Genomic DNA, 56178 nt, shown 5'->3' with positions numbered 1-56178 from the left:
GGCGTAGCGAGCGATGTGATACATGATGCGGGAACAGATAGAGAACGAGAGAAGTGGCGTCAAGTGCAAAAGCTGCAGGCGTAACGATTGCATCGAAGTAGCAGACAGGCTTTCATAATCTGCTGCCAAGGAGGAACGATGAATCGCCGTAAGAACACTGATGATGGAGTCAGGCTGGGTGGTAGGCCCGACATCACCTGGGAGAACCTGGAGATCGATCCCGACAAAAGGGTCGAGTTCCAAGCGAAGGTAAGGAAGGGCGCCGAGGATGCCGTTGCAGCTCTCCCTGCAAAGGTTGCTTCCCTCAGGAGGCTTCTAAGAAAATACAGCCCGCTCTCGATCCTGGCGACATTCACAGCCTATGGATTGACGAGCTTCGTCGGCCCGAAAGGCGTCTCGAGTAAGAGACCTCTGAATATTCTTCCTCATCAGGCGGAGCTTCTCCAGGCAATCATCCTGTCGTTGCCCCTTGGGGAATGGGGATCGGATCCGGTGGACGGGAGCGTTATGCAGCAGGTGTTCGACGCTGTGCCCGAGATCGCCGATACGTTTTTCCAGCAAAGGGTGCTGGCGGGCAGCAAGCTCGCTGATCCTAGCGAGATCGTCATCGCCTCGCTTCTCGAGCGCATCCGCATGCATACGCACGGAGTGCGTAACTGGGGCTACCATCGAGACGTGGTGCGCATCAGCAAGGATCTTTACGGGAGCTTGGACGACCGCTTCTCCTCGAAGTGCGGCTTCTCCTGCAGCGCTATCATCGACGTCATGGACGCGATGGTCACCGAGTACGAGAAGCGGGCAAACGATCACTGGGAGCTGCTCGGAAGGGTGTTGAAAGGCAGGACTCCGAGACAGATTTTCGACCTTTACTTCGATCAGCGGCCTGAGATGACCGGAAGTTCAGAGGAGTTCGCAGCGGCGTTGCCATTCATCACGGATAGAGATGCAGCGGCTTCGATCGTGATGTCTCACTACGACCTTTCTCACATTTCGGAAGCAACTTTCCACCCGGCCGAGATCGCAAGTTTGACAGGGTTGCCGGAGGAAGTGGCTCGGGCCGTGCTCTCGTTGGTCTCGCGAAACGTCGACGACGTGATCACCTCTCCCGACGAACATCTTTTCCTGGCCAACCCGGTCTGGGATTCGCCCGGCATCAAGATCGCTGACTCCTTCGTGTTCGTTATGCCTCAATCCTTCTTCAGCCACATCCATCGGATCATGGAGCGCCTGGCATCGGACGTCGGCATAAAAGATTCGCTGGAGAGGGCACGTGCGACGTACCTTGAACGTGAACTCGACAAGACGCTTCGACGAGCCTTCCCGAACGCACGCGTCACATCAGGAGCCAAATGGCCGATCGGCAATCAGGTGTTCGAGACTGATAGCCTGGTTGTCATCGACCGAACGGTCCTCGTCGCTGAGGCGAAGGCCCACCGCCTCTCCGCGCAAGGACTCCGAGGTGCCCCTGAGCGCGTCAAGAAGCATGTTGAGGACATGGTTTTGAAACCCTCCTTGCAGTCGGCACGGCTCGCTGAGGTGATTGAGCGAGCAAGCGCCGGCGACGCCGAAGCGACAGCGGTCGTCGAAGGACTTGGCATCGATCCAAACGCAGTAGATCAAGTCATTCGGATTTCCGTCACCCTCGACGACTTTTCCGTTTTGAGCACTTCGGTGGCCGAGTTCAAAGACATAGGTTGGGTACCGAAGGAGCACGTTCTTGCTCCCACGATCCTGTTGGCCGATCTTCTCTGCGTCGTCGATATCCTCGACACTCCTCTCCGGGCGCTGCACTACCTCTCCGAACGAGTTCACCTCCAAGACTCGTTCAACCTGCTTGGGGATGAGCTAGACCTGCTCGGCCTCTACCTCGAGACGGGATTTAACTTGGGAAAACCGCCCAAGGACACCATGCTCTCGACCGACGGTCTCTCGAAGCCTATCGACAAGTACTACACAAGCCGAGATGCGGGAGTCCTTCTGCCGAAGCCGTCGCTGAAGATGTCGCCTCACTTCAGACAGGTCGTGGCCGGTCTTGAGCAACAGCGTCCAGATGGCTGGACAACGGCCGGCTTGCACCTTCTCTCGGCTGCTAGTCCGTCCGAGCAGCGGGAGATCGAGACCGCGTTGATCAAGCTCAGAAAAAAGGTCCGAAAGAATTTCCGCGATCCAAGGCACATCAACTCCCTTCAGATTCAGCCACCCTTGTCCCGAAAAGCACGCGTGGGATTTTTTCTATTTCCGAAGGAGCTGGCCAAGGAGTGCCGGTCAACAATGACAACTCTGCTCGAAAACGCCCGGCGAGATGACGGGGCAGCGGCAATGGTCCTCTTCGCCCGTTCGATTGACAACCTCTCTTCGCCGTTCGAGGTATTCGAGATAGCGCGAGCGGCTTGAAGCGGGCCTAACCATCGCGTCCGCATATGCTCGGACAAGAGGCGTTGAAGGACGTGGGTGCCGACAACGAGGATGCTGACTGAAGCAATATCAGGGTGCTGGTTCTTCGCGTCTGCTCTGCAGACGTTCCTTCGATTTCGCGGACCTGCGCGCCTCTCTCAGCTCGTCGAGCGTCGGCTGCCACCATCCGCGAAGCCGATCGTATCCACCCGGTTCCGCTCGCGCGGGCCATGTATGAACGAGTTCGTCCAGTGTCGCGGCCCGCCAACCGGCCCAGACATGTTCGTCGTCGGCATCTGGATGATGTTCGGCGACCTCCGCGGGATCGACGAGCTCCCCCGTGATCTCGGTTACGACGACGATCCCGAACGCGGTCGTAGCCACGGGCCGTCCCAGCGGCGGGAGATCGTCAATGGAGACGGGCAATCGCTTCTTTCTCCGCTCGGACGTCCTGCGTTTCGCCTTCGCTTCCTCTTCGGAACCCTTCCGGGCCTCGGCGCGCTTCCGCCGCTCTTCCGGCTCGGATCGCTTCGCGGCATCTTCAATGGCCTCCCATCGGTGCTGGAGTTCATCATACGAGGCGTACGGAACCTCCCAGACCTTGTCGTCGCCGTTCCACCGGGCGAACGGAATCTGCCGGAGTTCGTCGACGACCGTCCGGGAGAAAGGCGTCCTGATGCGGAAGCCACGGTCGTAGACCTGCAGATAGGGGCTGAGGATAGGTTCGAACTCGTAGGCGTCGCGGCCCCGCTCCTCCTCGTAGGGCGTCCTTCGGTCCGCCTCGGAGGCGAGCCAACGGTCGATGCGTTTCCGCGCCGTCTTGCCCGGAACCGTCCAGGCCTGGAGCGTGTCCGACCATCTAGCGTTGGGGAACACTTCTCGGAACCGGGCAACGGTCATCCGGTCGAAGGCGAACGAGACCGTCTCCTGGGGACCGTCGACTGCTTCGCTGTTTTCGTGGCGATCATCTGTCATGGCAGGAAAACGGTCGGGTGCTCGTGGGGTTTCGTCTACGGAAGCGATTTCCTGAGGAAGGATAACGCTTTCGCGGCGCCGGCGCTCGAAATCATATGTCGGACGCCCGGCTCGACATGAAGCTCGACGTTGAAACCAGCCGCGGACAAAGAGCGTCGCCTTCGGGAGGAGAAGACCGAGCGCCTCCGGAAGCTCCGGCTGGCGGCCGCCAACACATCTTCCGCTGTGGCAACCCGTCGTAATGGATCGTTTTCACAGCGCACCGGAGTAAAGAATGGATCACGTTGATATCGAAACGTTCCCATAAACCATGACGTCCAGACGCCACAATGCAGTTCCGAACCTGACTAGACTAGAGCCGCCGCCAGTCCGACGGGCACATTGACTTACATGCGCTTGAAGCCAGCGAAGAGATTTCAAATCAACCCTTTGAAGCCGCCACTCCCTCTCGCCTCAGAAGTTCGTTCTTGCGTTCGAGCCCCCACGTGTAGCGGAAGAACGTGCCGTCGTTCTTCGTAACGCGGTGGCAGGGAATCGCGACGGCGAGAGGATTGCTGGCGCAGGCGCTGGCGACCGTCTTGCCTCCCTTCCATTTCCCGATCCGCCTTGCGAGTTCTTCGTAGCTTACCGTGCTGCCCGGCGGCACTTCCTGTAGTGCCAGCCAGACCCTGCGTTGAAAAGCGGTGCCTCGAAGGTCGATCGGGAGGTCGAGCCCGACCTGCGGCGCCTCCACCATGCCGACGACCCGTGCGACAACCCGCTCGTATTCGGCGTCGCCCCCGACGAGATCGGCCTTCGAAAACCGCTCCTGCAGGTCGACGAGAAGGGCGGCCGGGTCGTCGCCGAGCAGGATCGCGACGACGCCCTTGTCGCTCGACGCGACTAGGATCGAGCCCAGCGAGGTCTGGCCGACGGCGAACCTGATCCTTTCACGGCGGCCCCCCGCCCTGTAGTCGGTGGGGACCATTCCCAGCGCCTTGTTAGAAACGGCATAGAAGCGTCCACTCGAACCGTATCCCGCATCGTAGAACGTCGACGTGATCGTCTTGCCTGGCTTCAGACCGTCGCGCAGAAGGGTGGCACGCTTTTCCTGCTTGTAGGCGCGAGGAGTCATTCCGGTGCATTTGCGGAATATCCGATGGAAGTGCCCCTCGCTGATCCCCAGGGCATGCGCGAGAGCTGCCACCGTAGGCGAGCTGTCTCCAGCATCGATCAGCCTGCAGGCGTCCGCTACCAGGGCCGTGTTCCTCTTCGCGAACTCCTCGTCGTCCGGGCGGCATCTCCGGCAAGGGCGGAAGCCGGCGGCCTCCGCCTCCGCCACGCAGACGAACCGGCGCATGTTCTCCGGCCGTGGCGGACGCGAGATGCAGTTGGTCCGGCAGTAGACGCCCGTCGTGACGACGCCCCGAAACATGGATCCCGTCGCTGCATTTCCGTTGTCCGCCGCTTCCGTCATCAGGCCGCGCTCCTCTGCATCGAGCCGAACGGGTTGTCGATGAGGTAACGCCACAGGCCATCCGGGCCGCGGCGGGCGATGTCCGTCGCGGTGGCCACCATATTGATCTCGGTCCCATCCTTCGCGGTGCCGATGTACGACCAGTCGAGGATGAGAGAGGCGACGTCGCCGGCGACGAACAGGTGGCGCTGGGTGATCGACATCTGAAGGCCGAGGCTGAAGTACTTGGCAAGCTCCTTGCCGATTGCGTCCTTGCCCACGTGAGCGACGCCCGCGGCGTCAACGATCAAACCTTCCGGGTCGTAGAAGCCGAGCATGGTCTCGACGTCGAGCGAGTTCAGATGGGCGAGAAGCGCCGGGACGATGCCTTCCGGCGTTGAGGAGAGTGCGAGCTTGGTGGTCATTCGTTGTCCTTTGTTGTTGTTCTGCTCCTGCGAGCGTCCTGACTATGGCGAGGCACCAAGGCGTCGAAACTCCGTTTTCTGATCTCATATTCCGATTTTCGACTGGTCTACGTGATCGGGGATTGACAGCTCTCCTAATCATAGACATTTTATATCCACGATTAGGAGATGCAAGATGAAACTGAGCGAAGGCGTAGAGCAGGCCATCCACTGCACGGCATTCCTGGCGGGACTGTCGGAAGACGGCGTGCTGTCTGCCGCAGCACTGGCCGAACTCCATGGCGTGTCGACGAGCTATCTGCTGAAGCATCTGCAGGCGTTGTCCGGCGCGGGCATTGTTGCGACAACGCCAGGACCGAAGGGTGGCTATCGGCTGGCTAAAGCACCCGGCGAAATCAGCCTCTTGGATATCGTCCTTGCGGTCGAGGGACCGGCGCCCGCCTTCCGGTGCGCCGAGATTCGCCAGCGCGGCCCGAACCCTCTGCCGCAGCGCTATTTCACAAAACCCTGCCAGATCAACGCCGCGATGCTGAAGGCTGAAAAGGCCTATCGCGCAGAACTCGCCAAGGTTTCCGTCGCGGACCTTCTGGCGGATCTTGGCGCAGACGACGACGGTGGTATCGCCGCCCGCGGATGCGCCTTCCTCGAACTCCACGAACGCAAGACGGGCAATCGCGCCTCGTCATAGGAGAAAGCAGCATGAGCAAGATGAAAAAGGTCGTCGTCATCGGCGGCACGGGCCTGATCGGCTCGAAGGCAGTGAAGCTGCTGCAGGATGCCGGCCACGAAGCCGTCGTTGCAAGCTCCCGCAACGGGATCAACGCTTACACGGGCGAAGGACTGGAAGCCGCACTGGCGGGCACCGACGCTGTCATCGACGTGTCGAACATGATGTCCTTCGACAAGGCCGAGATTACCGACTTCTTCGGGAAGTCGAGCCGGAACTTGACGAGCGCCGAACGGGCCGCGGGCGTGCGCCATCACGTCGCGCTCTCGATCGTCAATGCCGACCAGCTCGCGGCCAATCCTTACATGGCCGGCAAGCTGGCGCAGGAACAGGCCGTCGCGTCGTCGGGTCAGGCCTATACAATCGTCCGAGCAACGCAGTTCCACGAGTTTATCGAAACCCTGGCCGGCGCATATGCAGCCGACGGCGTGGTGAAGGTGCCGGATATCGACTTCCAGCCGATCGCTGCCGACGACGTCGCCGCCGCCCTGGTGGAGGCCGCGCTGGGCGAGCCTAAGAACGGAACAGTTGATCTTGCCGGGCCGGAGCGGGCTCCCTTCGAATCCTTCATCCGGACGTATCTCGGCTCCAAGAGCGATGCCCGACCTGTGGCCGCCGACGCCGCCGTCGACTACTTCGGAGCTCCAGTCGTGACAGGCTCCCTGGTTCCCGGCGGAGACTACATCAAGGGCCGGGTCACGGTCGCCGAATGGCTAAAGGCATAGAAGGAGCCTACGAACATGAAGACCATTTCATACGCGGCTGCGGCATTTGCGGCCTCCCTTGCCACCGCGTCAGCTCATGACGTTGCAAAGCCGGGACTCGCATACGACACGAAGGATGCCAAGGTGACGCTCGTCTACGAGCACCCCCTGCCCGACGTCACCGGCAAGAGCGTCAAGGGCGTGCTCGTCGAATACGGCCCCGGCGGCTACAGCTCGGCTCACACGCATGCGAAGTCCGCGCTGATCTACGCCACAGTTCTCGAGGGAGCGATCCAGAGCGCTGTAAACGGTGGCGAGACGAAGACCTTTACCGCCGGTCAGAACTTCACCGAGCTGCCGGGCGACCGCCATGACGTCAGCGCCAATGCAAGCAAGACCGAGCCGGCGAAGCTGCTCGCCGTCTTCGTCGTCGATACCGACGACGCCGTCCTGACGACACCGCGCAAGCCGTAGCGCTACCTACCAGATCCACCCCCTCACCTACCGCACAAGCAACGACGGTTTCACCGGCGAACGGAGAACCGCGTCCACAAGAAAGGCAAACAATATGTCCCGCATGAACTGGTCCGAAGTTGCTCCCGACGGCGCAAAGGCGCTGTTTGGTGTCCACCACTACGTCACAGCCAAGACGAACCTGCCGGCCGAGCTGATCCACCTCGTCTTTCTGCGCGTGTCGCAGATCAACGGCTGCGCCCACTGCATCGACATGCATAGCCGTGATCTGCGCAAGACGATGTCCGTCGACAAGATCACGCTCGTTCCAGTGTGGGAAGAGGTGCCTCACCTGTTCACCGACCAGGAGCGGGCTGCTCTCGCCTGGGCCGAGGAAGTGACCAATGTCAGCCAGACACATGCGTCGCACGAAGCTTATGCCGCTGCCGCTGCCGCTTTCGAACCCAAGGACCTCGTCGATCTGACGATCGCCATCGCAGCGATGAACGCCTTCAATCGCCTCGGCGCGCCGTTCCGCCTCCCGGTGGCGGCAAAGGCCTGATCGCGCCGCAACGCTCCGAAAGAGCCGACCTGCCGGTCCGTTCGCGGTCCGGCAGGTTGCTCCAACTACAGCGGTGACAAGACCATTCTCGTCGCCATCTCCCAAAGACGGAACGCGTTTTCGGAATCGACAGCGTATCTTGCTACGCCCTTGAACGGCCCGGCTCCGCGCTCGTCGACGACAGGGGCCTCCTGGCAGTCGTCGAAATATCTACCGGAAATTCCCTCCACGAGCGGCGAGCCTGCGAGCAGCACCGACGTGGCTGCGCCCTGCTCTATCGTCTTGCGGAGATGCTCAGGCGTCCGAAGGCCGCCGGTGTGTTTTTGTAGTCCCGTTGCAATCGCTCCGGGATTGAGCGCGTTGGACATTATCCCGTCGCACGCCCACGCCTGCTTGATTCCAATGGACATGAGGATGCAGGCAGTCTTCGACTGGCCGTAGGCGAGCAACGGATCATATGGAATGAACAGAAAGTCGGGGTCGTCCCAGAACACGGGGGCGAATAGATTGCCAGTCGAGGCGACGGAAACGACGCGGGCGCCGTTCGCTCTGGCCAGATGCTTCCGCAGGCCGAGTGCGAGCGCGAAGTGGCCTACGTAGTTGGTTGCGAATTGCATCTCCCGCCCTTCCGCACTCCTCTGCAGCTCCGGGATGGCCATGACGCCTGCGTTGTTGACGAGGACGTGCAGGGGTTCGTCCCAGCTTTCCGTAAATTCCGTTACGGAAGAAAGATCGGAGAGATCGAGGCGGCGAACGCGCAGCCGAGCCCGAGGCATTGTTCGCGTCAACTCGGCGACAACTCTCTCGGCCTCATCCGGGCGGCGGGCCGCAATCGTCACAGCCGCGCCGGCGGCCGCGAGAGCGCGGCTCGTCTCCAGTCCGATGCCCGCAGCACCACCAGTCACGATGACATTCCGGCCGGCAAGGTCGACGCCTTCCAGAACGTCGGCGGCGGTCGATGAAAACCCGAATGGGATGGGTGAAGTCATAGTCATGCTCCTTCAGACATTCGACTTGCCCGAAAGATAAGCTCGTGGCATTCGTGAACTAGATGACCAGCACTGCACGCAATGATGAGATAATTCGCACAGTGAGCTCGCTTCCGCCCGGCGAGCTTGCGGCGTTTCTTGCCGTTGCGGAGCACGGAGGGTTTCGTGCCGCGTCAAGGCCGCTCGGCCAGACGCCGTCGGCGCTGAGCCACGCGGTCGCCGGACTTGAGAGACGTCTCAATGTGAAGCTCTTCCACCGTTCGACCCGGAACGTATCGCTGACGGATCTGGGGCGGAGACTTGCGGAGCGGCTATTGCCGGCGCTTGCGGAAATCGGCCTGGCGGTCGAGGAGCTGCACGAACAGGCTACCTCGGTGTCCGGGCTCGTGCGGATCAATTGCGACGCCAATGCCGCCGAGCAGGTGTTGATGCCGCTACTGACCCGCTTCATGAAGATTCAGCCAGCAATGCGGTTTGAGGTCAGGTCAGAGGGAAGACTGGTCGACATCGCTGAAGGAGGATTCGACTGCGGCATCCGGGCAGCCGAACTCGTCCCTGACGAAATGGTTGCCATCCCGATTGGTCCGGATCAGCAGCATATTGTCGTGGCATCGCCTGCCTATCTCGATGAAGCTCCTGCGATCAAGACACCGTCGGACCTCGCCCATCACCCATGCGTCCAGCTTCGAATGGCGGGCGGGTCGATCTATCGATGGGAGTTTCAGCGCCGCGGCGAGGAGGTCGTCGTGTCGACGACCGGAAACCTCGTCGTCGACCAGTCCAGACTTCTTCTTGCGGCGGCACTGGACGGCGCCGGCCTTGCCTACGTGACGCGGTGGATGGCGGCCAGTGCGCTCGCCGACGGGAAGCTGCGGCAGGTGCTGGAGGACTGGACGCCGCCTTACCCTGGCCTTTGCCTCTACTACCCGCGGCATCGCCATCTCGGTTCGGGCATGCGCGCCTTCCTCGATTTTATGAAAGCCGAAGGATCGTCTCGGGCGGCGCCTTGACGACGGCTCAAGCGGCACCATTCTCCTTGGCATGAAAGCTGTCGTGCCCCCTCCTCCAGACTTTCACCCGGATCGCTTCCTTCGATGCCAGGAAGCGCTGGCCGACGGAGTGTCGGAAGTCGCACTTGCGGGCATTGCGGCCGGCTGGTGTCCCGAAGAGGTAGCTGCCGCGCTCGTCGAACTGGCGGACAACGCCATGCTGGCGGTCCTCGCAACCCGCGACGTCGAACGCGATCTTGCATTGCTCAGGAGACGGTGAGATGTGCGGACGTTTTTCGTTCGAACACGAGTGGCCGGCTTTCGTCGACCTGTACGATCTGCCCTGGCAGACGGAACGCGGGCGGAACACCGCCGCCCGCTACAATATCGCACCGACACAGACAGTCCTGATGGTCCACAACGATGCCGAGGGACGGCAGATGGCCGAGGAAGCACGATGGTGGCTGGTGCCCTGGTGGGCGAAGGAAATGCCGAAGGCGGCGATGTTCAATGCGAGGATTGAAACCATCGACACGAACGCCGGTTTCCGTGACGCTTTCAAGAGCAAACGATGCGTGATCCCGGCATCGGCTTTCTACGAGTGGACGGTCGACGCCTCCGACGGCAAGAAGAACCCGTGGCACATCCATCTTCCCGGCGAACAGCCGTTTTCCTTCGCAGGCCTCTGGTCGCATAACGACAAGCTCGGTGTCACGAGCTGTACGATCGTCACCATGCCCGCGGGCGATCCGATGTCGCAGCTTCATGACAGACAGCCTGTCATTCTGACTCCGGAAGCATACAAGGAGTGGCTGGACGTCCGCACCGAACCTGCGAGGGCAAAGGCTCTTCTGCAGGAGAACCTTGACGGCAGCTCGAATTCCATCGCGTCTCGCGGGACGTGAACTCGTCGCGCTATGAAGGAAAGCCGCTCCCCGAGGTCAACTCCTTATGACGGTCACGACGAGCCTCGTTTCAGAAATCGTCCGCGCCGCGAATCGCCTGCCATCCTTGCAGCATGAAGAGCGAAGGCATCTGCTGCAGCGAGGCGTCGCGACGTCGGCAGCACTGCGTGGACTCCTTGCGAAGACTGGGAAGATCTCGCCGATGGACGAGTCGACCGAACGGGTCGTGGAGGACATCGCGCGCAACATCGGCGAGATGTCGGAAGACACGGTGAGGAAGGCGTTGCTGGCGCTGGCGGGACAGATCAGAGAGCTGCGAATCCTAAACCGCGAGCCCGCGTGATCGTCCTGCCGCCCTTGTCAATGGTGGCTCGGACGCCGAAAATGCCCTTCCCCTGTCATCCGATTTAGCTATATTCCGCAACCGCAACCATCGGCAGGGGACGGGATATGCTGCTGGAAGACCTTTACCGCCTGATGAAGACCGGGCACGTCCTGGCGCAGGGCGTCGTTGATACGATGACCCAGCCTGTCGTCGTGCTCGACGAGCATCTGTGTGTCATCGCCGCCAACAACGCGTTCATCAAGGCCTTCCAGGTCGAGCGCGACGACGTTCTTTCCAAGGACTTCTTTCTCCTGGCAACGGTCAATGGGATATTCCGGAGCTGCGGCAGCTCGTATCGTTCGTCATCCCTCGGGCGGCCGCGGTCATCGGTTTCGAGGTCAGCCATGACTTTCCAGACATTGGACAGCGCACGTTCCTCCTAGACGCGCGCCGGCTGGTTCAGCCCGACGACAACAGTCCGAACATTCTTGTCATCTTCGACGACGTGACGGACCGTCGACGCCATGATGCCGAAACGGATTTCATCCTCGCGGAGATGCGGCACCGCATTAAGAACCTCTCGGCGGTCATTCAGTCGGTCGTCAAAAACATCAGGACCGAAGACCCTACCTTGATTGATTTCAAAGAAGGCATTCTCGGCCGGATCGCGACGGCCTTTCGCGGCCAGGAGATTGCCGCCAGCGGCGTCGCGTCAGATCTCGAACAGCTCGTAAGGGACGCTGTCGGCCAGACGGTGTCGGAACGGCTGGCGTGTGCTGGCCCGCCCACAGACATTTCGGCTTCCAAAGTTTCACCGGTGAGCATGATCTTCCACGAACTCGGAACCAACGCGGTCAAACACGGTGCAGCTTCCGTCGAGAGTGGCCGGATAGACGTGACCTGGGAAATGGTAGACGACCCTGGTGAGCGGCGGCTTCTCGTCTGCCACTGGCAGGAAGCAGGCGGTCCTCGTGTAAACCGTCCAAGTGGAACCGGCTACGGTAGCGATCTGATCCAGGGGCTTGCGTCTCATATACGTGGTCAGGCAGACCTCAGATATCCCCCAGATGGTTTCACGGCGACAATACGAATACCTCTTTGATCTTCCGGAGCACCTTAGGTCTGAGGAACTGCCTGTGCTCAGTGGAAGTTGCGCGCTTTCACCTTGAGGGTATCGATGTGCAGGTCGCGCACGAAGATGTCGCGAGGCTGCGGCACAGGCTTCGGACGATCTCTGGAATCCGGACTGCCCGGCGAGCCGTGGCCGAACTCGTCGCCCCTGCCCGCTGGGAGCTTGAACTCGGCGTCGCGGTCGGCCAGCCCGGAAAGGTCGCCCGACAGGTCGAAGAGCTGTTGGGCCACGAGATGAACGACGTCGCCCTCCCGCTGGATGCGGCCATTGATTGCCATCATCGACGCCCCGAGGACGACGCGGCGCCGCTTCTCGAACAATGACGGCCAGACCACGACGTTCGCCGGGCCGGTCTCGTCCTCGATGGTGATGAACATGACGCCTTTGGCCGAGCCCGGCTTTTGGCGCACCAGAACGAGACCTGCGGCGTAGACCCATCGACCGTCGCGGGAGTTCATCGCTTCCGCGCAGGTGATGATGTTCCGCGCCTGAAGGTCGCGGCGCAGGAAAGCGATCGGGTGCTCGCGCAACGTCAAGCCGACGTGGCCGTAGTCCTCGACCACGTTATGACCTTCAATCATCTGCCGCAGCTCGACTTCTGGCTCCTGCTGCTCGGGGATGACCACAGCTTCGCGTTCTGCGGCGGCCGCGAAAAGCGGCAAGGGTTCGTCGCGAAGCGCTTTGATCGCCCAGAGCGCGTCGCGTCGCTCGAGGTTTAGCGATGGCCGGAAGGCGTCGGCCTCGGCGAGCTGGACGAGCGCCTCGGTGGGCACGTCCGAGCGCCGCCAAGCGTCGTCGACGCTCTCAAATTCGTTGTTCATGCGCGCGGCCACGATGCGTGCGGCGTCCGCGACGGCGAGACCCTTCACCATCCGCATGCCGAGACGGACTGCGTGCCGGTCGGTGTTGCCGATGCGCTCGAGAGTGCAGTCCCAGCGAGAGCGGTTGATGCAGACCGGCCGGATCTCGACATTGTGCTTCGCGGCGTCGCCGACGATCTGCGCGGGCGCGTAGAAGCCCATAGGCTGCGAGTTCAGCAGAGCCGCGCAGAAGACGTCCGGATGGTGGCATTTCACGTAGTTCGAGGCATAGGCGATCAAGGCGAAAGACGCGGCGTGGCTTTCCGGGAAGCCGTAGGAGCCGAAGCCTTCCAACTGCGAGAACGTCTTCTCCGCGAACTCTGCCGAGTATCCGTTCTTGATCATTCCGCTGACCAGCTTGTCCTTGAACCGGGAGACTCCGCCCGTGAACTTGAACGTGGCCATCGACTTGCGAAGCTGGTCGGCCTCGCCGCCGGTGAACCCGGCGCAGACCATCGCCACCTTCATGGCCGACTCCTGAAACAGCGGGACGCCCAGCGTCTTGCCGAGTACTGCTTCGAGCTCCGGCGTCGGATACTCGACCTTTTCCTTGCCCTCCCGGCGCCGAAGATACGGGTGGACCATGTCGCCCTGAATCGGCCCCGGTCGGACGATCGCCACCTGGACCACCAAGTCATAGAAGGTTCGAGGCTTCATGCGCGGAAGCATGGCCATCTGGGCACGGGACTCAATCTGGAAGGTTCCCAACGTGTCCGCTTTTCGGATCATTGCATAGGTCGCGGGGTCCTCCTGCTTGATCGTCGCGAGGTCGAGATCGTCGTTCTTGTGCGCCTTGATGAGGTCGAAGGCCTTCTGCATGCAGGTAAGCATGCCGAGCGCCAGCACGTCGACCTTCATGAATTTCAGGGCCTCGACGTCATCCTTGTCCCACTCGATGATCTGCCGGTCCTTCATGCTCGCAGGCTCGATCGGGACGAGGTCGTCGAGGCGGTCGTGCGTCAGGACGAAGCCGCCGGGGTGCTGGCCCAGGTGACGCGGCGCGCCCATGAGCTGCTGTGCAAGCTTCAGCGTCAGGACGAGACGGCGATCCTCCGGATTGAGGTTGAGCTCCCGGACGTTGCGGTCGCTGACCTCTTCCGACCACGACCACATGCCGCTGGACAAGGCCTTGATGACGTCCTCGGGCAGGCCGAGCGCCTTTCCGACGTCGCGGATGGCACCCTTCGCCCGATAGCGGGTGACGGTCGCGCAAAGGGCCGACTTGTCCTTGCCGTAGGTCTGGTAGATCCACTGGATGACCTGCTCGCGCCTCTCGTGTTCAAAGTCGACGTCGATGTCCGGAGGCTCGTCTCGTTCCTTCGAGACAAAGCGCTCGAAGAGCAGATCGTTCGTCTCCGGGTCGATCGACGTGATCCCGAGGATGTAGCAGATTGCCGAGTTGGCGGCCGACCCGCGACCCTGGCACAGGATTCCCTGGCTTCGAGCGAACTTCACGATCGAGTAGACGGTCAGAAAATATGGCGCGTACCGCATCTCTTTGATGAGTTCGAGTTCGTGCTTCACGGCGCGAAGGACTTTCTGCGGCAGACCCTCCGGATATCGGTTCGGGATGCATTCGCGCACGTAGTGCTCCAGCGACTGCTGCGCGTCCATGCCGGGGACGATGGCTTCTTCGGGGTACTGGTAGGTCAGCTCCTCGAGCGAGAACTTGCATCTCTCGACGATCTCAATCGTACGGGCGAGCGCTTCCTGGTAGCGGGGAAATAGACGCGCCATTTCCTCGGGCGGCTTCAGATATCGATCTGCATGACGCTCGCGCTCGAAGCCGACAGCGTCGATCGTGGTGTTGTTTCGAATGCAGGTGACGACGTCCTGGAGCTGACGCCGGCCGGGTTCGTGGAAGAGGACGTCGTTCGTGACGACGGTGCGCACCTTGTGCCTGAACGCCAGTTCGGACAGCTCGTAGAGCCGCATCTGGTCGTTCGGCCGGCGGCGCAGGCAGAGAGAGACGTAGGCTCGGTTGCCGAAGATCTCATGCATCTTCCGGAGCTGCACCGCGCAGGTCTCGTCGGCAAGATCGGGCACGAGGACGCCGACGAGGCCTTCGGAGTAGAGCGCGACGTCGTCGAGGTGCAGGATGCAGTTGTTCTTGCCGCCCCTGCTCTTTCCGAGCGTGATGAGCCGGGTTAGGCGGGAGTATGCGGCACGATCGGTCGGATAGACGAGGATCGACATACCGTCCTGGAGATCGAGGCGGCAGCCGACCACGAGCCGGACGCCCGTCGCGCGCGACGCTTCCAGCGCCCGCACGATTCCGGCGAGGCTGTTTCGATCGACGACCCCCACGGCCTCGACGCCGAGTTCCTTGGCGGTTGCGAACAGCTCGTCCGCCGACGAAGCGCCACGAAGGAACGAGAAGTGGGTCGTGACCTGCAGCTCGGCGTACTTCATGCGAAGACCCCGTGCATGTACCACTGCCGGTCGCCCGTCTCCGGATCGACGCCGTCGCCGGAGCGATAGACCCAGAAGCGCTCCCCGATTTCGTTCTCGACAACGTAGTAGTCGCGCACCGCTTCCAGCTCGCTGTCGCGCATCCACCACTCGCCGAATATGCGTTCCGGGCCGTCCGCCCGCTTCACCGCATGCCGCCTTCCGCGCCAGGTAATTGCGCGCGGCGGATGGTCGGGTGTCAGTGCGATGGCCGTGATCCGGTCCGGCCGGTCGAGGAGACGGACAGGTCTCTTCCAGTGGTTGACCCATGTCTGTCCGACGTCGTCCGCGGCCGGGTCGATCCTCTGCACGCATCTCTCCGGGACGTCGGAGGCGACGGGAGCGAGGCGGTAGACGCGCTGGCCGCGGTTGCCGAGGATATCGATGAGCGGCGTGATGTCGGTCGTCTCCTCCTCCACCAACGACGACGAGCGCTGCTCCTCGTCGAGAGGCTGCGTCACGACCGCGACGAGCGTCAGCTTCTCGATACCCCACCCCGGCTCGATCTTCTCGGTGCGATCCTTGAAGAGCTTGGTCAGCCAGGCGACGTCGCGCGCAGGCTTCGCGGTGCCCGCACGGATTGCCTGGCGCGTGCCATCGACCTTCTCCACCAAAAGGTCGGTTCGCCGGACTCCGAGACCCCGGCGCTGGAGCTCGCCGACGAGCTGGACGACCAGCCTCCCGACATATTTGTTGATCGTCTCGGCCGCACCGATGGGTTCTGCGAACGCGCGGGAGACCTCGATCCATTCCGGCGCGCGGACCGGCTCGACCGGCTCGGACATTCGGCCGAACATCTGATCGAGACGACGCCCGATCTCCGGGCCGAAGCGGAGAGCGAGCGGCGCTCGCGCGGTGTTGGCGAGCTCGCCGATCGACTGAAAGCCCAGCATCCGGAGGTCGCCGACGATCTTGTCCGGCAGCCGCAGTAGCGACAAAGGAAGCTTCTCGACGGCCCGGACGATCTCGCCCTTCGGAACGATGACGGTCTCCCGCGTGATCGCCCGCGCGCAGGCATGCGCCGCGCCCCAGGTGTCGGCGATTGCGACGCGCGCCGTCAGGCCCCTCGCGCGGAATTGGTTGGCGACTTTTTCCAGCATGGGCTGCTCCCCGCCCTGCAGGTGGTCGGCACCTTCCGTGTCCATGACGATGCCGTCCGGCCCGTCGACGGCGATTATGGGCGAGTACACGGTCAGCGCCCAGAGCGCGATGCGTTCGAGGGCGACAGCGTCGGCGACCGGGTCGGCGTCGATCAACAGCAGGTCGCGGAAGATCGCCTGCGCCTTGGCGGCCGGCATTCCTACCCGCACGCCGACCTTACGGGCGGCGGCGTCGGCGGCGGAGACCCAGCGCTTCGAGCCGGACTTCGCGATCACGGCGATGGCCTGCTCAGCCGAAATGGAGGGATCGGCCCGGCGTATCCTGTCGGTCGGCAGATCGGGAAGAAATATGGATACGACCCTTGTCATCGCAGGCTCCGATTTCAAACTCAGCACACTCGCCCGCGCGGCTCCGCATTAATTCCAGTAGCCACCTCGCCCGTCCCAGCCCCGGAACCGGAAGCTCGTCAGACGGAAGGACGCTGACCCGCCATCTCGTTGTCGACGCGGTCGGCTGGCCGAAGTCGCTGGCTTCGGTCTGTCGCCTCCACCGCCGGACGGCGATGGCCATCGTCCCGGTCCGCTCCGCCGCGAGCTGGAGCCGTCTCGACGCCGTCATCGGCAGCCGGACGAGCTCGCCGACGACCACCCCCAGTCCGCCGAAGGACAGGCATTCCTCCATTGACGCCAGTACGTCCTCCTCTCGGTCGCCCTCGATGAAGACGACCCGGTCGGGATGAAGGCCGGCCTGCGCGAGCGCCGGAAAGAAGAGATCGGGCCGCGTCAGGCACCAGGCGATCTTCCCCTTTGTCCGGGCGGCTATCCCCGCGGCGAAGAGCGCGGCAGCCGCCCCGTCGACGGTTCCCGATCCGCCGCCCGCGAACTCGTGCAGGGCGCCGTGGGCAAGGCCGCCGCCCGGCAGAACGCGATCGATCTCAGGAACGCCGAACGGCAGGCAGCCGGCCGCCCTGGCGCCGCCGCCTTCAAGGGCGGAGATGCGCTCGCGCAGGTCGGCGAGAACTGTCTCGCGGGCAGCCGACATCGGTCACGAATCCTTTCGAAATCGCGGTGAAACATGGACGACATCATGTCGTGAGAACTTGCTTGTTCTCTATCTGTTCCTTATCGTCGGCGGCGTCAAGATGGTCGGGAGAGCAGGAATCTAATCCTAGAATTAGCGGAAGCTCAGATTCGGCGAGTGGAATCAAAATTGTAGCCGAATCTCGTAAGTGGGCGCCGCCATTGAAAATATTTTTGTCATCGTCGGCGCGTTGCCTGTGGATTTCGGATCGGGTAATCAGCCTCCGCTCGAGACGGGCGGGATCATGGAGATGGAATGGGAAGACGACGAGCCGCGCCTGACAACGAGGGCGGTCCGACCCTGAGGGACGTCCGTGCCGCGATCATCGAGGTAGAGTGCGCTGTGTGCGATCTACGGGATCAGCTCGACCGGAAAATCCTCGTCGCACAGTTCGGGGCGGGCATCAGCTTCAGGCGGCTGCGTCGCCGCCTGTCCACGGGCTGCAAGCGCATATGCCATCCTGAGGGCGACCGTTGCGGGACGCGGTTTCCATGTCTCGATAGGTGATCGGGCTGCCGCCCTTCGTTGTGCAAGCTGGAATGCGGCCTTTAAATTTAGTCCAAGCAAAAGAACCATATGTAAAACAGGTTGACAGACGGCGATATATCCATCATTCTGGATATATGGAATCGAAATTTGCAATCGCGGCGCTTGCCGCCCTCGCCCAGACTACCCGGCTCGAGACGTTCCGCACCCTCGTGAAGGCGGAACCCGACGGAGTTCCTGCTGGAGAACTCGCACGGATGCTCGACGTCCCGCAGAACACGATGTCGGCCCATTTGGCGACCCTGCAGCGCGCGGGCATTATCAAGAGCGAGCGCCAGAGCCGCTCCATCATCTACCGCGCCGACCTCGAAGGCTTCCGCGATCTCACGCTGTTTCTCCTCAAGGACTGCTGCGGTGGAAACGCCGAGCTTTGCGCACCTCTCATCGCGGACCTGGCGCCCTGCTGCACTCCGGAAGGATCGGCGACGTGCGCGAACTGACCCTCAGTCAGATCGGGTCGGGCGACGACATCAGGACGGCCTTAGTCGATGCCGGTCTCCCAGCGGACGACCTCGACGAGGTGGGTCGGGTCTATTTCGAGTGCCGTACTTCCGAAGGAGAGCTGATCGGGTTCTCCGGACTGGAGGAATGCGGACGCGACTTTCTCCTTCGATCCCTCGTCGTCCTCCCGGAATTTAGGTCGCAAGGGCTCGGGCGAGAACTGGCGGCGGCGACGATCGCCCGGACGCCGCCGGATGCAGGCGTCTATCTCGCGACGACGAGCGCCGCGCCGTTCTTCGAATCCATGGGGTTCATCCGTGTAGAACGTGACGAGACGCCATCGGCAATCCTTTCGACCCGCCAGCTTTCGGGCCTCTGCCCGGCATCTGCGACGATCATGAGACTGAACAGGCCACCGACCTAACACGGAACCCGACCATGACCGACAAGACCTACAACGTGCTCTTCCTGTGCACGGGCAATTCCGCACGCTCGATCCTTGCCGAATCCATCCTGAACAAGGAGGGTGCGGGACGATTTCGCGCCTTCTCGGCGGGCAGCCAGCCGAAGGGAGAGGTAAACCCGCACGCCCTGAAGGAACTGGCCGCCCTTGGCTATCCGTCGACGGGCTTCTCATCGAAGAGCTGGGACGTCTTCGCCGAACCCGGCGCGCCGGAGATGGACTTCATCTTCACCGTCTGCGACAGCGCGGCCGGCGAGGCCTGCCCCGTATGGATGGGTCATCCGATGACCGCCCACTGGGGCGTCGAGGATCCGGCCGCCGTCGTCGGAACCGAGGTGGAGATCCAGCGCGCCTTCGCTCAGGCGGCCCGCTTCCTCAAGAACCGCATCGCCGCGTTCATCAACCTTCCCATCGCATCGATCGACCGCATGGCACTCGAACAGCACGTCCGCCAGATCGGCAGGCTGGAAGGCGCGTCGCTGAAATCCGCAAAGGCTGAATGAGATGTCCACCTTCGAACGCTACCTGACCGTCTGGGTCTTCTTCTGCATCGTTGTCGGCGTCGCGCTGGGACATCTCATGCCCGGCGTCTTCCACGCCATCGGCGCGGCCGAGGTCGCCAAGGTGAACATCCCGGTCGCCGTCCTCATATGGATGATGGTCGTCCCGATGCTCCTGAAGATCGACTTCGGCTCTCTGGTAAAGGTCGGCAGCTACTGGCGCGGGATCGGGGTTACGCTCTTCGTGAACTGGGCGGTCAAGCCGTTCTCGATGGCCCTCCTGGGCTGGCTATTCGTCGGATGGCTTTTCCGACCCTACCTCCCCGCCGACCAGATCGACTCCTACATCGCGGGGCTGATCATCCTCGCCGCCGCGCCGTGCACCGCCATGGTCTTCGTATGGTCGAACCTCACCCGCGGCGAGCCGCACTTCACATTGTCCCAGGTCGCTCTCAACGACGCGATCATGATCGTCGCCTTCGCCCCTATCGTCGGCCTGCTCCTGGGCCTGTCGGCCATCACCGTTCCTTGGGACACCCTAACCATCTCGGTCGTACTTTACATCCTGATCCCCGTCGCAATCTCGCAGATTCTACGGAGAAGGCTGACCTCCGCCGGAACGACGCGCGCGCTCGATGCCTTGCTGGCGAGACTGCAGCCGCTCTCCCTCGTCGCCCTGCTCGCCACCCTCGTCCTCCTGTTCGGCTTCCAGGGCGAGCAGATCATCGCGCAGCCCGCCGTCATCGGCCTCCTCGCCGTGCCCATTCTGATTCAGGTGTATTTCAATTCCGGCCTAGCCTACCTGCTGAACCGAATGTCGGGCGAACAGCACTGCGTCGCCGGGCCGTCGGCGCTTATCGGTGCCAGCAACTTCTTCGAACTGGCGGTCGCCGCCGCCATAAGCTTGTTCGGCTTCCAATCAGGAGCGGCGCTGGCGACCGTCGTCGGCGTTCTGATCGAAGTTCCGGTCATGCTGTCCGTCGTCTGGATCGTGAACCGTTCGAAGGGCTGGTACGAGGCCGCGCCCGCCGTCTCCCGAAACACCGTCACCGAAAGGAACTGATCATGGACGTCGTCATCTACCACAACCCCGCCTGCGGGACGTCGCGCAATACGCTGGAGATGATCCGCAACGCTGGGATAGAGCCGACCGTCATCGAATACCTGAAGACGCCGCCGTCGCGCGCCGAGCTGACCAGGATGATCGACGACGCCGGCCTGACAGTCAGGCAGGCGATCCGCGAGAAGGGAACGCCATATGCCGAATTGGGCCTCGACGATCTTGCACTGACCGACGACCAGTTGCTGGACGCGATGCTGACGGAACCCATCCTGATCAACCGGCCGTTCGTCATCACGCCGATGGGCACACGCCTGAGCCGGCCGTCCGAGCTCGTTCTCGACATCCTCCCGGAAACGCACAAGGGCGCCTTCACCAAGGAAGACGGCGAACGCGTCCTCGACAAGGAGGGAAAGCGCATTGTCTGAAGGATTCCCCGCTCTCGACGAAGTCCACCTTCGCCAGCCCGATCTCGATGCCCTCCGGCCGGCGTTCTCCACGCACAAGCCGCGCATCCTGATCCTCTACGGGTCGATCCGCGAGGTCTCCTACAGCAGGCTGCTCGCACACGAGTCCCGCCGTCTGCTCGAGCGCCTCGGGTGCGAGGTCAGGATCTTCGAGCCCAAGGGCCTTCCCCTGCCCGACGACGCGCCGGTCGGCCACCCGAAGGTGCAGGAGCTGCGTGAACTGTCGGAGTGGTCGGAGGGACAGGTCTGGATCAGCCCGGAACGCCATGGCGCGATGACAGGCGTCATGAAGTCGCAAATCGACTGGATCCCGCTTGCGGTGGGCTCGGTGCGGCCGACGCAGGGCAAGACGCTCGCCGTGATGCAGGTGTCTGGCGGGAGCCAGTCCTTCAACGCCGTCGGCCAGCTCCGCATCCTCGGCCGCTGGATGCGAATGATCACGATCCCGAACCAGTCGTCGGTCGCAAAGGCGTATCAGGAGTTCGACGCCGACGGCCGGATGAAGCGGTCGTCCTACTACGACCGGGTGGTCGACGTCTGCGAGGAGCTCGTGAAGTTTACGCTGCTGACCCGCGACGCCTCGGCCTACCTGACCGACCGCTACAGCGAGCGCAGGGAAGATGCCGAGAAGCTCGAGCAGCGAGTGAACTTGAAGTCGATCTAGGTCTTCTCTAAGCAGGAGCGGCATCCTCCTGGTTGGAGCTGCATTCACCGTGTCGGGAGAAATTTTGGACGGCCAGACTTTCCTGCTTTCCGTCGCCTTTCTTCTCGTGGCGCTTGTCTACGCGGCGGTCGGTCAGGCCGGCGCGTCTGGCTACATCGCGCTCATGGGGCTCTCGGGTTTCGCGCCTGTCGTCATGAAAACGACCGCGCTCTCCCTGAACGTCGTCGTCGCAGCCATTGGAACCGCCGTCTTTCTGAGGTCGGGTCGTCTGTCGTGGAGAAACGTCTGGCCGTTCGCCGTGCTGGGGTTCCCTTTCTCCGTCCTTGGAGGGGCTACGCACCTGCCAGAACAGGTGTACTTCCCCGTAGTCGGGATCGTGCTCGTCCTTTCCGCAATCCAGATGGGGCGTAGCGCATCGAGAAGCGTTCCGTCCATACAGACGGTGGCCGTAGCTCCGCCCGTAGTCGCCGCTCTGGCCACCGGCGCGGCCATCGGCTTCATCTCCGGGATGACCGGGACCGGCGGCGGCGTCTTTCTCGCACCCATCATTCTAGGGATGAACTGGGGGACGGTGCGGCAGACCGCTGCCACCACCGCGGTCTACAATCTGCTGAATTCGGCCGCGGCACTGATCGGCGCGTATTCAACGTGGAGCGACATCCCCTGCGAGCTGCCGTTCTGGCTCCTCGCCGTCGTGGCGGGCGGCTCGATCGGGGCATATGTCGGCAGCCGCTTCTTTCCCGACCGCATGCTCCGGACGATCTTGTCGCTGCTCCTGCTCGTCTCCGGGCTCAAGCTGCTCCTGTGAGGCGGCGTCGGTCGAGGCTACCCGGCGGCCACAAGATCCCGTCGGGCGGACGTCGCCACGCTGACGAAGGCCGCGATTCCGACGGCTCCCAGTGCGGCCGTGAAGTAGAGCGACGGCACGAGCCCCAACCGCTCCATGGCGATCGCGAAAGCGACTGGAGCGGCGGCGCCCAGAGCTAGCCGAGCTGCCGCCATCCTGCCGGTGACGGTGCCGTACCCGTCGCTTCCGAACAGGTACAAAGGCAGGCTTCCCTGCGCGATCGAGTTGATGCCCGATCCCAGACCCAGGCAGATTGCGAAGGCGACCGCTCCCGGAAGCCAGCTTCCGCTCAGCGCGAGGATAACGATCCCGGCGACCATCAGCGCCGAGGAGATGACTGCCAGCATCGGCGGCGACAGCGACGTTCCGAAGATCATGTTGATCAGACGACTCATGACCTGTGCCGGGCCGAAGAGCGAGCCGATGACGACGGCGGCCGGTCCCAGCCCGAGCGTGCCTAGCATGGGGACCATGTGCGCGAGGATCGAAGCAAGCGTGAACCCAAGAATGGCGAAGGCGGCCGACGTGACGATCATCGCATAGCGACGCCTCTCTGGAGGAACGGCCCCGACAACGTGTTCACGCGGGCGGGCCGCGCGCTGCGCCCTTGCCGCCTTGCGCTTCCGCATTAGCCAGAGGTGCAGAGGCGCGCAGAGGAAGAGGTTCATCGCCGCGAAGACAAGGTAGATCTCGCGCCATGTCAGGATGTCCAGAAGGGCGGCCGATATCGGCCAGAAGATCGTCGAGGCGAATCCACCGATGAGCGTGAGGTAGGTGATGCTCCGCGACGCCGTCCGCGGATCAGTCTCGACGAGTGCCGCGAACGCTGCCTGGTATTGCACCATTCCCGACGACACCTCGAGCAGCACGACGGCGAGCGCGAAGACGAGAAGCGATGGCGACCATGCGCAGAGCGCGAGCGTTGCGGCCGCCAGCACCGAGCCTGCGGTGAGGACGGTCGCCGCGCCGATCCTGTCCATCTGCCTGCCGATCACGGTTGCCGACAGCCCGCCGACGAACAGGGAGACCGAGAAGACGCCGAACACCTGTTCGAGCGTCACGCCCAGATCCTTGGCCATTCCCGGCGCGAGGATCGAGAAGGAGTAGTAGAGGGTTCCGTAGCCGATGATCTGTGTAAGGCCGAGTGCTGACACCGTCCCGACGGAAACCGAACCCGGCGCATCACGCATCCTGCTTCTCCGCGCGCGGCGCACAGCAGCCGTCCTCCTCGGACGATTTGCCGACCACCCTCGGATGCCCGGCGCAGCAGTCCATCATCAGGAACTGCACGAGACCCGAGAGGGCGTCGTAGTTCGCGCTGTAGACGATCGAGCGGGATTCGCGCCGCTGCGCGATGAGCCCAGAGCGCTCCAGCTCCTTTAGGTGGAACGACACGTTCGACGGGGAGACGCCCGCCTTGTCGGCGACCGCTCCCGCCGCCATTCCTTCCGGACCGGCGACGACGAGCATGCGGACGATCTGCAGGCGGGTTTCCTGGGAGAGCGCCGCGAACGACAGGAGGGCTTGACGTTCTTCCATAATTCAACAATCCTTGAAACGTTGAATCAACGGGTAACCGATATGAACGTCATCGACAAGACCGTATCTCATGACATCGACCTGGGCCGCCTCCTCGAGGTGCTCGACGCCCAGCCAGACCTCCCGCTCGTCTTCACGTACGAGGGCCGCGACGTGAAGGCGGGCTACCACGTCACCGAGGTCAAGAGCGGCCGGTTCGACGCGCTCGACTGCGGCGCGAACCCGGAATCGTGGACCGAGATCTTCGTCCAGCTCTGGGACGTCGACGAGGACGGGCGAATGCACATGCCGGCGGCGAAGTTCTCCGCGATAGTGCAGAAGGTTTCCGAACACGTGGGGCTACCGAAGACGGCGCGTCTGACCTTCGAGGTCAGCGACGGCGTCGCGCCGATGGCGCTCTACTGCGCTTCGATACCTTCGGTGCATGGCGGCGTCGTTCGCATCGAGCTGTCGCCGCGAACGGCGAGCTGCAAGCCCCGCGACCGCTGGCTGGAGGAGCAGGCCCGGACGACGTCCTCGTGCTACGGGAAGAAGTCGACCTGCTGCGCATAGACACCAGAACACGAGGCTGTGCTAACGGTTGATAGCCGTCGTCTCCGTCATCGGCTATGACGGGAGCGCCCCGCCGTTAGCAGTCATGATGGCGACACGGGACTTTCTGAGACCCGCTGGCGTGCCTTGAATTGCAGGATTGCGGCTCCTTTTTCCAGAGACGACCGTTCCGGAGCATAGACGACCTTCGGCGGCACCCATTCCACAAGTAGTGGCGGTCTCCCATCGCCGCCCGGCTCGACAACGCGCCACCGGCCTGGGCGCAGCACCGCGTCGTTCCAGTCGACGCTCCAGTCGACCTCGTCGCAGCCGCAGTCGTAGATCTGCGTCTTGTTCGTGCCATCGAGCGCCATGTTGTAGGTGGTGACGCTCCCCCACAGGTCGGGACGCGGCCTGTTGAGGTAAAGCATCGCGTTCGTCGCCAGTCGCCCCAGGTGCCACAGGCTGGACTTCGAAGCGAGTTCGCGATCGCCGATGATCTGAAGCTTGGAGTAGTCGCCCCGAGCGACGTCGAAGCCTTCCGGAATGATGAAGGAGAAGCTGCTGCCGAACCTACTCTCGATGAACCAGGGAGCATGCGTCTCCGCATCCTGCCAGTCCGGGTAGTTCGTGACGAAGGTGAGCATCCATCCCCTCTCCTCGCCGTCGACGTGCGTAATGTAGACGCCTTCTATGAGCGACGCGGGGTTGTCCCTGTCGTATTCGAGGGTATCGCCGAAATGGACGTAGATGCCCTTTGTCATCTCGACGTGGTCGAGGACGATTTCGTCGGCCCACGTGGCCTCGAGGTGCGGTGCAAGCTTCGCCATGTCGAAGACGACGCCGCCGTTCTGGATATGATGCCCGCGGATGAGCTTGAGCTGGTTCACCGCGTAGCTTGCGCCCTTCCGCCTCTGGGCGTCGTCTTCTCTGAAGGCGGCCGACACGGCCGGCTGGGGGTCTGCGCCTGGCGGCTGGGCCGCGATCGTGGTCGTCCGCAGCTTCTGTCGCTGCTTCTTCGCAAGGCCAGGATACATATCCAGTCTGAACGGGTGATGCCAGATGTTCAGGCCGTCGAGTTCGTACCCCTTGTCCGTCTTCGTCATCTATCCCGCTTCTTTCCGCCGCTCTCGCGAATCCGATAGGAAGGCACCTTCCGACGCCCCCGGAAGGGCGTCAAGGCGCCCATGGCGTCAGCATCTTTCCTAAAATCAACCTTGACGAGCCCCTTGACGCCTCGAACGTATCGTGAACATATGTGCGCGCGCCGAACGACGGCACCCGGTCCATGACGGAGACGGACATGACAGCGATGAAACGAATACGCCGCTACTGACGGCCGTCCTCCCGAGCCATCGGGCATGGTCGGGCCGCATCGAATCCTTTGCCATTCTTTATAGATCACAGCCGCGGAGGTACTCCGCGAGTCCTTCGCGCGTCCGCTGAGGAGGCACGATTTGCGATCCACACGCGGTCGCGGCGTTCTACTATGGCACAGGATTCGACATCCCCATTCTTCTGAAATGATGCTTGAGCCAGGAACGCTCGCCAAGCGGATTCACTACGAGTCCTTGAGGTGAAGGGCAGGCCGTGAAGGCCGGAAGGCGCAGAAAAAGCAAAGGATTCGTCAGCATCGCTCCTCCCTACCCGGACCGGGGCGCGGCTTGGCAACTCGATCTCTCTGTGTTTCGCTCCCTTTCGTCCCGAGGAAGTCTCCGGGGCAAGCATACGGAAACAGATCCAACCAACGTGGCGTCCCGAGAAAGCACCGGGGCCGCGAACGGGAAAGGCATGTCGATGAGCATCACATATCGAGACAGTACTCGCAGAATGAACGCAAGATCCGTGGAGGGCCGCTTCCGCGCCTTGGCTAGCGGGGCCGCCTCCGTCCTGTCGTACGGAGAGGATCACATGATCGTAACGACGTCCGACCGAACACCCGCCATCCTATGGCACGAGGGCGTCGCCTGGATCTACGCGAAAGGGCTCTCGCGCGTGTTGCGGTCGCCTGACCGCGGGCCTCGCCCTCACCTGACCTCCCAGCTTGAACGCGAGGCCGCGGCTTCGTCAGGAAGACGGCCATGACCTTACCGCTTCTTCGAGCGACCGTCCTGACGTCCATATGAAGAGCCGCTGACGGCCCGCGTCGTCAGCACCAGCACCCACCCTTCAATACGATCTTAAACCAACGCGCCGCCGGCCGAGCTGGAGCGCGAACAGGAAAGCTATGTCTGTGAAAAGCCACCTTAAAACATCTACGTCGCTATTTACCAGAGCGCTCGAAGACCACCAACGCTCCGCCCGGACCCCGGCAGCCCACCGTAATGGCGAGACGCCGTCGGTACTGTGGGACGACCTGCATGACCTCGCACAGGTCGACGTCATCGTCCAGTACGAGGACGGCAGCTTCGGCAGGCCCCTCGTCGATCTCCGGACATGGAAAGTGGTCGATGGGCCGCGGGGGGATCGTCGATGAAAGCGTCGCTCAATTCCCGCCGCGGAGCGCCGGCCCCTGTGGCCCCGACGCCCTTCCTCGATCACGACCTGTCCAAACGGATGGGAAACGAAGCCTTTTGGCGCGACGTCTTTCAGAACGGCGAACCGAAGAAGGAAATCAAGCCAGGTACGCGGTACGTGTCCCTGCCCGGATGGTTCCCCACGAGGAAGAACCCGCGCTGTTTGATCCGGACGTCGTCGCCGCTGACGCGAGACCTGATGTTCCATCTGGATACCGATCACGAGATCGTCTCGATCGCCGACTTCCCGGTCAGCACGAGCTACCGCTCGAAGACCCCGACGGGATTCAAGATGCGCGAACACATCCCCGAGCTAGCCGCCCTCCGTCGGGACGGCGCCGTCTTCGTGGTCGACGTCATGCCTCTCAACGTGCAGCCCACCATCCCTTTCATCAGGCAGCGGACCGCGGAATTGAAGTCGGCCTATTTCGATCAGGGGGCCACCTACCTTCTGCTCGACGAGACGTCGCTCCACCTCGAACCGCTTCTCGGAAACCTGAAGCGGATGTGGAAGCACAAGAGGAACGACCACGAGCTTCCGGAGATGGAGACGATCCGACGATGGATTCTCGATGCCCGGTTTCCCACCACCATCGGCGAGCTGATGCGTGAATCCCCAGTGAATGCGGTCTTCGCGCACTGGAGCGACCAGCCGGAGGACACCGCCCGGCACGTCACCGAGAACAATCCGGTCTTCTCGGCCGTCATGCAGCTCGCCATCGCGGGAATGGTCGAGGTGGATCTCGACGCCCGCTTTTCGCCATCGACCACCGTGACCCTGAAGGAGAAGTCCAATGTCCGGCTCTGACATCATCTGGCGCAAGATCAAGAAGTACCACGAACTGGAGCTGCCGGACGATCCCGGCCACTCGCATGTGGTCCAAGGCCACCACTTCGAAAACAGGTCGCAGTGGATCCTCCTGAACCCGACGCTGACGAAGTACGGAATCTTCGTCTACACGGGCGTCTTCCAGCCCGCCGCCGACACGGCGCGGAAGTACCAGTTCCTGCATGTCGACACGAACGACCTGGTGATGCTGTCGGTGGGCCAGATCAACGAACTCCAGCCGCGCGGGCGGATCCGGCCGGTCTTTGGTTCCCCGGACGGCGCGAAGAGCCTGCCGGGTGCCAGCTTCCTAGCCACCGGCCCCAAGCGCGACGCCGCTCTCAGACGGATGGAGTACGCCGAGGGCTTTGAGCGGCGCCAGGACGAGCTGGGCGTCTGGAAGCTGACCGACGAGCAGAAGCAGTCCGTGGTCGACGAGGTCGCGGCCAGGCTGAACGACCCGAACCCGCCGAAGCGATCCCAGTGGTACACCCTCATCAAAATGAGCCGGACGGGCAACCAGTTCGACCCCCTGCTTCGGTTCGTCGACAACACCGATCAGAAGGGGAACCGCAGCGAGCGGTACGGGACGGCCGTCAGTAAGCTGATTGAGGACGCCGCGCAGACCGCTGTATCCAACAGTGGCGACTGGGAAAGCACCCGAGGCATCATGACCCGGCTGGTGAAGCCCGGCGGCGAATACCACCATCTCCGGGGCCTGGTCGTGGACGAGGACGGCGTGTGCAAGATTCCCGACCGGAAGATCCAGCGTGTTCTCGGGAAGATGAACGCTTTCGTGCGCGACTTCCTGGTGTTCGGTCCCGACTACGCCGAGCGCAGACACATGCGTGCTTTGCGACAGATCAGGCCGGACACCATTCTGGAGGTGGTAGACATCGACCACACCACCCTCGACGTCGTGGTATTCGACGACGAGCACCCGATCGCGTTCGGCCGTCCCGACCTCCTGACGTTCCGCGAAAGAAAGAGCGGCATCGTGATCGGATACTCGATGTCCTTCAACGCGCCGTCCTTCGCCACCTTCCTGGACGGCTTGAAGCACGCGATCTTCGAGAAGGACCCCGATCTGATGAACGGGGTCGCCTATCCGTGGTTCGGCAAACCTATCGCGCTTGGAGCGGACAACGCCAAGCATCTGGCGGGTCTCAACATCAAGGCGGCGGCCCGCGAGTTCGGCTTCGCCACCGTCGCCTACCGTCCCGCTCGAGGCTGGGAGAAAGGCGCCACCGAGCATCTCTACGGAATCCTCGGCATGAAGCTCATCCATCGCATGCCGGGCTCGACCGAGATGGGGCCTGACGAGCGCAAGAAGTACGACGAGGAGCGTCAGAAGGCCATGCCTGTCCTGACGCTCGGCGAGATGAAGGGGTTCCTCGACTACTACTTTGCGTACATCCATCACTACAAGCCGACCGAGGGACTAAACGAACTTGCGACGCTCAAAGGCATCCCCGCCGAGATCTGGGAGGAGGGCATCGCGGATGCGCCCGAACCCCCTCTCATCGATCCGGACATTTTCGTCCGGCTTGCAGGAGAAGAGACGACCGGCGTGATCTCCTCCAAGGGTTTCCGATGGGACTATCTCCATTACGACTGCCCTGAATTCTCGATCTTCACCACGCAGCCAAGCCATAAGGGCAGGCAGTACGAGGCCCGACGCGACCCAAACGACCTGGGATCGATCCAAGTCAAGAACCCCTACTCCGCGAAGGAGCAGTGGATTCGGGTCCCTGTCGTCGACGCCGAGGCCGACTACGCGACAGGCCTCAAGCTCTACGTTCACAAGGCCGTCGTGAAGTACATGCGCGCCCAGGCCAAGGAGGCGGACCGCGACCTGCAGCTTCTGGAGGCCAAGGAGGAATTGCAAGCCTCCCTCGTTGAGCTGCACGAACGCCGCCGGAAGCATAAGACGGCTACCAAGCTAGCCCAGTTCTACGCCCGGAACGTGAACAAGTTCGAGCGTAGCCGACGCGTCAGCATGGGTCGCGTCGAGTACTCCGGCGGCCGGCTCGATCTCGCCAGCGTGCCGGAACGCGCGGCACCCACGAAGCTCAGCAGGCGCGCCGTCGGCGTGATGCCGACACGTCCCGATGAGGACGACCATTCCTTCGCTTCCAACGACGTCGCCACGGCGACGGTTGTCCGCCGCTCCGCGCGCAACGAATCCGACCTGAAGCCGAAGGGCAACCCCTATGCCGACGGCTCGGCCGACGACCTAGACGAATACGACCTCTGATCTCTCTCGCTCAACGTCAACGAAAGGACGAAGCCATGACCATGAACATTCGCAACATCGCCGCCGGAGCCTCGCCGGTCGAGCCTGCGGACCCCACTGCCGGGGTCGCCGCCCGCTTCCACACGGAGCCCTTCGCGACACCGGAGGATCGGGAGGCGGCCTGCCGTCTTCCCGTGGACCGCAGGCAGTGGATGATCCAGAACCTGATCGTCAAATACAAGGTGTTCAACACAGCCTTCCAACAGATCGCCAGAAACCATATGCCGGTCGCAGGCGGAACGCATTCCCAGGGCACCGTCGGCGCGATGCTCGGAGAATCCCGTGCCGGAAAATCGGCCGTATGCCGCTATTATGCCGCGACGCATGCGCCGAGCTACGACGACGAGGGTGAAATTTTCCCGGTCGTCCACATGACGGCAAGCCTTCGAATGACGCCCGTCGAGTTTGCCCATGAGATCAACCGGCTCACGGCATCCAGATACATGCGTGCGACCGGCGGGATCGGCGCCTACGTGAACAACGCTCTCCTCAGGCTGCTGCGCGTGCGCACGCAGCTCTTGATCATCGACGACGCCCAGTACCTGTTCTTCGACCGCACCGACAAGACGGCGGCGAGCATGTTCAAGCTCGTCAAGACGATCGCGGACTTCGACGCCCTGAGCGTCGTGCTCGTCGGAGAGGAGAGGATCAACGACTACGTCTACTCGATCGATGCGTTCGCCAACCGCGGCTACAACTGGGAGGTCATCAAGCCGCTCACAGCCGGCAAGAATGACATGGAGAAGTTCGGAAAGCTTCTCGGGTCGATCGACCGCCGCCTGCCATTCGCGAACCTAAGCGGGCTCGATGACCCTTATATCGCGGAGCATCTCTATCGATACAGCGAGGGAATGATCGGGCGCGTGATGAACATCCTGCGGCCCGCCGCTTTCAACGCGCTGAGCGACGGCTCTTCGCACATTAGGATCGAGCACCTTCGCACCGCGATCTCGACACGCCTCAGGAAGGGTGAAACCTTCTCTTACTTCGGACTCGACCGCGATGCTGCATGATCACTTTCGCGCCCAAAGGCTTTTCTCCCGTTGGCGCGTTCGTCCTTGCTACGGCGAGCCTGGAAATTCGTACTTCCCTCGTCTGACGTTGGACAGCGAGAACTGCCTTCCGGAAACCTTCGCTAAGAAGACCGGACTGTGGATCGGAGCAAAGAGGTCTCTGAACCTGCTCGAAGCGATGACCAATCTCCCCCTCACCGAGGGGGAGAAGGCCAGTCTTTTCAGATGGACACCGATCCAGTCGGAAAAGAGCAGATACTGGTCTCTCGGAAGCGAAGAGATCAGCATGTCTCACGTTAGACCCGGCGGGTTCTCGTGCCCGGCGTGCCTGCGTGAGGGGGCCTTCCACAGGGTGTGGTGGGATTTCCGCCTGTTTCACACTTGCCCGGTGCACGACTGCCCCATGCAGGAAAATCCGGAGCGTCACGACCGTAGATGGCCTTACTATGGCCTCTGCCTGACGAAGGTCAACGAGCCGCCGGTCCTCTCCCCGCAAGGGCGAGGCTCGCTCGAAGGGTACATTCTACAGCGGTTGAACGCCGTGGACTTCATCATGGCGCGGCCTCTGCTCGACGAAGCTCCCTTGAGTGCGGTCCTCTCGATAGCGCCCCGCGTGGGCGTGTTTCTTTCAAATCCTCCGCTTTGGAAGATGCCGGGCAAGCACACGTCGCTCGACGTCGCCGTTGGATTCGAGGCGCTCGGAAGAAGCGAGGATCATCTCGTGAACCGCTTTTCGGAATGGCTCCGAAAGCACTATGGTGAGGACGACCTCAAAAGCGTCGGGCTCGGACAGTTCGGCTTCATGCGACATCTGACCAAGGCGCAATCGTCCCTGAAACGTGCGGTGAACATCGCTCAGATCAAGGCATGCGCGCGCCACGGCCTGCTCAACCCGAAAATTCGATCCAGGCCCGACGTCGATGCGCCTCTCGCCAAGAGCAACCTGCACACCGTCATGGGGCTGACGCCCCATAGCGCCGACTTACTGTTAGAGAGACATGGTATCGATCTTCAAAAAGGATCGCGCGCGATCGTCGAGATCCCGATGGAGATCGTTACCAAAATCAGATCGGAGGTCGATAACGCCGTACCTCTTGACGAGGCGGCGAGGCAGCTTGGCTGTAGCGTCGAGGAGGTCGACCTGGTCGCGATGAAGCTTGCAAAGAAGGGCTGGAAGACGTGCATCCAGAAAAGGCGGGACGGTGGCATCCAGCGTCTCTTCATCCTTGACGAGCTACGCAGGCTTTCCGACATCCTGCAGTCATTTCCGCTCGCTTCCAAGAACGTCCAGACGACATCTATCAGAGGAAGGGTTCGTCCGTCGCTTTTGAGCGAGACAAGACTGATGGCTGACGCCCTCCGAGGCGTGCTCCCCGCATTCCGCGATCCGCAGGCGCCCGGACTAAGTGGTCTACGCTTCTACAAGGTGAAGCGAGGTGGTCCCGCATCGATTGGCCGCACCAAGGTCCCGGAAGATGCCATGCTGCGAAGCGAGTTCTACGCGATGGCGGGCATCGGCGGTGCAGGTTCCAGAAAGCTTGTCAGGGATGGCTTTCTTGAGCAGCACCCATCGAAGACTTCTTACCTGACACGGGCAAGCGCGGTCGCCTTCTTTGAACGCTACATGAGTCCGATGAGGTATTTCAGAGGTCGCGGAATGGACTTCCTACAAGCCTCGGCTGCCGTCTTGGATCTCGGTCTTCCGATTGCGTTCAGTCGCAAGGAATTCGGACTTACTCTTGTCGAGCGACGCCTGTTTCAGGAGCGCATCAACGACTTTTCCAAGCCTTCGGCATCGGCGCTCGAACTCTGGTCGCACCTGGTCCGGTTGGGGCGGGACAACTGCCCGTCCTTCATAATCCCCGAAGTCCCCGGCGATGGGATGTTCGTCATCTTCCCGACCACCAGAATACTCCCGGTTAGCGTGGTTCTTCGGGAGGCCAGCATTCACTTCGAGTTGGAAGTCCGTCCGCACTTCCGGCGTCTCTGGAAGACGTTCGTGCAGCTCCTGGAAGATTACCAGGTGATACTCGAATCCTTCGAGTGGCAGATCACCGACGAGCGGGTGGCTATCACCGCCGTCGCCGCCGATATCGACGCGATCGCCAGGATCACCCAGGAGTTTGGAAGATTGAACCAGCATTTCCGGCACAAGATGCCCTGACTGCACTACGACCCATTAAGGGGCGCGAGCGCGGTTTGGCGTTGGCGTCCCTTCGTTTTTAAGCTCTGATATCCTAGAGCATGTATCAAGGAATCGGACAGGGTGTGGCGTGATCTTCGCAAGGCGTGCAATTCAGAGACGAATCGATAGGCTGCGCGAGGTACTCGGGCCGAAACCGGTAAAGGATCTGGTTACGCGTCTCAACCGGCCCAAGTCTGACAGACTTCCAGCAATGTGGGAGGTCGTCATCCTTGCTGGACTGGCAAGGCACGGCAATCTGAACCACGAGGTCGAGCTCCAGACAGGGAAACGGCCAGACATCCATTTCGATGACGGGAAGATCTCGTTCACCGCCGATATCACTTGCGTTTCCGATAGAGGGCTGAATGACAGGAACCCGTATTGGGAGCTGATGGATCTTCTCACCGCAGCGCAGCGGAAGTTGCGCCTCCCGGCGGGAGGTCTCGACCTGAGGGTATTGTCGACTGAGGAATGGGATAACGGCACCCGGCGAACCAGCCTGAGATTGCCACCAAGGAAACGCCTTCAAGAATTCGTCCAGGCGCAGATAATTCCGGAGCTGCGTACTCAGATCAAGGCGGGGGTAAATCCCCTCAGGATCGCGATCAATGACGATCATCTCGGTGTCGAGATCACGATCAATACTGCAGGCGCGCAGTTCACCACCGGAGGGTTCTCCCCCTACACCACCCCTACATTGATCGACGATAACCCGCTCTACAAAGCCCTCCGGGAAAAGGCCAAGAAGCAGTTGCGCGGGATCGAAGGATTTTCGGGGATCATCGTGGGCGATGGAGACTGCACCGCACTGTCTTGCGACCACCTTGGATCCAAATTCTTCCGTCCGGAAGAGATCGCAGCCAACGTCCTCAGACAGTACTCGTCATTGGACTTCGTGCTGATGATCGCCATCCAGGATGTCAACGTAGGGAACGTTTCTCGCCCGGTGTCAAAGCCGATGTTGGTCACGCGGCACGACGATCAGATGCGAAAGGACCTGATCGTCGTCTTCAATAAGATGCTTTCGGAACTGCCGATCGCCGTCAACACCGCGGTGAATGGCGCGAGGCGTGCCATGGAGGTAGAATATGAACTCGGGAACCACGGAGGATACAGGGTGGAAGGCGACAAGATCACGATCAGTGCGCGTGAGCTGATGGAGGTGCTTGCTGGCGCCAGAACTTTTGACGATCACGACTTCAAGGCTGCTCCAGATGACGGTCAGAAAGGTGCCATCAGGCAGTTCTTCGCAATAGCACTCGCCGAGGGGAGATTGCCTGCAAAGATGTCTGTCCTTCCCTCCACGGACGATGACAACGATAGCTGGGTAGAGTTCGAGTTCGGGGAACCGGATGCCGCTATTACGCCTTTCCGCTGAGCGGGACGTAGCCAACGAATGGATGAGCGCTTTCACCGCGTCCTTTCGGATCAATATCACAGTCCACGTTTATGGGTTCAGCCAAGCACGCAGTCCAGCCTTATGGGATAGGAGTGCGCGATTATGATGGCAATCGATCCGATTCCACGAGTGAAAACAGCGAATGGGAATCCGTGCTTATGTGGCGATGCAGATCAAACCATCAACCCCCGCACATACCTCCGCAACTCGCAGTCCTCGCGCGGCACGCGCTTGACGCTGAAGATCCCCTCGAAGGTCGATACGCCGATATGCGGCGAGCGCATCGATCGCGGCACCCGCTGCGCGTAGACCGCACCCTTTCCCGCTCTGATCTGGTCGATCAGCTCCGGCGTCATCCGGATCGCCGTCGAGTAGTCGCAGAAGGTGATCGGATGGGCGTAGTTGACGCCGGCCATGGAAAGACTGGCCGCCACGGTCGGTGGGATCACCTCTTCGCTGTTGAAGCCGCAGGGCGCCATCGGAAAATTCTCGACGAACACCCGAACGATACGGGCGAAGATGCGCTCGTTGAAAAACTGCCCTTCCGCCTGCCCCGCGAAGTAGGAGGTCAGCCCGAGGCTGGCGACGAATTTGCGCACGGACCGGTCGCTCGCCACGTCGGTACGGAAACCGCCCCAATCGGCGGCAAGGTCGTAGATCTGCACGTGGCTGCCCATGGCGAATTTCGACATGTATTCGGCAAGGCCGGGCTTTACGAGAAGTTCGTTCGAGGACAGCAGAACGATGCGGTCGAAAGCTACGCCGCGCTCAAGCGCATAGAGATAGTTGCTGACATGCGTGTGGAAGATGCCTTCGTTCCATCTTGTCTCGTATGAGCTCGGATTGATCAGAACATTCGCAAAATCGCACTGCCGCCGAAACTCGTCTTCGAGTGCCGCGGCGCCCGCCGATATGTGGATGACGATCGTGGCGCCGGGGCAGAAGTGGTTTATGTTTTCGATCTGGTCGCGCACGATTACGGGCATTTCATGCACTGGCAGGGAAAATAGGACTTTGGTCATCGACAGGCCCAGTCTTAGAGAATTGGCGACTTAAAGAATTGACGGCTTGGAGAGTTGGCGGCGTGGAATGAAACGGAAGGACAGCTCAGCTGTTTTCCAGCTCGCCCACCACCTTGCTCCAGATCTCATGTCGATCCGCCGGCAGGCTGACCGCGTAGACATTCTTCAACACGCATGCACCGATATGAGCCGGCCGCAGGGCGCCCGGTCTTGCGCGCGCGTGAAGCGCGCCGTCACCCTTCACGAGCTGACGGAGAACACCCTCGGATATCTCGATCTGGGCGCTCGCCGCCGTGAATGTGATCGGCAGCGATATGTTCGTGCCGGCAAAACCGTGGCGCATGGCAAGCGTTGCAGGCACGATCTGCTCGGTTGGAAATCCGCAAGGCTCCATCGGAAACGCTTCCATGAAGACGCGTTCCAGGTGGGCGAAGACCTCTCGGCTGAAGAACTGTCCTTCCGCCTGCCCTCCGGCAAAAAGAGGCAGCCCGAGAAGGGAGAGCATTTGCTTGACACCGGGAAAATTCAGGACTTCCGGCCGAAACCCGGCCCAGTTGTTCGCAGTCTCGATGTTTTCATAGAGCTCGGTCTGCGCGCCGATCGTGAAACGCTTCGTATATTCGCCCAATCCTGATTTGATCAGCAGTTCCTGCGCCGAAAAAAGCACGATCCTGTCGAAATCGAGCGACTGGGAAACCGCGTATTGGAAGTTGCCGACATGGGCGTGCAGGACGCCTTCGTGCGGTCGAACCGCGTAGGAATTGGGATTGATGAAGACGTTGCCGGCGGCGATGCGGTCAAGCACGTCGGGTCCCGGAGGCGTCGTATCTTTTGCATGATGGATGCAGATAAGAGAGCTCGGCGAGAAACGATTGATTGCCGAAATCTGACGCTCAAGAATTTCCGAGTTGCCATCGGCAAGGATCGAGAAGAGTAGTTTGTCCATATAGGCACCAGCATGTTAGACGGCGATTGCGCGCATTCGACGACTAAAAACGGGCATCGTTGCTGCGCATGCCTTAGCTGCCTAAGCTGTCCCGAGGCTGTTTCAGATCTGGCGAGCCTCGCCCGCAGGACTTGGCATCCTAACTTGACACCGATCAAAGCAAGCCCACTCCCAGTCCTTTACACTCCTCTACGTTGATCCCACCAAGATCCGAAAGAGGAATCCCGCATGTATACCCGCATTCTCATCCCCACCGACGGCTCGCAACTGGCCACCAAGGGACTGGATCATGGTTTGGCCTTGGCAAAGACCCTCGGGCTGCCTGTCACCGTCCTTTGCGTGACGGTGCCGCTCAGCGGCCTTGCGCTGCAGGGCGTCGTGCAGGGGCAGGCCTTGGAGAGCTATGACCAGGGCGTCAAGGAAGAGCTTGCAGCCACCGAACTGTTTGTCCGGCATAGGGCGGCTGAAGCGGGCGTGGTGGCCGAGTTCATCAACGAGACCGCCATTTCGGCGGCAACCGGCATCCTTGAGACCGCGCAGGCGCGCAACTGCGGCCTGATCGTCATCTCCTCGCATGGCCGCACCGGCATCGTCCGCATGGTCCTCGGCAGCCAGACGCAGGACGTGCTGGCAAAATCGACGATCCCGGTTCTGGTCGTGAAATAGCGGCTGCCACACCTATTGCACCGCGGCTGCAATCTGCGCGCACGGCATTTTGCCGGTGCCGGTGCCGGCGCTTGGTGCACCTCATCACACGCAAGCGACCCGTTTACGCACCGCTTACACCGCCATTTACCGTTACGTACTTACGCGCGTGCGCATAAAGCGAAAGGCTCCCCTCGCGTCGGCTGACGACGATCGAGATCCGGCGGCACCGGCCGCCCGGCACAAGGGAGCCCGCAATGTTGAACGATCCATCCGTGAGGAGTGCGTCATGACGAACTCACTCCCAAAGAAGCTGTTTTCGGCAACGATCGCGGTCGCGATGGCGCTGACATCAACCACCTTCCTCTCTCCGGCCAGAGCCCAGCAGGCAGCGCCGGCTGCCCCCGCTCCCGCAGCGGAATCTGCGGCCGCTCAGGACACATCCAAGCCCAATATCCTCGTCATCTTCGGCGACGATATCGGCCAGACCAATATCAGCGCCTATTCCTTCGGCCTGGTGGGCTACAAGACGCCGAATATCGACCGCATCGCCAAGGAAGGCATGATGTTCACGGACTATTACGCCGAGAACAGCTGCACGGCAGGGCGCTCGACCTTCATTACCGGGCAGGTTTGCCTGCGCACCGGCCTTTGCAAGGTTGGCATCCCCGGCGCGACCGTCGGGCTGCAGCCGCGTGACATCACCATCGCCCAGGCCCTCAAGCCGCTCGGCTACGCCACCGGCCAGTTCGGCAAGAACCATCTCGGCGACCGCGACGAGTTCCTGCCGACCAAGCACGGCTTCGACGAATTCTACGGCAACCTCTATCACCTGAACGCCGAGGAAGAGCCCGAGCGGCCCTACTATCCGAAGGGTGACGAGGAGTTCGTGCGGTCCAATGCGCCGCGCGGCGTCCTGAAGGCGTCGGCGGACGGCAAGATCGAGGATACGGGCGCGCTCACCACCAAGCGCATGGAAACCATCGACGACGAGACGACGTCTGCGGCCATAGATTTCATGGACCGGCAGGTCAAGGCCGGCAAGCCCTTCTTCACCTGGATGAACACGACCCGCATGCATGTCTTCACGCATGTCAGAGACTCGATGAAGGGCCAGAGCGGCATGCCGGGCAACGAATATGCCGACGGCATGGTCGAGCATGACGGCGACGTGGGCAAGCTCTTGAAGGCGCTCGACGACCTGAAGGTCGCCGACAACACGATCGTCGTCTACACGACCGATAACGGCCCCAACCAGTTCTCCTGGCCGGATGCAGCAACCACGGCGTTCCGCAGCGAAAAGGATACGAACTGGGAAGGCGCCTTCCGTGTTCCCGCGATGATCCGCTGGCCGGGCAAGATCAAGGCCGGCGAAGTGTCGAACGAGATGATGTCGGGTCTCGACTGGTTCCCGACCCTGGTCGCGGCTGCCGGCGACGGCGACATCAAGGAGAAGCTTGCGAAAGGCACCTCGATCGGCGGCAACCAGTTCAAGGTTCACCTCGACGGCTTCAACCAGCTTCCCTACCTCAAGGGAGAGCAACCGAAGTCCGCGCGTGACGAGTTCTTCTACTTCAACGACGACGGTGAACTCGTCGCCTATCGCTACGACAATTGGAAGATCGTCTTCTGCGAACAGCGGCAGCCGGGCGGCTTCGTGGTATGGGCCAATCCCTTCACTTGCCTGCGCGTACCGAAGGTGTTCAACCTCAGGATGGATCCCTACGAGCGCGCGGATGTCGTATCGGATCAATATTACGACTGGATGATGAAGAACGCTTATCTCGTGCAGTACGGCGTCTACAAGGTCGCTCCCTTCCTGCAGACGTTCCGCGAATACCCACCGAGCCAACGGCCTGCGAGCTTCAGCGTCGACCAGATGATTTCGGCGCTGATGAACTCGATCGACCAGGGTCCAGGCGCGAAATAGCGGCAAGCCGAATTACCGGGCGCGCCACGATCGCGCCCGGTACAGCATTCGATCGCGGAGCGCGGGACGGCGCCCCGGTATCCATGCGCCCCGCCAGCGTAAATTTACGCGCCCATTTACTGTTGCGTACTTACGCGCGCACGCGTGGATGGCCTCTAGTGCACAAGCAACAAGAGTGGAGTTCCACGCAATGAGACTTTTGGCGCTTGCCTTGACGCTCCTTCTTGCCACCCCTCTTGCCGCGGCCGACTATGGCGCCCGCAAGATTTTCGACGCAGAATTGGAACGCGCCGCCGTTGAGGCAGTGATTTGGGGCATGCCGGCCGTCAACTACGATCTCATGCGCCAGGAAATGCTGACCAAGACACCCGGGAAAGTCGGCGGCGTCATCTATTGGGGACGCCCGCCGGATTGGAAGAACCAGACGCTGACGCCCAATCCGGATGCGCTTTACTTCATGGTCTTTTTCACCACGAAGGACGGACCGGTCGTCCTCGATCTGCCCCCGGCCGATGGCCATGCCTCTTTCAACGGCAACATCGTGACGGCATGGCAGCTTCCGCTGGAGGATGCGGGTCTGCTTGGCGTCGACAAGGGCAAGGGCGCGAAGTTCGTTATCGTGCCTCCTGGCTTCACGGGCTCGGTGCCCGATGGCTTCACGCCCCTGAAATCCGAGGTCTATGGCGGCTACATGCTGTTTCGCTCCAATCTCGCCAGTCATTCCGACGCCGATGTGAATGCCTCCATCGCCTACGGCAAGAGGCTGAAGGTCTATCCGTTGTCGGCCGCCCAGAACCCGCCCGAGACCAGCTTCTCCGACGTGAAGGACATCATGTTCGATAGCACGATCAAATGGGATGCGAGCTTGTTCGAAAATCTCAACAGGGTTGTTCAGGAGGAGCCATGGATCGAGCGCGACAAGATCATGATCGACAAGTTGCGGACAATAGGCATCGAAAAGGGCAAGCCGTTCGCCAAGGACGCGCGCACCGAGCCATTGCTCGACAGGGCTGTGAAGGAAGCCCACGCCTTTCTCGCGGCCAGATATGACGCAGGCCTTCCGCCGTTCTTTTCCGACAAGAGCCGGTGGACCTACCCGGCCTATCCGAGCCTGATAAAGGCGGCCGCCTCGGACTTCAAGGAGCCGGACGCCTATCCAGTTGACGACCGCGGCGTCGCTTATCACTACGCCTATATCGGCATCAAACGACTGGGCGCCGGCCAGTTCTACTCCATCTCGATCCGAGACAAGGATGGCCGCGACTTCGATGGCGGAAAGTCCTATCGCCTGCGGGTTCCGCCCAACGTTCCCGTGCAGCAATACTGGTCCGTGACCGCCTACGACCGCGAGACCCATGCGCTTATCAAGAACATGCCTCGGGCCAGCCGCTCATCGCAGATCGCCGAGCTTGAGAAAAACGAAGACGGCTCCGTCGATCTCTACTTTGGCCCCAAGGCACCAAGGGGCAAGGATGCAAACTGGATCCCGACGGACGGGAAGCGCAAGTTCGAGCTGATGTTCCGGGCCTACGGGCCAACCGAGGAATTCTTCGCCAAGAAGTGGGTACTTCCCGACGTCGAAATCGTGAAGCATCGTTGAGGACAGAAACATGACGCTTGCATTCAGCGACACCATCGACATCGACGCAGCACCGGCCGGAATGCGCTGGATCGAGGGCGGCACCTTCACCATGGGCTCGGACCAGCACTATCCCGAGGAAGCGCCGGCGCATCCGGTGACGGTGGATGGCTTCTGGATCGACGAAACGCCCGTCACCAACCGCAAGTTCATGGAGTTCGTCAAGGCGACCGGCCATGTGACGATGGCGGAGAAGGCACCGGATGCACGCGACTATCCGGGCGCGCTGCCGCACATGCTGCGGGCCGGCTCCCTGCTCTTCACGCAGCCGAAGACGGTCAGCGGTACCGACATTTCGCAATGGTGGAGCTTCAAGTTCGGCGCCAACTGGCGGCGCCCGCTCGGCGGCATCAGCGACCTGCGCGGCAGGCTCGACCACCCGGTCGTCCACGTCGCATGGTCGGATGCGAAGGCCTATGCTGACTGGGCCGGCCTCGAGCTTGCCACCGAAGCGGAATGGGAATTCGCCGCGCGCGGTGGATCGGATTGCGAATATGCCTGGGGCGACGAGCTCTTGCCCGATGGCAAGGCGATGGCGAATACCTGGCAGGGCATCTTTCCGACACAGACGACAAAGGCCAAGGGCGAGGAGCGGACATCGGCGGTTCGCTCCTTCCCGCCCAATGGCTACGGTCTGTACGACATGATCGGCAATGTCTGGGAGTGGACATCCGACTACTGGACGACGCGCCATCCGGAGCCCGCCAAGCATTCCTGCTGCATCCCGAGCAACCCGCGCGGCGGCGATGCGGAGGCGAGCTACGATCCGCGCCTGCCCGATATCCGCATTCCGCGTCGTGTGCTGAAGGGCGGCTCGCATCTCTGCGCGCCCAATTACTGCCGCCGCTACCGCCCCGCCGCCCGCCACGCCGAGCCCGAGGATACATCGACGAGCCATGTCGGCTTCCGGTGCATCAAGCGGGTTGCGCGCAAGGGAGACGCGCGATGACCGCTATGGGAACCTTGCTGACCGCAGCCCGCGCCTGTCTCCTCGCCGTCACGCTGCTCGCTGCACCAGCCGCCACGCTAGCGCAGGAACCCTTGGCCTCGTGGAACGACACGCCTGCCCGGCAACGAATCATCGACTTCGTGAAGGCCACGACGACCGAGGGCGGCGACGGTTTCGTTGCTCCGGATGATCGCATCGCCGTCTTCGACAATGACGGCACGCTGTGGACCGAACAGCCCTTCTATATCCAACTCGGCTTCATGCTCGACCGGGTCAAGACGCTGGCGCCCGAACATCCCGAGTGGAAGACCAAGGGGCCCTTCGCCAGCATCCTGAACGGTGACGTCAAGGGCATAGCGCGGGGCGGCGAGATGGGGATGGTTGAACTCGGCATGGCAACGCATGCCGGCATGACGACGGATGAGTTCGAAAAGATCGTGACCGATTGGTTCGCGACCGCGAAACACCCGAAATCCGGCCGGCCCTACACCGAGATGACCTTTCTGCCGATGCGCGAGTTGCTGGACTATCTGCGCGCCAACGGCTTCACCACCTATATCGTCTCCGGCGGCGGCGTCGAGTTCATGCGGCCGGTGACCGAGAAGCTCTATGGCATCCCGCCGCAACAGGTCGTCGGCAGCACCATCGCCACTCAATATGCCATCGTCGACGATGTGCCGGTACTGAAGCGCCTGCCGAAGATCGATTTCATCGATGACGGCCCCGGCAAGCCCACAGGGATCAACAAGTTCATCGGCCGCAAGCCGATCTTCGTGGCCGGCAATTCCGATGGCGACTATGAGATGCTGCGTTGGGTCACGGCCAAAACACCCGGCTTCGCCCTCATCGTGCACCACACCGACGGCGCGCGCGAATATGCCTATGACCGCCAATCCGCCTTCGGCAAGCTCGACAAGGCCTTGGACGAGGCCGAACGCCGCAACTGGCTCGTCGTCGACATGAAGAACGACTGGAAGAAGGTCTTCGCCTTCGACCAGTGATCCAGGTAGTGTCGCGCGGTCTACTGCACCGCGACGGGCTTGGTGATCGACAACGGCATCGAGATCGTCAGAAACACAGAGTCTCCCTCCGCGCGGTTCTCGGCGGCGAACTCGTGGAAATATTTGATCCGCGCCGAGATCGGCAGCTCGCCGGCCTTGAAGTTCCAACCGATCGTCGCACCGATCGCCGCCACCCGTCCCTTGAACGGACCGAAGGCGCCCTCGCCGCTATCCCCCGTCAGCTGGTCGTAATAGTAGCCCACCAGACCCGCGTCGAACTGCTCGTTGAAATGCTGCACGGCCGCCCATTCGAAGTGAAACTCGGTGCCGGTGCGATAATTCGTGTCGGGGTTTTCGCCGTTGAAGGTCACGCCGATCGCCGCCGAAAGATCAAGCCCGATCTCCGGATCGAGCCATGTTCCGGCAGCGCTGACATCGGCACCCCAGCGATGGAAGGCGATGTTGGAAATCTCGCCATCCTGGTAGTCGCCGATCGGGATGTTGACGAGAACGCCCGTGGTCCAGTGGAAATTGCCGGCATCCCAGCCGAGCGTGCCGCTGACGAGCGGATCGCCAACGGTAAAGATCGTATCCTTCGTGGCGCCGGACAAGACGCCCCCACCAGGACCTGAGAGCGTCAGGTCGGCGATCGTCTCTTGCCAGCCGACAGGGATGGTCGCGCCAAGCCCGAGCCGGCCGCCCATCACTTCCTCAGGAATGACCCACATGACGGTCGGCGCCGCGAGCGCGGCCTTGCCCTCGACACCGACGGCGACGCGGCCACCGGTCGGAAGCTGCGTGCCACCACCGAGATTGCCGTTATAGAGCCAGATGTCGTTTTGAAGGTAGACGCCGGGTGGTGGGAGAATACCCGCAGCCGGGCCCTTGGAACCAAGCAGATAGAAGCCGGCACCGCGTTCGGCGGCGGTGGCCATGTGCGCGCAGGCCAGCATCGATGCGCCGGCAAGAAGCGCTCCGGTCAGAGATCTCAGTTTCATGCTCTTCCCCTCATTCGTCCCGCGGCAGGCCCTTCGCTACCTTGGAACCTTCAATCCCCCCACTCGCCGTCACAAGTACGCAACGGTAAATGCGCCCGTAAATCACTGCCCCGCAATGCTCGCGACGGCCTCGACGCTCGCGCCCGCCTTCCCCAGCCCCGTCTCCAGGCTGGCGACGAGATCAGCCCGAAGCTGCGCCATCTTCGCTGCCTGCCGGAAGGCCGCAATAAATGCCGCGCGATCAGTTGCCGCCTCCCCCAGACGCTGCGCCGCGCTATCCGCGCCGAGCTCGCCAAGCGAGGCAACGCGAATGGCGCGCGTCAGGATGTCGTTGCCGACGGCCTGCTCGGCGGCAAGCGACGCCGCCGACCACCGCGCGTTCCTGTAGGCTTCAAGCGCCAGCACCAACGAGGCGTCGCGCGGCGGCGTTTCCTCCATCGCCACGGCCTCCCGCGCAAGGTCGTTCGCCGCCTTGAAGTAGCCGGCGGCAAAGAGCACGAGACTGAGCGACGCGGCATTCGCCGAATTGTTGGGATTGAGCGCCATCGCCCTGTTTCCGGCATCGATCGCCGCATCCAGCCGTCCGCTGGCGAAACGCGCCGCCATCAGCGCCCCCTGCGCGCGATCGGAAAGGGGCGCAGTGGAAACCGCAGACTTCGCCATCTCAAGGGCTTGCGGAATGGTTGCGGTATCGCGGGCATAGAGCCGTGCCAGCATCGCGCTGGTGTCGGGATCTTGGGGATCACCCGCCAGCGTCCGCTCCAGGCATGCGCGCAGCCCGTCCACACCGCCGCCGCTTTCACTACCGTCGAGCATGAATTCGGCTCTTGCAACGCAAGCGTTGCCCAAGGAATCTGCCGGAGCCTCCCGGGCCTCGAGCGCGTTGATCACGCCGCGCGACGATGCGATCTGCCGCGCCACCGCGCCGGCGATCTCGAGCCTTATCGTCGCCGGCTCCTTGCCCTCGGTCTCGACCCGCTCCAATCCCGATTTGAGCAATGTCCCGCTCGCGGTATCGACAACCTGCCACCAGACGGAGCGATCATCGCTATCGGCGTAATATTTGAGGTCGACCTCATAGCCACGGCGCGACGGCTGCGTCGGCGATCCCGGCCTCGTCACCACGATCGTGCTGAAGGCGGATAGCGCAGTCAGCAGCGTGTCGCGGGCAACGCTCGCCTCGCCGGCCATGTCAGGCGAGGCCGCGCTCATCATGATGGTTACGGCAGGCTTCAGCGTCACGGCAGGACGGTCGATGGCTTTCCAACCAGCAGCGCCCGCAAGCACAAGCAGGCCGACGCACACAGCCGCCGGAACCCACCGTCGTGAGACCGACGGAAGCGACGACGGCACCACGGCGCGCCCTTCCGGCACGCCATCAGCAAACGCCGGATGAGGGAGACGCGCAAGCAGAGATGGCGCGACCGGTGCACCGCTGCTCACCGCCTCCTGCGGAAACAGCGCGACGTAGCTGCCCTTCGGAATATGGACGGAGACACCCAGTTCGGCGCCGAACACGGCATAGTAGCCGTCGAGCGCGGCTCTGAGACGGCTGATCTCGATCCTCACGATCGGATCGATGGATGCATCGAAATTGCTGGAGCGCCCGAGTACGTCAAGCGCGATGGAATAGGCTTTCACACCCTCGCGGCAACCCGCAAACCGCCGCTCGGCGAGATAGCGCAAGATATCGCGCTGCCGGTCCGATACCCTGAAGCGGCCGTCAGCGAGAAGCCGTTCGAGCTCCGCCTCCGCCTCTTCAAGGCTGACTTCACATGCCCTCTCACCGTGTACTTCAGCACTCATGGGCTGCCCCCCGATACGCACTGATCACTAAAGCAGAACATGAAAACTATCGCGCACTTAACATTAAGTTGCAATACGAAACGCTAACAAGCCCGATAAATGATAGATTTCGCGACAGTCGCGTCTCATTTTTGGATATGTGAATTCGTGCGCAGGATGTGCTGGGTTACATCCTCCTCGATGCCGGAACAGAGCCCTTCATATTCGCTGGTCCGCGCAAGGTCACCGCTCCGGCGAAACGTCTCAAGCGCGACGGCGGCGATTTCATAGGCCTCGAAGAGCTCGTCGAGATCACGCGACCGCAATGCTGCTGCTTGCAGCCCCGCGCGCAAACCGGGCAGCTTCAACATCAGCCGCGCCAGCCCTCGCCGCGCCGCATCGCTCGTCGTTCCTCCCGCCCCTCCCTGCCTGCTCATCGTCGTGAAGGCCTCCCCGCAAGGGTAATCGAGAAAGACTAGAGGGAGTGCCCCATCAGCGTAAGTACGCAACGGTAAACAACGCGACGTTACGCTGGCACGACAGGCCTGGCGCGCCACATAGGTCGATTTTTGCAGCGGGAAACGTCCATTCCCAATCAGGAAACGGATGGAATAAGCGGACCGGTCAGCCGAATAAACAGAGGCAGCGCGGACATCACTGCGGCTTGTCGGTTGGATCGGCGTCCTGAACACCGCCGCCGCCGCGCCCGGCCGGCTGCACGACACGCTGTTGCGCCGCCCCCACCCGGATCCACCATGTATTCGACAAGACGGGGGCTGCAAGCGCGCCGTCGTGCGGGTTGGGCTTGATGACGTCGCGGACGGAAATCATGGCGCCCGGCGGCGTGCGTCTGGGAGATTTCTCCTGCGCCAACAACGTGGGCGCCTGGCCGACGACCGCGGCGGCGATGACGAATGATGTGAGCGATACTGTCCTGTTGCACAGCATGAGCATTCATCCAGCGGGAGATGAAAAGGAGTGTAAGGCCGAAAGCCCGAGGAAGGGAAGTGGTCGCTGAAAATACTGTTGCCAACGGCTGGGCGACAATGCGAGATCGGTTGGTTTCGCCAGCACCTGCAGGCACCGACGACGAAGAGCAAGGACGCATTGAATGAAGACCAATCCGCCGCTGCCGATGGGCTATTCCGAACTGCCGCGTGGCAAGCTCGCCAATGTCGTGACGTGTCTCGAAATGCGCGAGAAGCCCGACGTCAGTGTCCCCGCCCCGGGCGCCCTTCGTTTCGAGCGCTGGCAGGCGCCATCACTCGACGACTATCGCAAGCTGTTCCGCGAAGTCGGTGAGAATTGGCTCTGGCTGTCGCGGCTGATCATCAGTGACGAAAAGCTTACAGCGATCATCCATGATCCCGATGTCGAGATTTACGTGATCCTGTCGGAAGAAGGCCGCCGGATCGGTCTGCTCGAGCTCGATTTTCGCGAGCCCGGCGAATGCGAGCTGGTGTTCTGCGGCCTCGTTCCCGATGCGATCGGCCAGGGCGCCGGGAAGCTGCTGATCACCCAGGCGGTTGCGCGGGCATGGGCACGGCCGATCAACCGCTTCTGGCTGCACACCTGCCACTTCGATCATCCGTCGGCGATCTTCTTCTACCAGAAAGCCGGTTTCAAGCCCTATGCCTTGCTGGTGGAGGTGATCGACGATCCGCGCCTCTCCGGCCATATGCCGGAGACTGCGGCTCCGCACGTTCCCCTGCTTCGCCCCTGACTGGGAGACCGATCAGGCCACGAAACCGTATCACTAGCGATCGTAGCGCCGGCGCATCTCGGCCGCCGCCAAAGGCAGAGCGGCACTTGCGACCGCGCCGAGCGGCAATCGCCGCAGCAATCTGGTCGCGACAAAGGTGAAGGCCATGGCGCCGGCAAGCTTCGCCCATGGGTAAGACCCGAGCTGCTCGTGGGCGCTGGCATCCGCCCATCTGGCATTGGCGCTGACAACCGTGCCCGCCTGCTCGCGGATGACGTGGAGCCGGGCGCGCAGATTGTCGACCTCCTCCTGAAGCCGCCGCAGCGATCCTTCCTCGTCGAGCATGTCTTCATCGGCCACGTGATCGTCTTCGAGCACGTAGTCGGCCGGCGGTCCTTGCTGGCCCTCTTCGGCGGGCGCGTCGGCCTCCAGCGCAGCCAGATGCTCCTGCAATGCGGCCTCCGTCTCAAGACCGTCTACCTTGCCTTTCTTGCCGCCCACGGCCTCGCTGGTCTTCATCGACCCAGCCGAAGACGCGGCGACTGCCGGGTGCTCGCGAAGTTCGTCAGCCGCGATAAACACGTCGGTCTTCCCCGCTTCGTGATCGGGATGGGACACCTCGACATCGACGCTGTCAGCAAGCTCGAGCGCCTGCTCCGCATTCATGATACCCACCGCCACGCGCCCTTCCTCGGAGGTGACGGCGACTTCGACGATGGGGGGCTTCGACTTCTTTTTCATCCCAGTCTTTTTTTCCATGCAAAGTCTCCTTTGGCAGGGAAACACCTGCGGGACTCGATGGGTTCCATGACAGCTCAATCAAATTCGCTGCGACAGACCATCTCTGGAACGCAGGCCTCCCAATCCCCATATATGTCTGGACCACGGAGCAGATATCGCCACGAACCGCGATCCGCCTTCCGCGATAACCCAGACAATGGATTGGAGACAAAGGATGGCTCAAGCCACACGAGCGGCTGCGTCCGAAGGACCCTATGATGCGGTCACGCTTGCCAAGAAGCACCGCATTTCGGTCGAGGATGCCAAGAAAATCATCGAACAATACGGCGACGATCGCAAGGCGTCCGACAAGGCCGCGCGCCGCATCGCCGCCTGATATGCAAAGCGGCGGCCAGGAACCCGGCCGCCGCACACGTTAAAAATAGCTATTAAATAACAATAGATTGCCGCCGATTGCGGAATCACATCGCCAAGCGCTTCAACAAGCGCTCGAAGTGATCAGCAAGACCTCAATCGAAACGCAGCTTGCTTTTCTGCTGCCCGGCATCGTCGAAATTCTCGAGGTCGAGCCACGCCTCGTAGCCGGCCTTCAGCCTCGGCCAGTCGGCATCGATCATCGCGAACCATGCCGTATCGCGGTTCTTGCCCTTGGCCACCATATGCTGGCGAAACACGCCTTCGAAGGTGAAGCCGAAACGCTCAGCCGCCTTCTTCGATGGCTCGTTCGAATTGTTGCATTTCCATTCGAAACGGCGATAGCCGAGCTTGTCGAAGGCGAGCTTCGCGAAGAGATAGAGCGCCTCGGTGGTGACGCGGCTGCGTGCGATCGCCGGTCCCCACAAGATGTTGCCGATCTCGATCACCCCATGCGTGGCATCGATGCGCATCAGCGCCTGACGCCCCTCGGCCCGGCCGGTGCGCTTGTCGATGACGGCGAAGAACATTGGATCCGCCGACACCTCGGCCTTCTCCAGCCACGTTGTGAAGGCTGCCATGTCGGCGGGAGCGTCCTCGAAGAGATAGCGGAAGCGATCGTCAGCGCCCGGTTGCTGCGCCGAGGCGAGCAGGTCTCGCCCATGGCGGCCGGCATCGAGCGGCTCGAGCCTGACATAGCGTCCTTCGAGAGCAATACGCTCCGGGCGCTCCACGCCCTTCCAGTTCGAGAGATCCATCGAAAATTCCCCATTGTCGACATCAAGCGGCCTTGCCTCCTCGGCTGAGGAAACCGCTGTACGGATATGCTGTTTTAGAGTCTGGCGAATTACTTGGCGAGGTCTAATTTGGCCCACGGCGATCTCAGGACCGCCGCCGTCACAGCGGGGGAAGAAGCGTGAAGAGCTCCTGGGCGCGGTTGACGCCACGCAGCGCGTGCTGGCCGATCGACATCAGGTCCATCTGCGTCGAGGGAACGATCGCCGCGAAGCTTGCCGACATCAGCACCTTGCGCTGCAGCGATCGACAGAGCGACACGATGCGGCTGACCTCGTTGACGGCAGGGCCGATGACCGTGAAGTCGAGACGGTCCTTGCTGCCGATATTGCCGTAGAACACGTCGCCCATATGCAGGCCGAGATAGACATCGGTGACCGGCCGGCCCTCGATGCGGCGCTGCGCGGTCAGGTCGGAAAGCCGCTTGTCGAGCAGCGTCCGCGCCTTCAGCGCCGAAAGACAGGCGTCGCTCGGCTTCTCTCCCTTGAAGATCGCAAGCGTTCCGTCGCCCATCAGTTTCAACACCTCGCCGCCGGCCTCCTGCACCGAGGAGATCACCGCATCGGCATAGTCGTTGAGCATCGGAATGATCTCTTCCGGATCGACCGTGTCGGAGATGTGGGTGAAATTGGCGAGGTCGGAAAACCAGAGTGCCGCCGAAATCCTGTCACTGCGCCCGCGTGTGATCTTGCCGTGCAGCACCTGGTTCGCGGCATCGTCGCCGAGATAGACCTTGGCGATCGTTCCGGCAACGCCGCTGACGGTCACGCATTTGACCGCCAGTGCCAGGCAGGGGAGCAGCTCGCGCAACGCCGCCAGATCGGACGCTGAAAAGCCGGCGGCGGCCCGGGTGGCGAAATGCGAGAAGAAGCAGTCGATCTCGCCGATCGCCCCCTGATCGCCGAAACGATGGGCCATGGCGACAAAGTCGGTGAAACCGGCGGCTTTCAATTCGTCCAGAAGGTAGAAATCGGCAGCGTCGCCGTGGAGGAAAGAGCGGCGAACCTCGTTGGCGTCTTCGAGCTCAAGATAATGAAACGCCGAGCGCAGCCAGTTGTCGGCGAAATTGCCCGCCCCGGCGACGCCGTAGGCGGAGATGCGCTCCACGGCCAGACAGGAATCCCACCGGAACGCGCGACCTTCATAGAGCGGATGAAGCGTATCGATGACGGCGACCGACCGGCCGATCGGCAGGCCGTTCGCAACGCAACGCTCGCAGAAGCCGTCGAGCAGGTCGGCTTCGGACAGGCCTTTCAGCCCGCTTTGCATCAGCCATGTGGTGATTTCGATGACGTGGCGATCGTCCACGGGTGTCTCCTGATCCCGGATCATTGAGAGTATCCGGGCATTCGTAGGTTCAGGCATGCGCGGACGGGCTTAATCCGCGCATGCCTCGTTACGGCCCTTGAAGGACCCGTGGGCCGTAACGTGTTGAGTCATGCGCAAGGCGCCGAACAGGCTGCCTCACGCGACTGGTGGATCACTCGATGATCGTGACGCTTGCCGTGCGACCGGCGACCAGCGCCGCACCGCCGGGCTCTCCATCAAGCGTCACCCGAACCGGCACGCGTTGCGCCAGGCGAACCCAGGTGAAAGTCGGGTTCACATTGGCAAGCTGGGCACCCGTATCGCTGCGCTCGCGGTCTTCTATGCCGCCCGCAACACCGGTGACGCGACCCTTGAGCGGCGTCTCGCTTCCCATCAGGTAGACCAGCGCTTCATCGCCGACCTTGATGCGATCGAGCTTGTTCTCCTCGAAGTAGCCGGAGATGTAGTAGGAGTCGGTATCGATCAGCGCCGTCACGGCACTGCCCGCTGTCACGTAATTGCCGGGACGCATCGAGAAGTTGGTGAGCACGCCGTTGACGGGCGCGCGCACGACCGAGCGGTCGAGGTTGAGTTGCGCGGTGTCGCGGCTGATGACGGCCTGGTTATAGGTCGCCTCGTCCTGCTGAACCGTGGTCTCCGCCTGCTGGATCTTCTGCCGGGTGACCGAGTTGTCGCCGAGCTTGCGGTAGAGATCGAGATCGCTCTTGGCCATGTCGAGCGCAGCCTTGCTGCTCTCCATCTGTGCCTCGGCCTGGCGCAGCGCCAGAGCAAAGCGAGCCTGGTCGATGCGGAAGATCACGTCGCCCTTCTTGACCGTCTGGTTGTCGGTCGCATCGACTTCGCTGACGATGCCGGAGACGTCGGCCGCCAGGTGAACGACGTCGGCGCGGACCTTGCCGTCACGCGTCCACGGATCGTTCATGTAGTAGTCCCAGAGATGCCAGCCCAGCACACCCGCCAGCGCCACGACGACGCCGGTCAGAAGGAAGCGGCCGGAATAAGCGAGAAGCGATTTCATAGTGACACCTTGTTCAAAGATAGCGCGAGCGCGCCGAGCAGGCAGAAATACATGGCCGTATCGAAGAGTGGCCGGTGCCACACGAGACGATAGAATCCGATGAAGGCCAGGATTCGCCGCAGGATGGAGTTGAGAAAGAAGGCAGCAACGGCGATTGCCGCCAGCGTTGGTATGAAGACGCCATAAAGATCGAGTTCCGGTCTCATGCCGCATTCTCCTTTGCGAGTTGTCCGTCGGCCTGCATGGTCGCGTCAGGCATCACGAAGCGCGCATCCGGAAAAAGATTGTAGCGAAGCGACGTGATGGCCCGGCGTGCGCCCTCAACGGCCGACGACGGATTTTGGTGAAGAAGGTCGACCAACGAGGTATCGATCGCCTTCAGGAGGCCCTCGCCCGGCTGAGCGTGGCCATGCTTTTGCTTTTGCTGATAGAGCCCGGCAATTCCCGAGAGAACCTCATCGACATCCTTTCGGCTGTCGCGGGTCAAGAGTTGACGGTGGCGCTGCAGTTCCATCGTGTTCAGGCCATTGCGCAGATCGCCAAGAATGTCGTTCTGGGCGACGGCGGATTCGACGGGAATGTGCGCCAGGCGCGGCGCAACCAGGCCGAAACGGTCTACCATGCGGTAGAGCAACCGCGCGAAGTCGGGCGCATCCGACTTGCGTGCGACGGCGACGATATCCGCCCAGCCGGCACGCAGCACACGATAGGCCGTCCACTCGGCGCCGACCGAGCGCACCAGCACCGTGGTTCCGCAGGCAATGACCAGACCGATCACCATCGCCAGATTGGAATTCAGGAACGAACTCAGGTCGAGGTTCAAGCGGTCTTGCAGGGCCAGCATGTTCGGAAAGTTGACGCCGAAACCGAGGCCGTAAATCATCAGCGAGGGCTTGGTCATCAATACACCCGCTGGAATAAGCACTAGCCCAAGGGCCGCGGCCAACGCGACATAGCCATGAACGAGCGGCAACAGGCCGAACTGAAAGACGAAGGCAACAGCCACCGCGAAGATCGATATATAGACGAACTTCAGCATCATCGGCGCCGGATCGTCCATCGTAGCGAAGATGCAGCAGAGCACACCCGCCATCATCGCTGCGGCGGCGCCCTGTGACCAGCCGGTGAAAATCCAGAGTGCGGCCGCGATAAAGGTCGCCAGCATCACAGAGAGACCCGAATGGATCGCCATGCCGTAGTCGCGGTGGATCGGCGCGCGGTCGAAGAGCGTACCGAAACGCTGCCAGCGCAGCTCGCGGCGGCCGCCGGTCTCTATGTCCTCGCGCAGCGCAAGACAGTCGCTCCAGATCTGCAAGAGGTCGCGCAGGCGGGAGGTGAAATTATGAGCGAGAAGACCGTCCCACTCCTGCTGCTCGCGGCCTTCCTGCTCGGCCTTTGCCATCAGCGCCAGAATTTCCTGCCGCTCGACCTCGCCGTAGGAGGCCTCGTGCGACAGCAATTCGGTCACGCGGCCGATCAGTTCGTTGGCCGATGGGGTCAGCTTGCCGTCGGTCGCCTTGCGGAAGGCGTGAAGAAGATCGGCAAGACCGGAAACGACGGGCAGCATGGCGACCATGCGCTGCTGCAGCGTGCGTGTGCGTCCGACCATGTCGCGAAGGCCCGATGTGTCGTAGGCGACGTGCGTGGTGAAGCTGTGCAGATCGACGGCGTCGGCCGCCAGCCTGCGGGCGGCGGCGTGAAGCGCGTCGCTCTTGTCGGTGCTGTTGAGCGTGCTGGTTGCGAGCGCGGCGACATCTCGAACCCAGCTGTCGATGCGCTCGGCAAGAACGGGTCCGGCATGGCGCGGAAATACCAGACGGCTGACAAGCGCCGCACATATGATGCCGAGCGCGATTTCCTCGACGCGAGCGACGGGATAGGTGAATGCGGTCTCGGGACTGGCGACGATCGGAAAGCTGGTGAGCGCGGTAGTGTAGCCCGCCAGCATGAAGGAATAGCTGCGCGGCGTGCGGTCGAGCAGGCTGACCGCGAGACAGAACGCCATCCAGAGCGCGATCGCCAGCGTCAGAAGCTCGGGCGAATCGACGAGATTGGGCACGAGTATGATGGTCATGGCGCCGCCGATAGCGGTACCGATAAGGCGATAGATTGCCTTCGACGTGCTCGCGCCCGAAAGAGGGTGCGCCACGATGTAGACCGTGCCGACGGCCCAGTACGGGTTCGTCAGATCGAAGCAAAGCGCGATAAGAAGCGCCAGCATTGCCGCGATGAAGGTCTTGATGGAGAAAACGACATCCCAGATGCTTGGGGCGATCGTGTTATGGCTGCTCGTCATTATCCTGCGTTCCGGTTATCGCCGCGGTTCGATCCGCGACGGCGCGCAAAACCTCGATAGCGGCATCGACCTGTTCGGGATCGAGATCGCCAAGGATTTGCTCTCGCAACTTCGCCGCACAACGTTCGGCGCGCTCGGCGACCGCTGTGCCCTCTCCGGTAAGCTGCACCAGCTTGATCCTGCGGTCCGCCTCATCGGCGACCCGGCAGATCAAGCCATCATTCTCCAAACTGTCGAGTACGCGCACCAGCGTGGGGCCTTCCACGCCCACCCGTTCGGCCAGCACATTCTGTGGAATCCGGTCGCCATGGCGCAGCAGCGCGATAAGCGGTGCGGCACTGGCGTCGGAAAGTTTGTGGTCGGTCAAAGCGGCGTTCAGCGCTCGGCGCCATCCACGCCCGCAGATCATCAGCAACGGTGCGAACTCGGTCCAGGTCTTCTTCATGTTCGTTGTCATGGAATTAGATAACATCCTATTGATTTGAATTCAATGATATTGGTGCATAGCTGCCATTCGATAGTTAGCGAACTCTTATCCGCCCATTGTCTGGTGATCCCCCTCTCAACGCGCCGAGCCCCCTCCTCGCGAAGCTTGCCATGCGACTTTGCCGTGCAACATGGAAAGTAAAAATTAACCATAAGCGATAATAGATTGTTAGCGAACCGCCTTGCGGTCGTTGCCTATGGAGATTTCATGCGCCGCATTGCAATTCTTGCCGGATTATCCGTCCTCGCGGGCTGTGTGAGTGGCCCGGATCATGTTCCCCCGGAGATGCCCCTCCCGGCCAAGTTCAATGAAGGCTCGGCCAAGGCCGACGGCGACGTCTCGACGGTCGCGTGGTGGACCGCCTATCGCGACACCCGCCTGAACGGACTGGTCACCGAGGGCCTCAGCGAGAACCTGTCGATCCAGCAGTCGCTGGAGCGCATCAATGCGGCTGCCGGTAACGTCACCGTGGCTGGCGCTGGTTCGCTGCCGAGCCTGACGGTCGGCGCATCGCACACCACCAGCGGCACGCTCGGCGATCTCTCCACCCGCAACGGCGCCACCAACACGAGCGGCGGCAGCGCCAATGTCGGCTGGCTGCTCGACCTGTTCGGCCAGTATCGCCGTTCCAAGGAAAGCGCCCAGGCTTCGCTCGACGCCGCCTACTCGACCGCCGACGTCGCCAAGCTCACCTATCTCCAGGATCTGGTGAACTCCTACATCAACGCCCGCTACTTCCAGGAGCGCATCGCGCTCTCCAAGGCCAACCTGAAATCGCGCCAGGAAACCTACGAGCTGACCAAGTTCCAGCTCGATGCCGGTGCAGCCTCGCGTCTCGACGTCGTGCAGGCCGAGGGTCTGGTACAGTCGACCCAGGCTGAAATCCCGGGTCTGGAAACCAACTTCCGCGTTGCCGCCCACCACATCGCCACCTTGCTCGGCAAGCCGGCCGGCTCGATGGTCGCCGAACTGCAGCGCGGCGGCTCGCAGCCGGTCTTCCGTGCCGGCATCGTCTCCGGCGTTCCGGCCGACCTGATCCGCAATCGTCCCGACATCCGCGTCGCCGAGCGCAATCTGGCCGCTGCCACCGCCAATATCGGCGTGGCCATCAGCCAGCTCTATCCGACGATCTCGCTCTCCGGCTCGATCTCGCCCACCTACGTCAAGGCGGCCGGCGTTTCCGGCGGCGGCCTGACCAGCTGGTCCTTCGGCCCGACGCTGACGCTGCCGATCTTCGACGGTGGCCGCCTGCGCGCCAATGTCGATATCGCCAAGTCTGACGCCAAGACCCAGTATCTTGCCTGGAAGCAGGCGGTTCTGCAGGCGGTCGAGGAAGTGGAAAACGCGCTGTCGGCGGTTCGCCGCGATGCGCAGACGGTTGCCGCACTCCGCGCCCAGGTCAAGACGACCCAGGAAACGCTGGATCTGTCGACCGCCAGCTACAAGGACGGCGCCTCCTCGCTGCTCGACGTTCTCGACGCCCAGCGTCAGGTCTCGCTCGCCCAGGCAAGCCTGGCCGCAGCCGTCCAGCAGATGGCCACCGACTACGTCGCCCTCAACGTCGCCATCGGCGGCGGCTACAACCCGGGTGGCAACACCGCCCCGGTCAAGGTTGCCGCAAAGACAAACTGAGACGACGACAGCAATTGAGAAAAAGCCCCGGTTCGCCGGGGCTTTTTTG

At 62.1% G+C, this 56178-nt stretch carries 55 protein-coding genes; 32 read left to right on the top strand and 23 right to left on the bottom strand.

All coding sequences use genetic code 11. From position 1 onward, the window contains the following. Positions 1-138: 138 nt before the first annotated feature. Positions 139-2394, top strand: a complete 2256-nt coding sequence (locus B3605_RS14545) for a hypothetical protein (RefSeq protein ID WP_296434675.1) — start codon at positions 139-141, stop codon at positions 2392-2394. 90 nt (positions 2395-2484) lie between these two features. On the opposite strand, the gene B3605_RS14540 is transcribed toward B3605_RS14545, so the two are convergent. The 3 genes from B3605_RS14540 to B3605_RS14530 form a co-directional block, all read right to left on the bottom strand. Continuing rightward, on the bottom strand, positions 2485-3369 hold the full coding sequence (locus B3605_RS14540) for a hypothetical protein (protein ID WP_296434673.1): 885 nt from the start codon (positions 3367-3369) through the stop codon (positions 2485-2487). 421 nt (positions 3370-3790) lie between these two features. Then, positions 3791-4825 (bottom strand): bifunctional DNA-binding transcriptional regulator/O6-methylguanine-DNA methyltransferase Ada, encoded by a 1035-nt coding sequence (ada, locus tag B3605_RS14535; protein ID WP_296434671.1) that lies wholly within the window; start codon positions 4823-4825, stop codon positions 3791-3793. After that, positions 4825-5229, bottom strand: coding sequence for a YybH family protein (locus tag B3605_RS14530; RefSeq protein ID WP_296434669.1), 405 nt, complete (start codon positions 5227-5229; stop codon positions 4825-4827). Before B3605_RS14530 ends, ada begins: the two co-directional genes overlap by 1 nt. 175 nt (positions 5230-5404) lie before the next feature. Here B3605_RS14530 and B3605_RS14525 point away from each other — a divergent pair, with 175 nt between their 5' ends. The 4 genes from B3605_RS14525 (at position 5405) to B3605_RS14510 (ending at position 7675) form a co-directional block, all read left to right on the top strand. Next, entirely contained in the window at positions 5405-5917 is a 513-nt protein-coding gene (locus B3605_RS14525; protein WP_148146332.1) for an RrF2 family transcriptional regulator, read from the top strand. An 11-nt stretch (positions 5918-5928) separates the two neighbouring features. Beyond that, entirely contained in the window at positions 5929-6681 is a 753-nt protein-coding gene (locus B3605_RS14520) for an SDR family oxidoreductase (protein WP_296434665.1), read from the top strand. Positions 6682-6696: 15 nt separating this feature from the next. After that, positions 6697-7134 carry a cupin domain-containing protein gene (locus B3605_RS14515; protein WP_296434664.1) on the top strand — a complete coding sequence of 146 codons (438 nt, stop codon included), beginning with the start codon at positions 6697-6699 and terminating at the stop codon, positions 7132-7134. A gap of 94 nt (positions 7135-7228) precedes the next feature. Beyond that, the gene (locus B3605_RS14510) at positions 7229-7675 is read left to right on the top strand and encodes a carboxymuconolactone decarboxylase family protein (RefSeq protein ID WP_296434662.1); all 447 of its coding nucleotides are present in this window, start codon (positions 7229-7231) and stop codon (positions 7673-7675) included. Positions 7676-7740: 65 nt separating this feature from the next. On the opposite strand, the gene B3605_RS14505 is transcribed toward B3605_RS14510, so the two are convergent. Further along, positions 7741-8664, bottom strand: a complete 924-nt coding sequence (locus tag B3605_RS14505) for an SDR family NAD(P)-dependent oxidoreductase (RefSeq protein WP_296434661.1) — start codon at positions 8662-8664, stop codon at positions 7741-7743. Between the two features lie 62 nt (positions 8665-8726). Here B3605_RS14505 and B3605_RS14500 point away from each other — a divergent pair, with 62 nt between their 5' ends. The 6 genes from B3605_RS14500 to B3605_RS25760 all read left to right on the top strand — a co-directional run bounded on the left by B3605_RS14500 (position 8727) and on the right by B3605_RS25760 (position 11985). Next, positions 8727-9674: a LysR family transcriptional regulator gene (locus B3605_RS14500; protein WP_312470241.1), complete on the top strand. Its 948-nt coding sequence runs from the start codon at positions 8727-8729 to the stop codon at positions 9672-9674. A gap of 43 nt (positions 9675-9717) precedes the next feature. Then, positions 9718-9933 (top strand): hypothetical protein, encoded by a 216-nt coding sequence (locus B3605_RS14495; protein WP_296434657.1) that lies wholly within the window; start codon positions 9718-9720, stop codon positions 9931-9933. A gap of 1 nt (position 9934) precedes the next feature. Then, positions 9935-10558: an SOS response-associated peptidase gene (locus B3605_RS14490; protein ID WP_296434655.1), complete on the top strand. Its 624-nt coding sequence runs from the start codon at positions 9935-9937 to the stop codon at positions 10556-10558. Positions 10559-10604: 46 nt separating this feature from the next. Then, entirely contained in the window at positions 10605-10901 is a 297-nt protein-coding gene (locus tag B3605_RS14485; protein WP_296434652.1) for a hypothetical protein, read from the top strand. A gap of 107 nt (positions 10902-11008) precedes the next feature. Next, positions 11009-11326 carry a PAS domain-containing protein gene (locus B3605_RS25765; protein WP_312470236.1) on the top strand — a complete coding sequence of 106 codons (318 nt, stop codon included), beginning with the start codon at positions 11009-11011 and terminating at the stop codon, positions 11324-11326. Positions 11327-11388: 62 nt separating this feature from the next. Next, a complete protein-coding gene (locus B3605_RS25760) occupies positions 11389-11985 on the top strand; it encodes a sensor histidine kinase (protein WP_312470234.1) in 597 nt (198 codons plus the stop codon). Between the two features lie 38 nt (positions 11986-12023). On the opposite strand, the gene B3605_RS14475 is transcribed toward B3605_RS25760, so the two are convergent. Genes B3605_RS14475 through B3605_RS14465 form a run of 3 tightly spaced genes read right to left on the bottom strand, consistent with a single transcriptional unit; the run spans position 12024 to position 17468 of the window. Beyond that, entirely contained in the window at positions 12024-15287 is a 3264-nt protein-coding gene (locus B3605_RS14475; RefSeq protein WP_296434650.1) for an error-prone DNA polymerase, read from the bottom strand. Next, positions 15284-16795, bottom strand: a complete 1512-nt coding sequence (locus B3605_RS14470) for a Y-family DNA polymerase (RefSeq protein WP_296434648.1) — start codon at positions 16793-16795, stop codon at positions 15284-15286. The genes B3605_RS14475 and B3605_RS14470 overlap by 4 nt, the downstream gene beginning before the upstream one ends. Continuing rightward, complete coding sequence (locus tag B3605_RS14465) at positions 16716-17468, bottom strand: ImuA family protein (protein WP_296434647.1); 753 nt, start codon at positions 17466-17468, stop codon at positions 16716-16718. Before B3605_RS14465 ends, B3605_RS14470 begins: the two co-directional genes overlap by 80 nt. 662 nt (positions 17469-18130) lie before the next feature. Between B3605_RS14465 and B3605_RS14460 the strand changes: the two genes are divergently transcribed. From B3605_RS14460 to B3605_RS14430, 7 genes are all read left to right on the top strand, one after another. Beyond that, positions 18131-18493, top strand: coding sequence for an ArsR/SmtB family transcription factor (locus B3605_RS14460; protein ID WP_296434645.1), 363 nt, complete (start codon positions 18131-18133; stop codon positions 18491-18493). Next, positions 18481-18918: an arsenic resistance N-acetyltransferase ArsN2 gene (gene arsN2, locus B3605_RS14455; RefSeq protein WP_296434643.1), complete on the top strand. Its 438-nt coding sequence runs from the start codon at positions 18481-18483 to the stop codon at positions 18916-18918. The genes B3605_RS14460 and arsN2 overlap by 13 nt, the downstream gene beginning before the upstream one ends. Before the next feature lie 14 nt (positions 18919-18932). Next, the gene (locus B3605_RS14450; protein WP_296434641.1) at positions 18933-19460 is read left to right on the top strand and encodes an arsenate reductase ArsC; all 528 of its coding nucleotides are present in this window, start codon (positions 18933-18935) and stop codon (positions 19458-19460) included. 1 nt (position 19461) lies between these two features. Then, positions 19462-20520, top strand: a complete 1059-nt coding sequence (gene arsB, locus B3605_RS14445) for an ACR3 family arsenite efflux transporter (protein WP_296434640.1) — start codon at positions 19462-19464, stop codon at positions 20518-20520. 2 nt (positions 20521-20522) lie between these two features. Then, positions 20523-20945, top strand: a complete 423-nt coding sequence (gene arsC, locus B3605_RS14440; protein WP_296434638.1) for an arsenate reductase (glutaredoxin) — start codon at positions 20523-20525, stop codon at positions 20943-20945. Next, positions 20938-21648: an arsenical resistance protein ArsH gene (gene arsH, locus B3605_RS14435; protein ID WP_296434636.1), complete on the top strand. Its 711-nt coding sequence runs from the start codon at positions 20938-20940 to the stop codon at positions 21646-21648. Before arsC ends, arsH begins: the two co-directional genes overlap by 8 nt. Positions 21649-21712: 64 nt before the next feature. Further along, a complete protein-coding gene (locus tag B3605_RS14430; protein WP_296434634.1) occupies positions 21713-22456 on the top strand; it encodes a sulfite exporter TauE/SafE family protein in 744 nt (247 codons plus the stop codon). A 17-nt stretch (positions 22457-22473) separates the two neighbouring features. Here the strand turns inward: B3605_RS14430 and arsK are convergent, their stop codons facing one another. Then, entirely contained in the window at positions 22474-23685 is a 1212-nt protein-coding gene (gene arsK / locus B3605_RS14425; RefSeq protein ID WP_296434632.1) for an arsenite efflux MFS transporter ArsK, read from the bottom strand. Continuing rightward, on the bottom strand, positions 23678-24034 hold the full coding sequence (locus tag B3605_RS14420; protein ID WP_296434630.1) for an ArsR/SmtB family transcription factor: 357 nt from the start codon (positions 24032-24034) through the stop codon (positions 23678-23680). The genes arsK and B3605_RS14420 overlap by 8 nt, the downstream gene beginning before the upstream one ends. A 42-nt stretch (positions 24035-24076) precedes the next feature. On the opposite strand from B3605_RS14420, the gene B3605_RS14415 reads away from it, so the two are divergent. Next, positions 24077-24586 (top strand): DUF6428 family protein, encoded by a 510-nt coding sequence (locus B3605_RS14415; RefSeq protein WP_296434629.1) that lies wholly within the window; start codon positions 24077-24079, stop codon positions 24584-24586. Positions 24587-24669: 83 nt separating this feature from the next. On the opposite strand, the gene B3605_RS14410 is transcribed toward B3605_RS14415, so the two are convergent. Next, positions 24670-25671, bottom strand: a complete 1002-nt coding sequence (locus B3605_RS14410; RefSeq protein ID WP_296434626.1) for a hypothetical protein — start codon at positions 25669-25671, stop codon at positions 24670-24672. A gap of 1366 nt (positions 25672-27037) precedes the next feature. Here B3605_RS14410 and B3605_RS14405 point away from each other — a divergent pair. The 5 genes from B3605_RS14405 (at position 27038) to B3605_RS14385 (ending at position 34779) form a co-directional block, all read left to right on the top strand. Next, complete coding sequence (locus B3605_RS14405; protein ID WP_296434625.1) at positions 27038-27889, top strand: hypothetical protein; 852 nt, start codon at positions 27038-27040, stop codon at positions 27887-27889. Then, positions 27876-30164 carry a hypothetical protein gene (locus B3605_RS14400; protein ID WP_296434623.1) on the top strand — a complete coding sequence of 763 codons (2289 nt, stop codon included), beginning with the start codon at positions 27876-27878 and terminating at the stop codon, positions 30162-30164. Before B3605_RS14405 ends, B3605_RS14400 begins: the two co-directional genes overlap by 14 nt. Before the next feature lie 35 nt (positions 30165-30199). After that, positions 30200-31216 carry an ATP-binding protein gene (locus tag B3605_RS14395; protein ID WP_296434621.1) on the top strand — a complete coding sequence of 339 codons (1017 nt, stop codon included), beginning with the start codon at positions 30200-30202 and terminating at the stop codon, positions 31214-31216. Further along, the gene (locus B3605_RS14390) at positions 31206-33380 is read left to right on the top strand and encodes a TniQ family protein (protein ID WP_296434619.1); all 2175 of its coding nucleotides are present in this window, start codon (positions 31206-31208) and stop codon (positions 33378-33380) included. The genes B3605_RS14395 and B3605_RS14390 overlap by 11 nt, the downstream gene beginning before the upstream one ends. A 232-nt stretch (positions 33381-33612) precedes the next feature. Next, positions 33613-34779 (top strand): hypothetical protein, encoded by a 1167-nt coding sequence (locus B3605_RS14385; RefSeq protein ID WP_296434617.1) that lies wholly within the window; start codon positions 33613-33615, stop codon positions 34777-34779. Between the two features lie 194 nt (positions 34780-34973). On the opposite strand, the gene B3605_RS14380 is transcribed toward B3605_RS14385, so the two are convergent. Continuing rightward, the gene (locus B3605_RS14380; protein WP_162725216.1) at positions 34974-35822 is read right to left on the bottom strand and encodes a hypothetical protein; all 849 of its coding nucleotides are present in this window, start codon (positions 35820-35822) and stop codon (positions 34974-34976) included. 85 nt (positions 35823-35907) lie between these two features. Further along, entirely contained in the window at positions 35908-36768 is an 861-nt protein-coding gene (locus tag B3605_RS14375; protein ID WP_112943863.1) for a hypothetical protein, read from the bottom strand. Between the two features lie 228 nt (positions 36769-36996). Between B3605_RS14375 and B3605_RS14370 the strand changes: the two genes are divergently transcribed. The 5 genes from B3605_RS14370 (at position 36997) to B3605_RS14350 (ending at position 42932) form a co-directional block, all read left to right on the top strand. Continuing rightward, the gene (locus B3605_RS14370) at positions 36997-37434 is read left to right on the top strand and encodes a universal stress protein (RefSeq protein WP_112943862.1); all 438 of its coding nucleotides are present in this window, start codon (positions 36997-36999) and stop codon (positions 37432-37434) included. A 268-nt stretch (positions 37435-37702) separates the two neighbouring features. After that, the gene (locus B3605_RS14365) at positions 37703-39343 is read left to right on the top strand and encodes an arylsulfatase (RefSeq protein ID WP_112943861.1); all 1641 of its coding nucleotides are present in this window, start codon (positions 37703-37705) and stop codon (positions 39341-39343) included. Between the two features lie 190 nt (positions 39344-39533). Continuing rightward, complete coding sequence (locus tag B3605_RS14360) at positions 39534-40943, top strand: DUF1254 domain-containing protein (RefSeq protein WP_112974438.1); 1410 nt, start codon at positions 39534-39536, stop codon at positions 40941-40943. A gap of 10 nt (positions 40944-40953) precedes the next feature. Then, positions 40954-41931, top strand: a complete 978-nt coding sequence (locus B3605_RS14355; RefSeq protein ID WP_112943859.1) for a formylglycine-generating enzyme family protein — start codon at positions 40954-40956, stop codon at positions 41929-41931. Next, positions 41928-42932, top strand: a complete 1005-nt coding sequence (locus B3605_RS14350; RefSeq protein ID WP_183796191.1) for an HAD family hydrolase — start codon at positions 41928-41930, stop codon at positions 42930-42932. The genes B3605_RS14355 and B3605_RS14350 overlap by 4 nt, the downstream gene beginning before the upstream one ends. A gap of 20 nt (positions 42933-42952) precedes the next feature. Here B3605_RS14350 and B3605_RS14345 read toward each other — a convergent pair whose 3' ends face one another. The 4 genes from B3605_RS14345 to B3605_RS14330 all read right to left on the bottom strand — a co-directional run bounded on the left by B3605_RS14345 (position 42953) and on the right by B3605_RS14330 (position 46663). Further along, positions 42953-43930: a SphA family protein gene (locus B3605_RS14345; RefSeq protein ID WP_112943858.1), complete on the bottom strand. Its 978-nt coding sequence runs from the start codon at positions 43928-43930 to the stop codon at positions 42953-42955. A gap of 102 nt (positions 43931-44032) precedes the next feature. Beyond that, positions 44033-45736: a tetratricopeptide repeat protein gene (locus B3605_RS14340; protein ID WP_112943857.1), complete on the bottom strand. Its 1704-nt coding sequence runs from the start codon at positions 45734-45736 to the stop codon at positions 44033-44035. Positions 45737-45861: 125 nt separating this feature from the next. Continuing rightward, positions 45862-46086: a hypothetical protein gene (locus tag B3605_RS14335; protein WP_296434608.1), complete on the bottom strand. Its 225-nt coding sequence runs from the start codon at positions 46084-46086 to the stop codon at positions 45862-45864. Between the two features lie 283 nt (positions 46087-46369). Further along, positions 46370-46663: a hypothetical protein gene (locus B3605_RS14330; RefSeq protein ID WP_112943855.1), complete on the bottom strand. Its 294-nt coding sequence runs from the start codon at positions 46661-46663 to the stop codon at positions 46370-46372. 163 nt (positions 46664-46826) lie between these two features. Between B3605_RS14330 and B3605_RS14325 the strand changes: the two genes are divergently transcribed. Continuing rightward, positions 46827-47438, top strand: a complete 612-nt coding sequence (locus B3605_RS14325) for a GNAT family N-acetyltransferase (RefSeq protein ID WP_112943854.1) — start codon at positions 46827-46829, stop codon at positions 47436-47438. A gap of 33 nt (positions 47439-47471) precedes the next feature. On the opposite strand, the gene B3605_RS14320 is transcribed toward B3605_RS14325, so the two are convergent. Next, on the bottom strand, positions 47472-48176 hold the full coding sequence (locus B3605_RS14320; RefSeq protein ID WP_296434604.1) for a hypothetical protein: 705 nt from the start codon (positions 48174-48176) through the stop codon (positions 47472-47474). 196 nt (positions 48177-48372) lie between these two features. Between B3605_RS14320 and B3605_RS14315 the strand changes: the two genes are divergently transcribed. Next, on the top strand, positions 48373-48534 hold the full coding sequence (locus tag B3605_RS14315; protein ID WP_183796193.1) for a hypothetical protein: 162 nt from the start codon (positions 48373-48375) through the stop codon (positions 48532-48534). Between the two features lie 133 nt (positions 48535-48667). Here the strand turns inward: B3605_RS14315 and B3605_RS14310 are convergent, their stop codons facing one another. From B3605_RS14310 to B3605_RS14285, 6 genes are all read right to left on the bottom strand, one after another. Next, positions 48668-49330, bottom strand: a complete 663-nt coding sequence (locus B3605_RS14310) for a GNAT family N-acetyltransferase (protein WP_112943853.1) — start codon at positions 49328-49330, stop codon at positions 48668-48670. Positions 49331-49469: 139 nt separating this feature from the next. Beyond that, the gene (locus B3605_RS14305; protein ID WP_112943912.1) at positions 49470-50675 is read right to left on the bottom strand and encodes an adenylate/guanylate cyclase domain-containing protein; all 1206 of its coding nucleotides are present in this window, start codon (positions 50673-50675) and stop codon (positions 49470-49472) included. A 172-nt stretch (positions 50676-50847) separates the two neighbouring features. Next, positions 50848-51714: an HlyD family secretion protein gene (locus B3605_RS14300; RefSeq protein ID WP_112943852.1), complete on the bottom strand. Its 867-nt coding sequence runs from the start codon at positions 51712-51714 to the stop codon at positions 50848-50850. After that, positions 51711-51920: a DUF1656 domain-containing protein gene (locus tag B3605_RS14295; RefSeq protein WP_018897209.1), complete on the bottom strand. Its 210-nt coding sequence runs from the start codon at positions 51918-51920 to the stop codon at positions 51711-51713. The genes B3605_RS14300 and B3605_RS14295 overlap by 4 nt, the downstream gene beginning before the upstream one ends. Next, entirely contained in the window at positions 51917-54010 is a 2094-nt protein-coding gene (locus B3605_RS14290; RefSeq protein WP_112943851.1) for an FUSC family protein, read from the bottom strand. The genes B3605_RS14295 and B3605_RS14290 overlap by 4 nt, the downstream gene beginning before the upstream one ends. Next, positions 53994-54455 carry a MarR family winged helix-turn-helix transcriptional regulator gene (locus tag B3605_RS14285; protein ID WP_183796194.1) on the bottom strand — a complete coding sequence of 154 codons (462 nt, stop codon included), beginning with the start codon at positions 54453-54455 and terminating at the stop codon, positions 53994-53996. Before B3605_RS14285 ends, B3605_RS14290 begins: the two co-directional genes overlap by 17 nt. A 249-nt stretch (positions 54456-54704) precedes the next feature. Between B3605_RS14285 and B3605_RS14280 the strand changes: the two genes are divergently transcribed. Then, entirely contained in the window at positions 54705-56129 is a 1425-nt protein-coding gene (locus tag B3605_RS14280; protein WP_296434597.1) for an efflux transporter outer membrane subunit, read from the top strand. The last annotated feature ends 49 nt before the right edge of the window (positions 56130-56178 follow it).

Origin of the sequence: Rhizobium sp. UBA1881 (assembly GCF_002338015.1) — a bacterium.
Classification (GTDB): domain Bacteria; phylum Pseudomonadota; class Alphaproteobacteria; order Rhizobiales; family Rhizobiaceae; genus Rhizobium.
Note: the sequence above shows the minus strand (reverse complement) of the source record. Positions and strands in the feature narration are given on the sequence as shown.

Excerpts from the sequence above, each read along its gene's own strand:
- B3605_RS14330 (WP_112943855.1), bottom strand. The coding sequence starts at position 46,663 with ATGCTGTGCAACAGGACAGTATCGCTCACATCATTCGTCATCGCCGCC.
- B3605_RS14365 (WP_112943861.1), top strand. The coding sequence starts at position 37,703 with ATGACGAACTCACTCCCAAAGAAGCTGTTTTCGGCAACGATCGCGGTC.
- B3605_RS14540 (WP_296434673.1), bottom strand. The coding sequence starts at position 3,369 with ATGACAGATGATCGCCACGAAAACAGCGAAGCAGTCGACGGTCCCCAG.
- B3605_RS14405 (WP_296434625.1), top strand. The coding sequence starts at position 27,038 with ATGAAAGCGTCGCTCAATTCCCGCCGCGGAGCGCCGGCCCCTGTGGCC.
- B3605_RS14310 (WP_112943853.1), bottom strand. The coding sequence starts at position 49,330 with ATGGATCTCTCGAACTGGAAGGGCGTGGAGCGCCCGGAGCGTATTGCT.
- B3605_RS14320 (WP_296434604.1), bottom strand. The coding sequence starts at position 48,176 with ATGGAAAAAAAGACTGGGATGAAAAAGAAGTCGAAGCCCCCCATCGTC.
- B3605_RS14335 (WP_296434608.1), bottom strand. The coding sequence starts at position 46,086 with ATGTTGAAGCTGCCCGGTTTGCGCGCGGGGCTGCAAGCAGCAGCATTG.
- B3605_RS14285 (WP_183796194.1), bottom strand. The coding sequence starts at position 54,455 with ATGAAGAAGACCTGGACCGAGTTCGCACCGTTGCTGATGATCTGCGGG.
- B3605_RS14350 (WP_183796191.1), top strand. The coding sequence starts at position 41,928 with ATGACCGCTATGGGAACCTTGCTGACCGCAGCCCGCGCCTGTCTCCTC.
- B3605_RS14345 (WP_112943858.1), bottom strand. The coding sequence starts at position 43,930 with ATGAAACTGAGATCTCTGACCGGAGCGCTTCTTGCCGGCGCATCGATG.
- B3605_RS14530 (WP_296434669.1), bottom strand. The coding sequence starts at position 5,229 with ATGACCACCAAGCTCGCACTCTCCTCAACGCCGGAAGGCATCGTCCCG.
- B3605_RS14465 (WP_296434647.1), bottom strand. The coding sequence starts at position 17,468 with ATGTCGGCTGCCCGCGAGACAGTTCTCGCCGACCTGCGCGAGCGCATC.
- B3605_RS14390 (WP_296434619.1), top strand. The coding sequence starts at position 31,206 with ATGCTGCATGATCACTTTCGCGCCCAAAGGCTTTTCTCCCGTTGGCGC.
- B3605_RS14295 (WP_018897209.1), bottom strand. The coding sequence starts at position 51,920 with ATGAGACCGGAACTCGATCTTTATGGCGTCTTCATACCAACGCTGGCG.
- B3605_RS14515 (WP_296434664.1), top strand. The coding sequence starts at position 6,697 with ATGAAGACCATTTCATACGCGGCTGCGGCATTTGCGGCCTCCCTTGCC.
- B3605_RS14490 (WP_296434655.1), top strand. The coding sequence starts at position 9,935 with ATGTGCGGACGTTTTTCGTTCGAACACGAGTGGCCGGCTTTCGTCGAC.
- B3605_RS14375 (WP_112943863.1), bottom strand. The coding sequence starts at position 36,768 with ATGGACAAACTACTCTTCTCGATCCTTGCCGATGGCAACTCGGAAATT.
- B3605_RS14510 (WP_296434662.1), top strand. The coding sequence starts at position 7,229 with ATGTCCCGCATGAACTGGTCCGAAGTTGCTCCCGACGGCGCAAAGGCG.
- B3605_RS14545 (WP_296434675.1), top strand. The coding sequence starts at position 139 with ATGAATCGCCGTAAGAACACTGATGATGGAGTCAGGCTGGGTGGTAGG.
- B3605_RS14420 (WP_296434630.1), bottom strand. The coding sequence starts at position 24,034 with ATGGAAGAACGTCAAGCCCTCCTGTCGTTCGCGGCGCTCTCCCAGGAA.
- B3605_RS14400 (WP_296434623.1), top strand. The coding sequence starts at position 27,876 with ATGTCCGGCTCTGACATCATCTGGCGCAAGATCAAGAAGTACCACGAA.
- B3605_RS14505 (WP_296434661.1), bottom strand. The coding sequence starts at position 8,664 with ATGACTTCACCCATCCCATTCGGGTTTTCATCGACCGCCGCCGACGTT.
- B3605_RS14300 (WP_112943852.1), bottom strand. The coding sequence starts at position 51,714 with ATGAAATCGCTTCTCGCTTATTCCGGCCGCTTCCTTCTGACCGGCGTC.
- B3605_RS14355 (WP_112943859.1), top strand. The coding sequence starts at position 40,954 with ATGACGCTTGCATTCAGCGACACCATCGACATCGACGCAGCACCGGCC.
- B3605_RS14485 (WP_296434652.1), top strand. The coding sequence starts at position 10,605 with ATGACGGTCACGACGAGCCTCGTTTCAGAAATCGTCCGCGCCGCGAAT.
- B3605_RS14315 (WP_183796193.1), top strand. The coding sequence starts at position 48,373 with ATGGCTCAAGCCACACGAGCGGCTGCGTCCGAAGGACCCTATGATGCG.
- arsB (WP_296434640.1), top strand. The coding sequence starts at position 19,462 with ATGTCCACCTTCGAACGCTACCTGACCGTCTGGGTCTTCTTCTGCATC.
- B3605_RS14360 (WP_112974438.1), top strand. The coding sequence starts at position 39,534 with ATGAGACTTTTGGCGCTTGCCTTGACGCTCCTTCTTGCCACCCCTCTT.
- B3605_RS14470 (WP_296434648.1), bottom strand. The coding sequence starts at position 16,795 with ATGACAAGGGTCGTATCCATATTTCTTCCCGATCTGCCGACCGACAGG.
- B3605_RS14520 (WP_296434665.1), top strand. The coding sequence starts at position 5,929 with ATGAGCAAGATGAAAAAGGTCGTCGTCATCGGCGGCACGGGCCTGATC.
- arsK (WP_296434632.1), bottom strand. The coding sequence starts at position 23,685 with ATGCGTGATGCGCCGGGTTCGGTTTCCGTCGGGACGGTGTCAGCACTC.
- B3605_RS14340 (WP_112943857.1), bottom strand. The coding sequence starts at position 45,736 with ATGAGTGCTGAAGTACACGGTGAGAGGGCATGTGAAGTCAGCCTTGAA.
- B3605_RS25765 (WP_312470236.1), top strand. The coding sequence starts at position 11,009 with ATGCTGCTGGAAGACCTTTACCGCCTGATGAAGACCGGGCACGTCCTG.
- B3605_RS14280 (WP_296434597.1), top strand. The coding sequence starts at position 54,705 with ATGCGCCGCATTGCAATTCTTGCCGGATTATCCGTCCTCGCGGGCTGT.
- B3605_RS14385 (WP_296434617.1), top strand. The coding sequence starts at position 33,613 with ATGTGGGAGGTCGTCATCCTTGCTGGACTGGCAAGGCACGGCAATCTG.
- B3605_RS14460 (WP_296434645.1), top strand. The coding sequence starts at position 18,131 with ATGGAATCGAAATTTGCAATCGCGGCGCTTGCCGCCCTCGCCCAGACT.
- B3605_RS14290 (WP_112943851.1), bottom strand. The coding sequence starts at position 54,010 with ATGACGAGCAGCCATAACACGATCGCCCCAAGCATCTGGGATGTCGTT.
- B3605_RS14325 (WP_112943854.1), top strand. The coding sequence starts at position 46,827 with ATGAAGACCAATCCGCCGCTGCCGATGGGCTATTCCGAACTGCCGCGT.
- ada (WP_296434671.1), bottom strand. The coding sequence starts at position 4,825 with ATGACGGAAGCGGCGGACAACGGAAATGCAGCGACGGGATCCATGTTT.
- B3605_RS14525 (WP_148146332.1), top strand. The coding sequence starts at position 5,405 with ATGAAACTGAGCGAAGGCGTAGAGCAGGCCATCCACTGCACGGCATTC.
- B3605_RS14415 (WP_296434629.1), top strand. The coding sequence starts at position 24,077 with ATGAACGTCATCGACAAGACCGTATCTCATGACATCGACCTGGGCCGC.
- B3605_RS14450 (WP_296434641.1), top strand. The coding sequence starts at position 18,933 with ATGACCGACAAGACCTACAACGTGCTCTTCCTGTGCACGGGCAATTCC.
- B3605_RS14410 (WP_296434626.1), bottom strand. The coding sequence starts at position 25,671 with ATGACGAAGACGGACAAGGGGTACGAACTCGACGGCCTGAACATCTGG.
- B3605_RS14370 (WP_112943862.1), top strand. The coding sequence starts at position 36,997 with ATGTATACCCGCATTCTCATCCCCACCGACGGCTCGCAACTGGCCACC.
- arsC (WP_296434638.1), top strand. The coding sequence starts at position 20,523 with ATGGACGTCGTCATCTACCACAACCCCGCCTGCGGGACGTCGCGCAAT.
- B3605_RS14395 (WP_296434621.1), top strand. The coding sequence starts at position 30,200 with ATGACCATGAACATTCGCAACATCGCCGCCGGAGCCTCGCCGGTCGAG.
- B3605_RS14475 (WP_296434650.1), bottom strand. The coding sequence starts at position 15,287 with ATGAAGTACGCCGAGCTGCAGGTCACGACCCACTTCTCGTTCCTTCGT.
- B3605_RS14500 (WP_312470241.1), top strand. The coding sequence starts at position 8,727 with ATGACCAGCACTGCACGCAATGATGAGATAATTCGCACAGTGAGCTCG.
- B3605_RS14380 (WP_162725216.1), bottom strand. The coding sequence starts at position 35,822 with ATGACCAAAGTCCTATTTTCCCTGCCAGTGCATGAAATGCCCGTAATC.